The following is a 56,098-nucleotide window of genomic DNA, read 5'->3' as shown; positions in this document are numbered from 1 at the left end:
ATGCGCGCGACGTCATCCGCAGCTCGCCGAGCACGCGCACCCGGGCCTGGACGCTGCGCCGCGCCGACCGCTGGGATCATTGGGGCTGGAACGCCGGAAACTGGGACCGGGCCCGCTGGGACCGTGGAAACTGGAACCGGGACTGGGATCGCAACTGGGACCGCAGCCGACAGGCGGGCTGGGACTGGCGCTTCGAGGGCCCGCGCCGCCCCTACTATGAGGGCGCGGTAAAACCTTACTATGCCGGAGGCGGAAGCGAAGACCGCACCGGCCTCGGCAACAATTTCTACGGCGGCTCGATCTCCGCCTACGAGGATCCCGGCAACGGCAACTATTTCTATCTCGACGGTGAATATGGCGACGGCGGCGGCAGCTTCCCGGCGGTCCGGCCGCAATACGGCGCCAAGGTCATCGTCGTGACGCCCGAGACCGGGGCCGCAAGCTGCAGCTGGGAAGCCGGCGTCTGCGTCATTCGCCCATAACGGCCGGAACCATCGGCAGGCGGGGACGGCCGTTCCCGCCGCGGGACGGCGCCGGCCCGCTGCAGGCGATCGCCGGGCCTCGCTTGGTGGCGTCGCACGCGAAGGCGCGGACCGGGAGCCGCCTCAGCCTTCCAGTTCCTCGCGCAGCATCTCCAGCTCGAGCCATTCCTCTTCCATGCGCGTCAGGTCGGCCCGCAGCGTCTCCAGTTCCGAAGCGAGACGATTGAAGGCAGCCTGGTCCTTGGAAAACAGCATCGGATCGGCCATCTTCTCCTCGCGCCTGGCGATTTCGGACTGGATCTTCTCCATCTCCTTCGGCAGGCTTTCGAGCGCGAATTTCTGCTTGTAGGACAGCTTGCCCCGGCCCTTGTCGCTCGGCTTCTCCACCGGCACGCCGTCGCCGGACGTGGCCTTCTCCGCCTTCTCCGTCCTGCGCCGCTCTTCGATCGCGCCGCGCCGCTGTGCCAGCATGTCGGAATAGCCGCCGGCATACTCGATCCATCGCCCGTCCGGCGCCTCCGGATTGGCCGGGGCGATCGTCGAGGAGACGGTGCGGTCGAGAAAGTCGCGATCGTGACTGACCAGGATGACGGTGCCGGCAAAGCCGGCGACGATTTCCTGCAGGAGGTCCAGCGTCTCGATGTCCAGATCGTTGGTCGGCTCGTCGAGGATCAGGAGGTTGGTCGGCCGCGACAGGATGCGGGCCAGCATCAGCCGCGCGCGCTCGCCGCCGGAAAGATTGCGGATCGGGGTGCGGGCCTGCTCCGGCTGGAACAGGAATTCCTTCATGTAGCCCGTCACGTGCCGCTGCTCGCCGTTGACGATCAGGCTTTCGCCGCGCCCGTCGGTGAGGTAGTGCGCCAGCGTATCGTCGGGGTTCAGATCCTCGCGGCGCTGGTCGAGCGTGGCGATCTCCAGGTTGGTGCCGAGCTTGACGGTGCCGCTGTCGGGCGCGAGCTGTCCGGTCAGGATCTTCAGAAGCGTCGTCTTGCCGGCGCCGTTCGGGCCGACGAGGCCGATGCAGTCGCCGCGGTGCACCCGGATCGAGAAGGGGGCCACGATCGCGCGCTCGCCATAGCTCTTGGTGACCTTGTCGGCCTCGATCACCAGCTTGCCGGACTCCTGCGCCTCGGACGCGCTCGCCTGCACCGTCCCCTGCGGCCCCTTGTGGCCGCGGTGGCGCGACCGCATGGCCTGCAGCTCGCCGAGGCGGCGCATGTTGCGCTTGCGCCGCGCCGTCACGCCGTAGCGCAGCCAGTGCTCCTCGCGCTGGATGGCCTTGCCGAGCTTGTGCTGCTCCAGCTCTTCCGCCTCCAGCACCTCGTCCCGCCAGGCCTCGAAATGGGCAAAGCCGCGATCCAGCCGGCGCGAGGTGCCGCGGTCGAGCCAGACCGTGGCATTGGAGACCTTCTCCAGGAACCGGCGGTCGTGCGAAATGACGACGAGCGCCGAGCGGCTCCGCGTCAGCTCGTCTTCCAGCCATTCGATGGTCGGCAGGTCGAGATGGTTGGTCGGCTCGTCGAGCAGAAGGATGTCCGGCTCCGGCGCCAGCACCCGCGCCAGCGCCGCCCGCCGCGCCTCGCCGCCCGACAGCGTGCCGGGATCCTCCGCGCCGGTCAGGCCGAGATGCGACAGGAGATAGGTGACGCGATAGGGATCGTCGCCCGGGCCGAGCCCGGCCTCCGCATAGGCGGCGACCGTGTCAAAGCCTTCGAAATCCGGGGCCTGCTCGAGATAGCGGACGGTCGCCGAGGGATGGCGGAACACCTCGCCGGACTGCGCCTCGACCATGCCTGCGGCGATCTTCAGGAGCGTCGACTTGCCGGAGCCGTTGCGGCCGACCAGGCAGATGCGATCCCCCGGCTCCACCTGCAGGTTGGCGCCGGCGAGCAGCGGTGTGCCGCCGAAGCTCAGGAAGATGTCGTCGAGTTTCAGAATGGGCGGTGCCAAGCGTCAGGCTCCTGAAAGATCATAGGGACGGGCGAGCACGACGGCCCGCCCGGCGGCAAGGGTGAAGGTGACCGGTCCCAGCGCGACGTTGGAAACCGTGCGCGCGGAGCCGAACGGCAGGTCGAACGCGGTCAAGGGGTACCGGACGTTTTCGATCGACAGGCCGGACAGCGCCGACAGGCCGAGGACCGAGAACAGGCTGCTGTCCGGCAGGTCGATCGTGGTGCGGCCGGCAAGCAGGGGCGATGCCTCCTCGAGGCCGGAGGTCAGCGTGACGTCGAGCCCGCTCTCCTGCAACGCCACCGCCTGGAGCAGGTGCGCCAGCGCATGGTCGCTGCGATCGCCGCCCAGCGCACCGGCGAGGATCAGCCGTCGCGCCCCGCGCTCCAGCGCTGCCGCGACGGCGATCTCGCCGTCGGTCGCATTCTTCGCGGCCGGATAGGGCTCCTGCGGCACGTGCGCCCAGAGCGCCAGGTCCTCCGGTGATGCGGAATCGAAGTCGCCGACCCAGACCTCCGGCGTGACCCCGAGCGTCGCGGCGTGGCGCATGCCGCCGTCGGCGGCGATGAAGCGGGCGCCGGCGATCGCCGCCCTGAACCGCGCGGTCGGTTCGAGCGTTCCTCCGAGAAGGACGACAAAGAGCTGGTCGGCGGCGTTCGTCATGGGCACACCGTCTAGCGCATGTCGCCTGCGAATGGAAACGCCTTTCCGCGACGCCAACCCGCTTGCAAGCCGGCCCGGGCCGGACTAATGCTTGCCTTGCTCTAACGGGGTGCCCGACCATCGCAGGATGGACCGGGCTGAGAGGCCGAGGCCAACCCGAAGAACCTGATCCGGTTTGTACCGGCGGAGGGATTAGACGGCACATTCGGCGCCCTATTCCCGTTTTTGGATTTATAAGGAGGCACCGATGCGCAAGACGCTACTATCCGCCCTGGCACTACTTTCCGCAGCGACCATGACAGTGGCCATGACCCTGCCCGCACAAGCGGCGGACAAGACGCTGACCATCTACACCTATGAAAGCTTCATCGCCGAATGGGGCCCCGGCGCCAAGGTGGCGGCCGCCTTCGAGGAGACCTGCGACTGCAAGGTCGAATGGGTGGGCGTCGCCGACGGCGTCGAGCTATTGACGCGCCTGAAGCTGGAGGGCGAGGGAACCAAGGCCGATATCGTCCTCGGCCTCGACACCAATCTCATCGCCGAAGCCAAGGCGACCGGCCTGTTCGTTCCCCATGAGCTCGCCCCGAAGGACGTGACGGTCCCGGGCGGGTTCTCGGACGACACCTTCCTTCCCTACGACTACGGCCATTTCGCCGTCGTCTACGACACCGAAACGCTGAAGAACCCGCCCAAAAGCCTGAAGGAACTGGTGGAGGGCGATCCCGACGAGAAGATCGTCATCGAGGATCCGCGCACCTCGACGCCGGGCCTCGGCCTGCTGCTCTGGGTCAGGTCCGTCTATGGCGACAAGGCCGGGGAGGCCTGGGCGAAACTGAAAGACCGCGTCCTGACCGTGACCCCCGGCTGGTCGGAGGCCTACGGGCTCTTCACCAAGGGCGAGGCGCCGATGGTGCTCTCCTACACCACCTCCCCCGCCTACCACATGGTGGCCGAAAACACCGAGCGCTACCAGGCGGCCGCCTTTTCCGAAGGCCACTACGTGCAGATCGAGGTTGCCGGCATGACCAGGGCCGCCGACTATCCCGAACTGGCCCGGACGTTCCTCTCCTTCATGACCGGCCCGCAGTTCCAGTCGATCATTCCGGAGACGAACTGGATGATGCCGGCCGCCGCAACCGGAACGCCGCTGCCGGCAGCCTTCGACCGGCTGGTCAAGCCGGAGCACACCTTCCTTTTTTCCGCCGACGAGGTCGCGGCGAACCGCAAGGCCTGGATCGACGAGTGGCTCTCGGCCATGAGCGCGAAATAGGCGCCGCATTGCCGGCGGAGACGTCTGGCGGCACGGGCGAAGCCTGCTGACGGGGCAGAGGAATGTACACGACGAGCGAAGCATCAGCGATCGTCAGGGCCGGCGGCATCGTGCTGACCTCGATCCTGCTGTTTGCCGGTCTGTCGACGATCACCCTCATCTTCCATGCCGAAGGCGGCGCCGGCGGTGCGCTGTTCGACGCCTACCTCTTCGGCGTTGCCCGCTTCACGCTGCTGCAGGCGGGCCTTTCCACCCTACTTTCGGTGGCGCTCGCGATCCCCGTCGCCCGCGCGCTCGCGCGGCGGCGGGACTTTCCCCTGCGCAGCTGGATCGTCCGACTGTCGGCGCTGCCGCTCGGCCTGCCGGCGCTCGTGGCGACGCTCGGCATCGTCGAGGTCTGGGGGCGCCGCGGGGTCGTCAACCAGGCGCTGGCCGCGCTCGGCCTCGACAATCCCGTCAGCATCTACGGTCTCATCGGCATCCTGATCGCCCACGTCTTCTTCAACCTGCCGCTCGCCGCCAGGCTGCTGATGGCGGGGCTGGAACGCATTCCAGCCGAATACTGGCTGACCTCTGCCAATCTCGGTATGGGATCCGGCGCGACGTTCCGGCTGATCGAATGGCCGGTGATCCGCGGCCTCCTGCCGGGGATCGCCGGTCTCGTCTTCATGCTCTGCGCCACCAGCTTCACGATCGTGCTGACGCTCGGCGGCGGTCCCGCGGCCACGACGATCGAGGTCGCGATCTATCAGGCGCTGCGCTTCGACTTCGATCCGCCGCGCGCCGTGATCCTGTCCGTCCTCCAGATCCTGCTGACCGGCGCTCTGCTCTACGTCATGCGGCTGCTGGGCACGCCCGCCGAGGAGGCGCCGACTGCCGGCCGCGCCGCCCGCCGCTTCGACGGCAGAAGCGGACGGCTGTCCGACGGCCTCGTCATCCTCGCCTTCACCCTGTTCACCGCCGCACCGTTGCTGGCCGTCGTCTCCGCCGGCCTTGCCTCCGACCTGCCGCGGCTCGCCGCCGACCCGCAGCTGCACAGGGCACTTGCCACGAGCCTTGCCATCGCGCTCGCCTCGGCGACCCTCTGCCTCGCAATCGCCATGCCGGCCATCGCGATCGCCCCGCTCGCCGCCGCCGACCGGGCCCCGGCGCCGCTGCGCTCTCTCTCCGGCAGCCTGCAGGCCGCAAGCGCGCTGATCCTACTCGTTCCCCCGGTCGTGGTCGCGACCGGCTGGTTCCTGATGCTGCGCAATTTCGGCCAGGTCGCACGTTTCGCGCCCTATGTCGTCATCGTCATCAATGCGCTGATGGCGCTCCCCTTCGTCATGCGGGTGCTGGAGCCGGCCTATCGCACCCACATCGCCCGCACCGGCAGGCTCGCCGTCAGCCTCGGCGTCAGCGGCCTGCACCGGCTGCGATGGATCGACCTGCCGGCGCTGAAGCGACCGCTCCTGACGGCCTTCGCCTTCGCCATGGCCCTTTCCCTCGGCGATCTCGGCGCGGTCGCCATCTTCGGCGCGGACGGCCTGGTCACGCTGCCGTGGCTCCTGTTCAGCCGCATGGGCAGCTACCGCACCGCGGACGCGGCCGGCATTGCCTTGTTGCTCGGGGTCCTCTGCCTGCTCCTGACGCTTCCCTCCACCGCCGCCGTGAAGGATGCGAGAAACGATGCCTGATCGCTCCATGCCCGAAGCCGGCGCTGCCGCCATCCGCCTCGACGAGGCCACGGTGCAGTTTGAAGACAAGCGCCTCGTCTTCTCGTGCGAAGTGCCGACCGGCGCGTGCGTCGCCGTCACCGGCCCGTCGGGCGCGGGCAAATCGACCCTCTTCAATGTCATCGCCGGGTTCCAGCCGATACGCGCGGGAACCGTCGCGATCTTCGGCAAGGACATGACGGGGCGGGAGCCTGCCGAAAGGCCGGTTTCGATCATCTTCCAGGAGAACAACCTCTTCGCCCATCTGACCGTGGAGCAGAATGTCGGCCTTGGCGTCGATCCCGCGCTTCGCCTCGGCGCAGTCGAGCGCCGGCGGGTGGACGACGCGCTGGCCCGGGTCGGGCTGGAGGGATACGGCCGGCGCAAACCGGCACTGCTGTCCGGCGGGGAGCGACAAAGGGTCGCGCTGGCCCGCGCGTTCGTCCGCCGTCGCCCGATCCTGCTTCTCGACGAGCCCTTTGCCGCGCTCGATCCCGCCATGCGCGCCGGCATGGCCGAGCTCCTGCGCGAGCTGCGCGCCGAAACCGGCAGCACGCTCCTGTTCATCACCCATCAGCTGGAGGACGTCCGGCGGCTCGCCGACCGGGCAATGTTCGTGGACGACGGGGCGGTCGCCCTGATGGAACCGCTCGGAACCTTTCTCGAAAACCGGAAACTGCCGGCATTGGCGGAGTTCCTTGGCATTGATAGATAATACTTTTCGGACGCGTCCTGCCATATTTTGGACGCCCCACTGTGTCACCGCAGCCACATCGGAAGCCGATTCTGGAATCGGGAGTTGTCGGCCAGGGACGGTACGACTATCTCTCGACCACGGGTCCGGACAGGACCGATCGAGCAGTGCGCGATATGTCGGACAGCCGTTGAACAATTCGAACTAACGAGGTTCTTGGCCTTCGAATCGGCTACGGTCCGAAAGTCGAGAATGCGCTTGCCTTGCGGGCATGCGACAAGGTCTGCGAAAGGGCATGGGGCGGATGCTGGAGAGGCTTCAGCATGGGGGTGTGAGCAGGATGCGCGGGACGGTCGGCGGGCGCGCCGCGCTGGCGCTCGTGATCGCTGGCTTGCTCGCCTCCTGCCAGTCCGCGCTCGAGCAGACCTACGAGCCGACCGTAGCGCCCTCCTCCAATCCGCAGATCGTCGATGAGGTGCAGAAGAATGATCCGCGCGCGGCCATGGGCGCGCGCGAGCATCCGCGCATCGTCGCCAGCTACGGCGGACAGTACAAGGACGCCAAGACGGAGCGCCTTGTCGCCCGCATCGCCGGCGCCCTGACGGCCGTGTCGGAAAACCCCAACCAGTCCTATCGCATCACCATCCTGAACTCACCGGCGATCAACGCCTTCGCCCTTCCCGGCGGCTATCTCTACGTCACCCGCGGACTTTTGGCGCTGGCCAACGACGCCTCCGAAGTCGCAGCCGTGCTGTCGCACGAGATGGCCCACGTGACGGCCAACCACGGCATCGAGCGCCAGAAGAAGGAAGAGGCGGAGGTGATCGCCAGCCGCGTCGTCGCCGAGGTCCTTTCCAGCAACATCGCCGGCAAGCAGGCGCTCGCCCGCGGCAAGCTGCGGCTGGCGGCGTTTTCGCGCAACCAGGAACTGCAGGCCGACGTGATCGGCGTGCGCATGCTGGGCGAGGCGGGCTACGATCCCTATGCCGCCGCGCGCTTCCTCGACAGCATGGCCGCCTACGGACAGTTCAATGCGGTCGACCCGGAGGCCGACCAGAGCCTGGACTTCCTCTCCAGCCATCCGAACGCGCCGCAGCGGGTCGAGCTCGCCCGCCGCCACGCCCGCGCCTTCGGGGCCGAAGGCACCGTGGGCGACCGCGGTCGCGACTACTACCTCGCCGGCATCGATGGCCTGCTCTACGGCGACAGCCCGCAGGAGGGCTATGTCCGCGGGCAGACCTTCCTGCATGGCAAGCTCGGCATTCGCTTCGACGTGCCGGCGGGCTTCCAGATCGACAACAAGGCGGATGCGGTGCTGGCGACGGGCCCGGGCGACATCGCCATCCGCTTCGACGGGGTCGCCGACAACCAGCGCCAGAGCTTGGTCAACTACATTTCCAGCGGCTGGGTGACGGGCTTGAAGACGGAGACGATCCGGCCCGCCACGATCAACGGCCTCGAGGCCGCCACGGCGCGTGCCGCGGCCGACCGCTGGGAATTCGACGTCACCGTGGTGCGCATCGGCAACCAGATCTACCGGTTCCTGACGGCGGTTCCCCAGGGTTCGCCGGCGCTCGAGCCGACCGCCGATGTGCTGAAGACTTCGTTCCGGCAGCTGACGCCGCAGGAAGTGGCCTCGCTGAAGCCGCTGCGCGTTCGCGTCGTCACCGCCCGCCCGGGCGACACCGTGGCCTCGCTTGCCGGCCGCATGATGGGCACCGACCGGAAGCTGGACCTGTTCCGGCTGATCAATGCGATGACGCCCACGAGCACGGTCAAGCCCGGCGACAAGGTGAAGATCATCACCGAATAGTCGCGCCGGGTTCGTGGCAGCGTCCTTGCCCGCCACGATTGCGCCATCTTTCGGCCTGTCCCCGTAAATGCTAGTTAGATACTACCGTTTTGAAGCAACGGCAGGCGGAATGACATTTCGTGAGTCCGCAAACTGGCTGGGGTACTATGCAGAAGTTTCCCGCATCGCTTTTTTCGTTCCTCGTCCTGCTGTTTCTGCTGACCCTTGCTCCCTTGGCGACAGCGCAGACGCCATCGACGGCGGCCAGCCCCGCGCAGCAGAACGCCGCGCCGCCCGAGAAGATCAACGAACTGATCAAGCTCCTGGACGATCCGGAGATCAGAAGCTGGCTCCAGAGCCGGTCCGCCGCGGGTGCCACCCCGGATGTCTCGCGGGAAGCTGCGCTGGAGGTCGAGAACCTGGAGGCGCAGGCGCGGTCCCGCTTCCAGGCGCTTCGCGCCGCCGTTCCCAGGATCCCGACCGAAATCGCAACGGCCGCAGCCAGGGTGAGGCAGCAGGCGAGCGAAAGCGGTTTTGCCCCCGCACTCGTGCTTCTGCTCGGCATCATCTGCGTCGGCGCGGCGATCGAGTGGCTGTTTCGCAGGACCGCCTACCGAGCAAAGTTCCAGAGCGCCGTCCTGACCCGGGCCTACGTGGAATTCGGCCCGCTGATCGTCTTCACGGTCATATCGGCCCTGATCTTCCTCGCCATCGACTGGCCGCCGCTCGTCCGCGTCGTCGTCCTCTACGCGCTGCTGGCCGTCATCGGCTATCGCCTCTTCATGGGCCTTTGCCGCCTCGCCATCGACACCGGCGGCATGAGCCGGTTCCAGTATGTCAGGATCCGGAACTTCGCGGCGGTGTTCACCATCGGCTTCGCCCTCTGGGCGATGTGCCGGCCCCTCGGGGTCAGCCCCGACGTCAGGGCGGACATCGTCTACATCGTCTCCCTGGTGCTGTTCGCGATCGTGCTGGAAGCCATCTGGAGGCGTCCGGTCGACGGCAAGGGCAATCCCCCGACCCGGACGGCCAACATCCTGGCCTCGCTCTATCTGGTGCTGCTCTGGCTGCTGTGGTGCATCAACTTCACCGGCCTCTTCTGGATCGGCATCTACGCCGTCATCCTGCCCCGGATGCTGTCCGGCGCCGATCGCGTCACCAGGGCCTTCGCCCTGACGCGTTGGAACGAGGAGAACACGAACACGCCCCGGATGGTGCTGCTCGTCAGGGGCGTGCGCGCCATCGTCATCCTGCTGGCGCTGGCCTGGCTCGGCTTCACCTGGCACTACAACCCGAACGCGATCGCCAGGGACAATCCATGGCTCCTGACGTTCGTCTACGGCGCGTTCAAGAGCGTCATCATTCTGCTGATCGCCGATCTCGCATGGCAACTGGCAAAGGCCTACATCGACGGACGCCTGACGCCGGCGGAGAACGAACTCTCCATTCCGCCCGACGAAGCGGCCCGGCGCGCCCGGCTGCGCACGCTGCTGCCGATCTTCCGCAACGCGCTGGCGGCGGTCCTGATCTGCGTGGCCGCCATGACGATCCTGGCGGAGATGGGCGTGCAGATCGGTCCGCTCATCGCCGGCGCCGGCATCTTCGGCGTCGCCATCGGCTTCGGCTCGCAGACCCTCGTCAAGGACATCGTCAGCGGCGTCTTCTACCTGATGGACGACGCCTTCCGCGTCGGCGAATGGATTGAGAGCGGCAGCTACAACGGCGTCGTCGAATCCTTCAGCCTGCGCTCGATCCGGCTGAGGCACCACCGCGGGTCGGTGTTCACCGTGCCCTTCGGCGAGCTGGGAGCGATCCGCAACGGCAGCCGCGACTGGACCGTCGACAAGTTCCGCATCCGCGTCCCCTTCAAGACCGACATCAGCAAGGTCGGCAAGCTCGCCAAGGAGATCGGCAAGCGGCTGCAGGAGGATCCGGAACTCGGGCCGCATATCATCAAGACGCTGAAGATGAAGGGCGTGGAGCAGATCGGCGAATTCGGCATCGAGATCAGCTTCGGCTTCACCGCGCGACCCACCGGCGAGCAGACCGCCATCCGCAGGCGCGCCTATACGATGATCACCCAGGCCTTTGCCGAAAACGACATCTCCTTCGCCCAGCCGACGTTCCAGGTGGGCGGCGAGGAGAAGGAGGCCGCAGCCGCCGCCCTCTACAAGCGGCAGGCCGATGCAGCGGCCCAGGCCGCGGCGGCAGCCGAGGGCGGCGGCGGATCGACATCCTGATTGCCGGTGCAAGGGGCTGCAACCCGCAACCCGCCCGGGGCCGGGACATGCCGGGACCGTGGTCGCTGCCCGGGGTGGCCGCAGGCGGTGCAGCTCCCATGTGAGATGCCGGCCTGACGCCGGCCCGCTCAGGCCAGCATCCGTCCGGCCCCATCAGCCGGCCCCGTCAGTCGGCACAGTCAGCCAGCCCAGGCAGCCGGGGCCGGTCAGCCAGCCCCGTCAGCCGGCCTCATGCGAATGCGGGCGATGCCTCGCACAGGGCGATGCGTAGCTTCTCCATCGCCCTGTTCTCGATCTGGCGAACGCGCTCCTTGGAGATCCCGAGGTCGGCCCCCAGTTCCTCCAGCGTCGAGCTGCTGTCGGCGAGCCGCCGGGCGCGGATGATCTTCATCTCGCGCTCGTTCAGCCGTTCCAGCGCCCGGTGCAGCCATTGGCGGCGGCGCTCGCCGTCGATCATCTCCGTCACCTCCTCGTCCGGCAACGGGGCGTCGCTTGCGAGAAAGTCGATATGGCTGGCGCCGTTCTCCTCGCTCCCCGAGACCGGGGCCTGCAGCGAGACGTCGGAGGCGGCAAGCCGCGCATCCATGTTGCGCACGTCGGCCGGACTGACCTTCAGCGCCGTGGCGATCTCGCGATAGACGGCTTCGGAGGTGAGATGGGCGTCGCCCCGCGCGATGCGGGCCCGCAGCCGGCGCAGATTGAAGAAAAGCGCCTTCTGCGCCGAACTCGTGCCGCCACGCACGATCGACCAGTTGCGCAGGACGTAATCCTGAATGGAGGCGCGGATCCACCAGGTCGCATAGGTGGAGAAGCGAACCTCGCGCTCCGGCTCGAAGCGGGCGGCGGCCTCCAGCAGACCGATATAGCCTTCCTGCAGCAGGTCGTTGAACGGCAGGCCGAAATTGCGGAAACGGGCGGCCAGCGATATCACCAGGCGCATATGGGCCATGGCGATGCGGTTGCGCGCTTCCTGGTCATGATCCTTGCGCCATGCAAAAGCGAGCGCCTGTTCCTCGTCGCGCTCGAGATAGGGAGCGGACATTGCGATCTTGATCATGCGACGGTCTGCGGCGGTGGTAGCCATGGGCGTCTCCCCTGAGCCGGGATTGAAAGGATCCCCGGTCAACCTGACCAGGGTATTCACCTGACAATGCATGCGTCTGCGAGATCTTCGCGGCGGCTGGACCCGGGTCGGTCAGACAGAGCCCCGGTCGGCCGCACGAGGACATGCTATACTGCTCGAGACCCGCGAGCGAGGGGCAATCTTCATGGCGATGGTCGGCGGCGCGGACGGGTGTCCTTCTTTCGAACCCTCTTTTGTGCGCATCGCCAAGAAGCAGACGCGCCAGCATGGACTGTCATTCGACCTGAACGTGTCGGCCGGATGAAAGTTCCAATAAAAAACCCGGCTGGGGACCAGCCGGGTTGAATTTTCCTGGGAGGCGGATAGCTCTTCAGGCTGCCTCGTCCTGGGCGTCGTCCTCTTCGATGGCCTTGCCGCGCTTCGGACCCTTGTTCAGGTTGGTCTCGACGAGGCGCACGGCCTCGGTCTCGGACATCTTGTTCACGGCGGCGATCTCGCGGGCCATGCGGTCGAGCGCGGCCTCGTAGAGCTGGCGCTCGGAATAGGACTGCTCCGGCTGGTTTTCGGCGCGATAGAGATCGCGGACCACCTCGGCGATCGAAATCAGGTCACCGGAATTGATCTTGGCGTCATATTCCTGCGCACGGCGCGACCACATGGTGCGCTTGACGCGAGCCTTGCCCTGAACAACCTTCAACGCGCGATCGACGAAATCGGTCTCGGAAAGCTTGCGCATGCCGATGGAAACAGCCTTGGCGACCGGAACCTTCAGGCGCATTTTGTCCTTCTCGAAATCGATGACAAAAAGCTCGAGCTTCATGCCGGCGACTTCCTGTTCCTCGATGGCGACGATCTGGCCGACACCGTGAGCCGGATAGACGATCGATTCACCGGTCTTGAAACCGTGACGCGTGGAAGACTTCTTCTGCTGGGTCGTCATTCTATTCAAATACTCCCTGTAACGCTCCCGGCGGCACGGCCGGGGCCGGGTCAAGAAGGCCCGGGAAAGACGGAGACACCGTCTGGGTGGCACCTTTCCTGGTCCGTCCAACAAGGCACAAACGAATGGGATGGCACATCACGAAACAGCAACGATGACGTTGCCTATGGAAGTGAGCGGCGCCTTTGGGATCGTTTGCTTTCGTGGTGGTGTTCGGGCACACCAAGTGCCTCAACGTGGATCAGTGTATTGACCCTACCACAAAAAAGTGCCGAAATCAATAATTTGCTTCGCATGGGTCATCAAGCCTGCCCTATCCCCTTTCAGGCAGACCGGATCGGTTTTCCCCAATTCGAGCGTCTCGGCCGCGAAGGCGTCAGTCGCCCTGTCCGGGTTCGGGCGAGAAGTACTTGTCGTACTTGCCCTCTTCGCCGTCATAGGCCTTGGCGTCCGGCATCGCGTCCTTCTTGACCGTGATGTTCGGCCAGACCTGGGCAAATTCGGCGTTGATCTTCAACCACTTGTCCAGCCCCGGTTCGGTGTCCGGCTTGATCGCCTCGGCGGGACATTCGGGCTCGCAGACGCCGCAATCGATGCATTCGTCGGGATGGATGACCAGGAAGTTCTCGCCCTCATAGAAGCAGTCCACCGGGCAGACCTCGACACAGTCCGTATATTTGCAGCGAATGCAATTGTCGGTCACGACGTACGTCATGAAGTACTCCAGCGAAATTCCAGTCCGAGGGACGGTCGACCGCCACTTCCCCGGACAGACCGGCGCAGGCGGAGGAAAGCGCCATGCAAACGGCTCGGTTCGCGCCCCGCCCATGGGTTCGACGTAGCGGCTTTGATCCCTGTTTGCAAGGATAAACCATGCGCAAAATCAACGCGGAGAGGGACAGTTTTCTACTCGTCCGGCGGATCGAAACGGCCCCGAAGGGCATCCGTTTCCCGCCGCTCTCTCTTGGTCGGCCGGCCGGTGCCGCGCTCGCGCGTGACCTGCTCGAAAAGCCGGCGCTCGTCGCGCGCCGGGGCCGGCGGCGTCAGGTCCTCGTAGAGCGTACGGGCTTCTTCGAACGGCCCGCGCCGGACGCCCGGAAGCAGCACCTTCACGACGAGATCGTGCCGGTCGAGCGACAGGACGACCGTGTCGCCGGGCTTCACGTTGAACGAGGGTTGCCGGATCGGCTGGCCGTTGATCGTGACATCGCCCTGCTCGACGGACTTGGCGGCGAGTGTGCGGGACTTCCGCAGCCGGGCGAAGAACAGCCACTTGTCGATGCGCTGGCGTCCCTGACCCGGCTCGCGCTCGCTTCGTGGCTGGTCCCGTCCGTCGCTCATGTCCCTACTTCTTCATCTGCTCCTTGAGAGCGGCCAGTTTGGCGAAGGGCGAATCCGGATCGATCGGCTTCTCCTTGCGGGGCGGACGCGCCTCGAACTTGGCCGGCTTGCCGCCACGATCGTCGCGCTGCGGACGGTCGTTGCGCTCGTTCCGGTCCGGTCGGCCACCCTGCGACTTTCCGTCGCGGCCCTTGGCGAAGTCGGGGCGCCCGCCCTGCCGGGGGCCGTCGCGCCGATCGCCGTCACGCCTGTCGCCGTCGTTGCGGCCGCCGGGCTTGTGGCCCCGCTCGCCGCGACGCTCACCCTGTCCGCGCTCGGCATGACCGCGCTGGCCCTGGCGGGCATTGTCGTTGCGGCCGCCCGGGCGCCAGAGAAGGACCGGACGGACTTCCGCCGGCGCCTCGCCTTCCGCTGCAGCCACTTCCGCGGTCGCTTCGCCCTGCGCATCGGCCACAGCCGTCTCGGCGGCGGCCGCCTCCGGTTCCGCGCCCGCCGTTTCGCCGGCCGGCGTCGCCTCGACTGCAGCCGGCGTTTCGACGGCCGCCGTTTCGGCGTCGCCATCCGCCTCGCCTTCATCGGCGGAAGCGGCCTGATCGCCGCTTTCGGCTACAGGGGCATCGCCCTCCGTCTTCGGGGCGAGCTTGGCATCTTCGGCGGCGAGGAACGCTGCGGCGTCCTCGGCCTTTACGCTGTCGGCGCGGTAGCCGAGCCCTTTGAGGATTTCTTCCATGTCGTCCGGCGTGGCGCCGAGAATGGAGAGCATCGACGTCGTGGCGGTGAACCGGCGGCCGTCATAGGCGCCGTCCGGCCGCGGTGCCGTGCCCGGCTTCCACTGCAGCAACGGACGGATCAGATCCGCCAGGCGCTCGAGGATATCGATGCGCACGGCGCGCTTGCCGAGGAAGCGGAAGCCCGCGAGCTTGTAGAACATCCGCTCGAAGCCCGGATCGGTGACGATCGAGGTCCGCCCTGCCGCCAGCGCCGGGATCAATTCGCCATAGCCGGGCTTGTCCAGGCCGTCGTTCTTGAGCGCCCAGAGCAGCGTGATCAGCTCCGCCGGGGCCGGCTTCAGCAGTGCCGGCATGAAGATGTGGTAGGCGCCGAAGCGGATACCGTGCTTGCGGATCGACGAGCGGGCCTCCTGGTCGAGCGACTTGACGTCGTCTGCGACATCGCGGCGGAACAGGACGCCGAGCGCCTCGACCAGCTGGAACGCCAGCCCCTTGGCCAGCCCCTGCAGGTCCTCGGCCCGCGAGAGGTCGTCGAGCGGCTTCAGGACGGTCGCGATATGATGATTGACGAAGCGCTCGATACGGGCGGCGACGTGGTCGCGCGCGTTTCCGGTCAACTGCTCGTCGGCAAGCAGGATGACGCGCGGGCGCATGACGTGCTCGCTCGCCGCAAGGCGCGCGACGGGCTCGCCGAGCCAACGCACGGTGCCGTCGGAGCCGACGGCGAGATCGCTGTTGCCGGCCGCATGAAGCCGGGCGGCGCGCGCCTCGAACTCGAGCGCAAGCGCCTTCTGGGCCGCACCCTGCACCGCCTTCGCATCGGGACCTTCGGTGCCCGAAGCGAGCGTGAACCGGAATCCGGCCAACTGCCCCACATGATGCCCCTCGACAAAGACATCACCATTCACACTGATTTCGGCTTCCAGCATCGCATTCTCTCTCAGGCGCTTCATGAGCACAGATGTCCTGCGATCAACAAAGCGTTTCGTCAACCTTTCATGTAACGCGTCGGACAATCGGTCTTCGATTTCCCGCGTCTTTTCCTGCCAGTGTGTCGGATCGGCCAACCAGTCCGGGCGATTCGATACATAGGTCCAGGTCCTTATCTGGGCGATTCGTGCCGAAAGCGTGTCGATCTCGCCATCGGTGCGATCGGCCCGCCGTACCTGCTCGGCGAGGAAGTCCTCGTTCACCGTACCCCGCCGGACCAGATCGGCATAGAGGGTGGAGATCAGGTCGGCGTGCTGCGCCGGCGTGATCCGGCGATAATCCGGCAGGGCGCAGGCCTCCCACAGCTTCTCGACGCGCTCCGGCGCCGTCGCCATGTCCCGGATATCGGGATAGCGCGCCAGGTGCTCGAGCGCCTGCTGGTCCACGGCCGGAAGCGCGCGTGCCAGCCCGGAAATCGCCGGCGGCGCATCGAGGCTCGCCTTCAGGCTGGCGATGGAGGAGAAGTCCAGCCGCTTGGAGCGCCACTGCAGCACACGCACGGGATCGAATTCGTGCGCCTCGATGCGCTCCACGAGTTCCGGCTCGAACGGGTCGACCCGACCCGTCACCCCGAAGGTGCCGTCACGCATATGCCGGCCGGCACGGCCGGCGATCTGGCCGAGCTCGCCGGGATTGAGATTGCGGAACTGGTAGCCGTCGAACTTGCGGTCCTGGGCGAAGGCGACGTGGTCGACGTCGAGGTTGAGCCCCATGCCGATCGCGTCGGTGGCGACGAGATACTCGACGTCGCCCTCCTGATAGAGCCCCACCTGTGCGTTGCGCGTGCGCGGCGAGAGCGCGCCGAGCACGACCGCCGCGCCGCCGCGCTGGCGGCGGATCAGTTCGGCGATGGCATAGACCTCGTCGGCCGAGAACGCGACGATCGCCGTCCGCTGCGGCAGGCGGGTGATCTTCTTCGAGCCGGCATAGAAGAGCTGCGACAGGCGCGGCCGCTCGACCACGGTGATGCCCGGAAGCAGATGCTCCAGGATCGGCTTCATCGTCGCCGCCCCCAGAAGCAGCGTCTCGTCGCGGCCGCGCAGGTGCAGGATCCGGTCGGTGAAGATGTGCCCGCGCTCCAGGTCGCCGGCCAGCTGCACCTCGTCGATCGCCACGAAGGCGGCCCGGGTCTCGCGCGGCATCGCCTCCACGGTGCAGACCGAGTAGCGCGCCATGTGCGGGGTGATCTTCTCCTCGCCGGTGATCAGCGCAACGTTGTGATGCCCGACCTTCTCGACCAGGCGCGTATAGACCTCGCGCGCCAGGAGCCGAAGCGGCAGTCCGATCACGCCCGTCTCATGCGCCACCATGCGTTCGATTGCGTAATGGGTCTTGCCGGTATTGGTCGGCCCGAGCACCGCGGTGACCCCGCGGCCGCTCAATATCATCGCTGCAGCATTCAAGGCATGCCTCGGAGTGTATCGATCGTGCAGCGCCGGTGTTCGCCCGCGCCGGCAACACAAATGCCCATCGCCGCGCGCAATGGCAAGTGCGCCCCCCGAATTGGCGGTCGATTCACCCGGATTTCCGGGCATAGCGAAGCGGCCTGGAACACCTTGCGAACGAATCGGAGACGAAACGAAGACTCGTTCGGATTCAGGTTTTGTTCCCTACAAGATGTTGGATTTCCAATACCTTGCCCCACCACATGCTGAATCTCGGCCACAAGCTGGCCGAGTCTCGCGGCCCGCGCCACAACCGGGCGCCAAAACGCTGTAAAGCCCCGCGACGAAATATGGTTAAGATTCTTTTTCACCCCAGCCCGCACTGCGACAACGGACCACCACGGGGATCATGGAAGAAAGCGCCAGACCGTCGTCCGCTTGACCTCGCTGTCTTCCAGCACACGCGTCACCGGCACCGCGTAGGTCGCGAGCGGTGCCATCCTGTCCTTCGGGCAGTAGGACCGTCCCGGATCCCCCACGACCACCGCCGCCCCGCGTTCGGCGAGCCTGCGAAACCAAGGGATCAGTGCCCCTGCGAAGGCGCTGTCGTAGAAGACGTCGCCGGCCAGCACCACGTCCCAGCCTTCGTCCGAGCCGATCAGATCCTCGCCCCTGAACTCCACCTCCACCCCGTTCAGCGCAGTATTCAGCCGCACGGCCGTCTCCGTCCAGGGGTCGATGTCGGCCGCCAGCACGCGCGCGGCACCCGCCCGCTTCGCCGCGATCGCGACAAGGCCGGAGCCGCTGGCGAAATCGAGGACGCTGCGCCCGCGCACGATCTCGGCGTGGTCCAGCACGTAGCGGGCGAGCCCCTGCCCGCCCGCCCAGGCGAACGCCCAGAACGGCGGCGGCAGGCCGATCTCTTCGAGTTCCTCTTCGGTCTTCAGCCACAGATCGTGCGCCTCGGAGGCCAGGCGCAGCCGGATTTCCGGCACATGCGGCGGCGCGATCACCGCGGTGTTGTCGAGGATGAAGCGTTCGGGATCGGTCTTCACGGGATCGTGGTCAGCGCGGCGGCTCGTCGAGGCCGCCCATGCGGCAGACCTCGATCCATTCGTCCTCCGTCACCGGCTGGACGGACAGGCGCATGGAGGTGACGAGCGACATCTTCTCGAGCTTCGGGTTCGCCTTGATGTCCTTGAGCGATACCGGCTTCGGCATGTCGCAGACGGCGCGGATGTCGACGCAGTCCCAGCGCGGATCGTCACCGGCGGTCGAATCCGGATGCGACAGCGCGCAGACCTCGGTGATGCCGACGATCTCCAGCCCCTCGTTGGAGTGGTAGAAGAAACCCTTGTCGCCGATCTTCATGGCCCGCATGTTGTTGCGCGCCAGGTAGTTGCGCACCCCCGTCCACTCGGTGCCCGCGGCACCGGCATCCTTCTGCATCTGCCAGGACCATTTGAACGGTTCCGACTTGTAGAGCCAGTGGGCCATGAACCTTATGCCTCCGGATTGTTGAAGGTCCAGGTCCAGGGCTTGACCACGACGCTTTCGAAGACGCCGGCCTTGAAGAAGGGATCGGCCTCGCCGAGCGCCCGCGCCGCCTCGGCGCTATCGGCCTTGACGACGACGAGGCTGCCGTTCGGCTTGCCGTCCGCATCGAGGAACGGGCCGGCGAAGGCGAGCTTGCCCTCTTCGTTCAGCTTCGTCAGGTGGGCGACGTGCACGGGGCGGGTGTCGAGGCGCAATTGCAGCGCGCCGGGCTTGTCGGTGCAGAGAAGGGCAAAAAGCATGGCCATATCCTTTTCCTCTAGAATTCCTGGGTGATCGGTCGGGTCATCAGCCGGCCGATCGCGGTCGCAATGTCGAGCCTGCCGTCGACGATCGCCGCGACCGCCTCGGTGATCGGCATGTCGATGTTGCGTTCGGCCGCGACCCTTGCGGCCACGCCCGCCGCGAAGGCGCCCTCGACCAGGTCGCCGGACCAGTTGTCGGCATTGCCGTTGCGGCCGAGCTCGATGCCGAAGCGCAGGTTGCGCGACTGGTGGCTGGTGCCGGTGAGCACCAGGTCGCCGAGCCCCGACAGCCCGGTCACCGTCGCCGCGTCGCCACCATGGGCGGCCACGAACCGCGACATCTCTGCGAGCCCCCGCGAGATCAGCGCCGCGCGGGCGCTGTCGCCGAGCCCCGCCCCCTCGACGATGCCGCAGGCGATCGCCAGCACGTTCTTCAGCGCGCCGCCGAGTTGCACGCCGATGCGGTCGGCGGAGGGATAGAGCCGGAAGGTCGGCCCGGACAGCGCATGCGCCAGCGTCGCCGCCGTCTCGATCGTCGCCGCGGCGACCACCATCGCGGTCGGCAGGCCGCGCGCGATGTCGGCGGCAAAGCCGGGACCGGAAAGCACTGCGATGTGCTGGTGCGGCAGTTCCTCTTCCAGCACCTCGGTCAGAAGCCGGCCGCTCGCCTTCTCCATGCCCTTGGCACAGACGACGACGGTCGCGCCCTCGGCAAGATGGGGCGCAAGCGCGCGGGCCGCCGCCCGCTGCGCCTGCGACGGCATGGCGAAGAGGACGACCGGGGCATCCCTCAAAACGGCCTGATCGGTGGTCGCCTCCAGCGCCGCCGACAGCACGATGCCGGGAAGGACGGTGTCGTTTCGGCGCGACGCGGCGATCTCCGCGACCGTCTCCGCCCGCCGGGCCAGCAGCGTGGCCCGGCTTTCGCCGGTCTCGGCGACGACGGTGGCGAGCGCCGTACCAAAGGCGCCGGCTCCGACCACCACGACATGCGGCCGTCTCGTCATGCCTTCGCTCCCCGCTTGCCCGAGCCGAGCACGGCCGCGGCCTCCGCATCGAGCGGCCAGCGCGCGCGCGGCGCGACGGCAAGGTCATCGGCAGAAAGGCCGGCGGCCATCCGCTCCAGCCCCGCCCAGGCGATCATCGCGGCATTGTCGGTGCAGAGCGCGAGCGGCGGCGCCACGAAGCCGAACCCGTTGCGGTCGCAGAGGTCCTGAAGCGTCGCCCGCAGCACCTTGTTGGCCGCCACGCCGCCGGCCACCACCAGCGCCGGCCGGGCGACATCGGGGAAGTCCTGCCGGAACCGCTCCAGCCCGCGACCGATGCGGTCCTTCAGCGTGCGCGAGACGGCCTTCTGGAACGAGGCGCAGATATCGGCGATGTCCTGCTCGCTCACCGGCTCGATCGACTGGGCGGCCTGGCGCACCGCCGTCTTCAGCCCCGAGAACGAGAAGTCCAGCCGCTTCTCGCCGACGAGCGGCCGCGGAAAGGAGAACCGGTCCGGATCGCCGCTCTCGGCCGCCTTTTCGACGGCGGGACCGCCCGGATAGGGAAGGCCGAGCAGCTTCGCCGTCTTGTCGAAGGCCTCGCCGAGCGCGTCGTCGATCGTCGTGCCCCAGCGCTCGTAGTCGCCGACGCCGCGCACCAGCACGAGCTGCGTGTGCCCCCCGGAGACGAGCAGCATCAGATAGGGAAAGGAAAGCCCGTCGGTCAGCCGCGCGGTCAGCGCGTGCCCCTCCAGGTGGTTGACCGCATAGAGCGGCTTGCCCTTGGCGCGCGCGATCGCCTTGCCGGTCATCAGGCCGACGATCAGGCCGCCGATCAGGCCGGGCCCGCTCGTCGCCGCGATCGCATCCACCTCGTCCAGCGTCTTGCCGGCGCGCGCCAGCGCCTGGCCGATCAGTTCGTCGAGTGCCTCGACATGGGCCCGGGCCGCAATTTCGGGCACGACGCCGCCATAAGCGCTATGCTCGTCGAGCTGGCTCAGCACCACGTCGCCAAGGATCGTGCCCTGGCCGGACGCATCCCGCACGACGACGGCGGCGGCGGTCTCGTCGCAGCTCGTTTCGATGCCGAGGATGGTCAGATGGGACGACATGAAGCACGCTGTTTGATTGCGATGGTGGCAAAAGCCGGTTACGAGAGCTTCCGGTAACAACGGATCACGGTTGATGCAAACAAAACCTTTCAGGATCGGGACCCGCGGCAGCCCGCTGGCACTGGCGCAGGCGCACGAGACCCGGGCGCGCCTGATGACGGCCCATGGCCTGCCGGAAGAGATGTTCGAGATCGTCGTGCTCTCGACCAAGGGCGACCGCATCACGGACCGCGCCCTGTCCGAAATCGGCGGCAAGGGCCTGTTCACCGAGGAGATCGAGGCGCAGCTCTTTTCCGGCGATCTCGACTTCGCCGTGCATTCCTCCAAGGACATGCCGACCCGGCTGCCGGATGGCCTGGAACTCGCAGCCTTCCTGCCGCGCGAGGATCCCCGCGACGCCTTTGTCGGCCGCACGGCCCCGACGCTTCTCGAATTGCCGCACGGCGCCACCGTCGGTTCGGCCTCGCTGCGCCGGCAGGCGCAGATCCGCAGGCTCCGTCCGGACATCAACGTCACCATTTTCCGCGGCCAGGTCGACACCCGCCTGCGCAAGCTGGCGGAAGGCGAGGCCGATGCGACGCTGCTCGCTTTTGCCGGCCTGAAGCGCATCGGCCGCGAGCATGTGGCAACCGAGATCCTCGACCCCGAGGTTTTCCTCCCTGCCCCTGCGCAGGGCGCGATCTGCGTCGAGGCCCGCACCGGCGATCGCCGCATCGCCGATCTCCTGGCGGCGATCAACGATCCCGAAACCAGCGAGGCCGTCACCTGCGAGCGCAGCTTCCTCGGGGTGCTGGACGGATCCTGTCGCACGCCGATCGCCGGCTACGCCGTCTCCGACGGCAGCCGCATCCGCTTCCGCGGCATGATCCTCACCCCCGACGGCACGCGCTGTCACGAGACGACGATCGAGGGTGCCGCCAGCGATGCCGCCGCTCTGGGCGCCGAGGCCGGCCACGCGGTGCGTGCGGCCGCCGGCACCGGCTTCTTCGACGGGTGGACCTGATGCGGGTTCTGGTCGTCCGCCCCCAAGCCTCGGCGGAAAAAACCGCAGCAAAGCTCAAGGCCCTCCACCACACGCCCGTACTGCTCTCCCTCGTCGTCCCCGTCCATGACGCGGTCGCGGCGACCGCGGGCCTTGCGCGGCGGCACTCGGCGATCGCGATCACCAGTGCGGAAGCGGCGCACGTGCTGCGCTCGATCGGCGGCGAACTCGACCGCCACCTGCTGACCACCGTCTTTGCGGTCGGGCGTGCCACGGCGCGCGCGGCCACCGAAGCGGGCTTTCGCACCGTGCTGGCGGCCGAAGGAAGCGACGGCAACAGCCTCGCCGACCTGATCATCCGCCACAGGCAGGATTTCGGTGTCCCGCCCGAACCGCTCCTCTACCTGGCGGGTTCCCCCCGCTCGCACCAGTTCGAGACGCGCCTTGCCGCAGCCGGCGTCGCCCACGAAACGGTCGAATGCTACCGCATGGAGCCCACCCGACCGAAGCGCTCGATGCTGAAGCCGCTGATCGTCGACGAACGGCCGGACGCGATACTCTTCTACTCGCGCGAATCGGCACGCCACTTCTTCGAACTGCCGCTGGTCGGCGAATCCCTGGACAGCCTGGGGAATACGCTGTTCCTCTGCATCAGCCGCAACGTGGCGGCGATGGTGCCGGAGCGTTTCTCCAAATCCGTCGTCGTCTCTACCACGCCGACGGAAGAGGGCCTTCTCGATCTCCTCTGACATCGGCGCCGCCGGGAGATGGCGCTTAAATCGAAGGAGGGGCTTTCCCTGCCGGGCTTCCCTTACTAGGTTTACGTATCGCATCGGAAAGCAAGGAGGCCGTCATGGAACCGGAAAAGCCGCCACGCCGCAGGAAGTCCGGCGAGACGCCCATGACGATCGATCTTGAAGCCGTGCCCGCATCGGACGACGCAAAGGCGCCGCCTGCCGGCCCGGCCAAGGACCCGGATGCCGCCGTCGCAACCGGCGTCCCCGACACAGAACCGAAGCCCGCCGAGCCGACGTCCATCGCGCCGGAAACCGCAGAACAGCCGACCGTCGAACAGACCCCTCTCGGCGCTGCGGACGAGCCGGTTCCCGCCGCAGCGATCGGACCCGACCCTGCAGAAGCGCCCGCGCGCGAAGAGACTTCGGCGGCGCCAGGGGCCGGTCGGCCTTTCACAGACCAGACCCAGACCCAGCCCGAGCAGCGCCCGAGCAAGTCGGGAGCCCTTGCTGCCGCCATCGTCGGCGGCCTTGTCGCCCTTGCGGGTGCCGGCGCCCTGCAATACGGCGGGTATCTGCCCACGCTCGGCCCCGGCGGAGGGTCCGGCGCTGACCTGGCACCGCTCAGCGCCGAACTCGACGCCCTGAAGGCGCGGGTGGACACCTTAGGGGCTACGGCAGGCTCGCCCGCCGTCGACCTGCAGCCGCTCGAAAGCCGCCTTGCCACCCTCGAGCGGACGGCCGCCGCTCCGGCCGCCGGCGCCGTGGACGAAGAGGCGCAGCGCGCGATCGCCACGCTCGAGGCCACCGTCGCCAAGCTCACCGCGGATATCACGGCCCTGCGCGACCGCACAGCTGCCGCCGAGCGCGCGGTCTCCGACCAGTCCGCACAGCTGACCCAGCGGATCGATGCGGCCGAGCAGAAGCTCGCCGAACCGCGCGACGACGTCGCCATGGCTCGCGCCGTGGCCGCCACCGCATTGAAGACGGCGATCGACCGCGGCGGTCCCTATCTTGCCGAACTGGAAGCCTATGTCAGCGTCTCGCCGGACGATCCGGCTGTTGCGCCCTTGCGCGAGCATGCGCCGACCGGCGTCGTCTCGCGCGCCGACCTGGTGCGGCAGTTCGAGCCGGTGGCCGACGACATGATCGAGGCGGTGCACCGGCCGGCCGGTGAACAGGGCATCGTCGACCGGCTGCTCGCCAGCGCCTCGTCCGTCATCACCGTGCGGCCCGTCGGCAGCGTCGAGGGCGACAGCCCCGAGGCGATCGTGGCGCGCATCGAGAACAAGCTGCAGAACGGCGACCTCAAGGGCGCGCAGATCGAATGGCAGGCCCTGCCGGAAGCCGCGCGCAATGCCGGTGCCGCCTTCAAGGCCGAACTCGACCAGCGGATCCTGGTGGAGGACGGCGTCGGCGCCATCGTCTCCGGCGCCATGGCGAAAAGCGGCAACCAGGGCTGAGGGGCGACACCGGTCATGATCAGAGTGCTTTCCTTCGTTCTCCTCGTCCTCGCCCTCGGGCTCGGCTTTGCCTGGCTCGCCGACCGGCCCGGTGAACTGTCGATCATCTGGCAGGGCCAGCGCATCGCCATGAGCCTGATGGTCGCCGCGACGATCACGGTCTCGCTGATGGCCGCGGTGATCTTCGCCTGGTGGCTGCTGCGGGTGGTGCTCACCTCGCCCCACGCCCTCCAGCGTCACTTCCGCGCCCGGAAGCGCGACCGCGGCTACCAGGCGCTGTCGACCGGGCTGATCGCCGCCGGCGCCGGCGACGCAGCCGCCGCCCGCAAGATGCTGTCCCGCGCCAAGGGCCTGATCCGGGCGGATCAGGAGCCGCTCGTTCATCTCCTGGAGGCCCAGGCGGCGTTGATCGAGGGCAATCACGACGAGGCCCGCCGCCGGTTCGAGCTGATGGCGGACGATCCGGAGACGCGCGCGCTCGGCCTGCGCGGGCTCTACCTCGAGGCAAAGCGTCTCGGCGCCCCGGAGGCCGCACGGCAATATGCCGAACGCGCCGCCGAGACGGCGCCGCAGCTGCCCTGGGCGGCCGACGCGGTTCTCGAGCAGCATTCGCAGACCGGGGAATGGGACCAGGCGCTGAAGCTCGTCGAACACCAGAAGCCCGCCTCTGCCGAAGAGCGCAAGCAGCTCGACCGGCGCAAGGTCGTCCTGTTGACGGCGCGCGCGGGCGCACGGCTGGAAAGCCAGACCGACCCGAAGGCCGCCCGCGACGACGCACTCGCGGCCTTGAAGATCGACGAGAACTTCGTTCCCGCGGGCCTGATCGCGGCGAAGGCCTATCTCCGCGAAGGCAACCTGCGCAAGGCATCCAACATCCTCGAGCGGCTGTGGAAGGCCAACCCGCACCCCGATGTTGCCCGCCTCTTCGTCCACTCCCGCACCGGCGATTCCGCGCTCGACCGGCTGAAGCGCGCCGAAAAGCTCGAGACGCTGCATCCGAACAATGCCGAAACGCTGTTCGCCGTCGCCCAGGCCGCCCTCGATGCGCGCGAATTCAAGGTCGCCCGCCCCAAGGCCGAAGCCGCGGCGCGACTGGCGCCCTGCGAGCGGGCCTATCTGCTGCTCGCCGACATCGAGGACGCCGAAACCGGCGACCAGGGCCGGATCCGCCACTGGATGAACCAGGCGCTGAAGGCACCGCGCGATCCGGCCTGGACGGCCGACGGGGTGACGTCGCCGGAATGGCTTCCGGTGTCGCCCGTCACCGGCAAGCTCGACGCCTTCGAATGGAAGACGCCCGTCAGCGAATGGCATGCACCGATCGAAGACGGCGCGGTCAACCCCGCCGACGAGGCCATCCGCACGCTGCCGCCCGTGGCGATTGCCGGGCGGCCCGCTGCAAGCCCGCCTGCAAAGCCGCCGAAACCGGCCGGCGACATCACCCTGAAGCCCGAAGCCGGGCCGCAGGCCACGGAGAAGCCCGCCGCCGGCGGCAGGGCCGCGACGGCCGCGGACGAGCCGAAACCCTTCTTCGGCGGACTGCCGGACGATCCGGGCGTGAAGTCCGATGCGCAGCGGGAGGCCGGCACTGCAGGCGGCAGCTTCCGCATCTTCTGAGGCGGGCGCCCGGGGCTTGGGGGCAGCCGATCCATTTCAATGCGATGTTACAGGGGCGATATGTTCGAGAAATTGCAGCGGTTCCTCTCCGGTCTTTCCGGCGCGGGAAGACAGACTTTCGACGCAGGGGATCCGCGCGTGGCCGTCATGGCCCTGTGCATCCAGGTCATGGAGTCCGACGGCCGGATCCTCGATGCCGAACGTACGGCGTTGAGGGACAGCTTCCAGAAGCTCTACGGCCTCGACGACGCCCGCTTCAAACGGCTCGTCGACACCGGCACCGCCGCCGCCAGCGAGGCGATCGACTTCTTCCAGTTCACGTCCGAATTGAAGCGGCAGCTCACCGACGAACAGAAGGTCGATCTCGTCGGCCTGCTCTGGGAGATCGTCTATGCCGACGGCGACCGCAGCGAGCTGGAGGACCACGCGATCTGGCGGATCGCCGACCTCCTCGGTGTCTCCGGGCGGGAGCGGATCATGAAGCGGCAGGAAGTGGCCGGCCGCAAGGGCGACGGCGCCAGAGCGACGGAAGACCAGGGCGACTGACGGGATCCGCCTTCACAGCGCTCCGCAATCGGGTGGACAGGAAAGACTGCCTCTGACATTTTGGATTGCATCGCGCGCCGGCCGGGAGAATGTCGCACCCGGAAGGGCAGCGTGCCAGGATAGCCGACGAGATGCTTCAGATACCGCGCAAGCCCGGTCCGAAAGACCGCCCGATCCTCATCATCCTGCATCAGGAAAGGTCCAGCCCCGGCCGCGTCGGCCAGATCCTCCAGCAGGCGGGATACGCGCTGGACATCCGCCGTCCCGTTCTCGACGACCCCCTGCCTGAAACCCTCGACGGCCATGCCGGCGCCGTCGTCTTCGGCGGCCCGATGAGCGCGAACGACGATCACCTCGACTACATCAGGCGCGAGATCGACTGGCTGCAGGTGCCGCTGTCCGAGGATCGGCCCTTTCTCGGTATCTGTCTCGGCGCGCAGATGCTGGTGCGCCAGCTCGGCGGCGAGGTCGGCCCGCATGTCGACGGCATGACGGAGATCGGCTGGTATCCGCTGCAGCCCACCGATGAAGGCCGGGAACTGATGATCTGGCCCTCGATGGTCTACCAGTTCCACCGCGAGGGTTTCACGATCCCGGCCGGCGCCACGCTGCTCGCCACCGGTGAGCACTATGAGAACCAGGCCTACCGCTACGGCAACAATGCCTGGGGCATCCAGTTCCACGGCGAGCTGACGCTGGCGATGATGCATCGCTGGGTGGTGCACGGGGCCCAGCGCTTCGAACTGCCGGGGGCACAGGTCGGCAGCGCCCATCTCGACGGCCGGCTCGTGCACGATGCCGCGCTGCGCCAGTGGATGATGGGCTTCCTTGACCGCATCTTCTACGAGAATTGAACGGCCCCTTGGACTATCCCGGCAGGCGGCGCCTGTCCGGCACCGCGAGCGAATCGATCCGGCGAAGCTTCGGGAATCGGAGCGCCCAGAGGGCGGCGACGGCGATCGTGCCGATGCCGCCGATCACCACGGCCGGCACCGCCCCGATCATCGCCGCCATCGTGCCCGCCCGGAACTCGCCGAGCTCGTTCGAGGCGCCGATGAAGACCATGTTCACCGCCGTCACGCGGCCGCGCAGTTCATCCGGCGTCCACAGCATGACGAGCGAGTTGCGGACATAGACCGAGATCATGTCCGAGGCGCCCATGATCACCAGCGCGGCGATCGACAGCCAGGCCCACTGCGACAGCCCGAACACGACGGTGCCGACCCCGAACAGCCCGACGCCGATCAGCATCAGCACGCCTGCGCGATGGCGGATCGGATGCGCGGCAAGCCAGAAGGCCATCGCGACGGAACCGACGCCGGGCGCCGAACGCAGCAAGCCCAGCCCCCAGGGACCGAGCACCAGGATGTCGCGGGCGAACACCGGCATCAGCGCGACGGCGCCGCCGAGCAGCACCGCGAACAGGTCGAGCGAGATCGCGCCGAGGACCACCTTCTCCGCGCGGATGTAGCGGAACCCGGCGACGAGGCTCTCCCAGCTCTTCGCGGCGCCGGAAATGCGTTGCGGCGGCTTGGGGATCGAGATGACGGCGAGGGACGCGGCCACGAACATCGCGATTCCGACGGCGTAGGGCACGGTGACGCCGAGCCCGTACAGCAGCCCCCCGGTCACCGGCCCGGTGATCGTCGCCGTCTGTTGCGCCGTGGAGTTCCATGCGATCGCATTGGAGAGGTCCTTTTCCGGCACCAGGTTGGGCGCCAGCGACTGCATGGCCGGGCCGAGAAAGGCGCGCGCGATGCCGAAGACGACAAGCACGCCGAAGACCGGGGTCGGCGCGAACAGGCCGAACTCCGTCAACCCGAGCAGCGCTGCGGCGCAGAGGGTGCAGACCACCAGGCAGACCGCCATGATCATGCGCCGGTTGTAGCGGTCCGCCACCGACCCCGTGACGAGGATGAGGGCCAGCGAGGGCGCGAACTGCATCAGCCCGATCAGGCCGAGCATGAAGGGATCGCCGGTCAGATCGTACATCTGCCAGCCGACCGCCACGCTGACGACCTGCATCGCGAACCCGTACAGGAAACGGGAGACGAAGAAGCGGGCATAGGAGGGGTGCCGGAAGGCGGCGAACCGGTGGCCCTCGGTGGGCATGGACATGAAGCTGCACTTTCACACGACGATGGGATGCACGGCGCGCATTAAACATGTTTGCGGTAGCAGGAACAGGGGCCACTTGCTGGCAGCACGGCCAATGGCTACATGTGGACGCAAGTAACCGGAGACGACGAGAAGACTATGATCGCGATCATCAACACCCTGCTGTTCATCATCAGCATCGCGTGGTTCATCATCATCGCATCGGCCATATTTTCCTGGCTCTATGCGTTCAACGTCATCAACACCAACAACCAGGTGATCGCCTCGATCGGGCGCGCGCTCTACAACCTGACCGAGCCCGTCTATCGCCCGATCCGTCGTTTCCTGCCGGATTTCGGCGGCGTCGACCTGTCGCCGATCGTCGTGCTGATTATCCTCTTCTTCCTCGAGCAGATCATTCGCAGCGTGCTGGCGCCGGCGCTCCTCGGCATCTGAGGACATGCCCTTTCGCCGGCACGACGGCTATGTGAGCGTGACGGTGCGGCTGACGCCGAACGGCGGCCGCGACGCGATCGACGGCATCGAAACCGATGCTCAGGGCGAGCGTCACCTCAAGGTCCGCGTCCGCGCGGTGCCGGAGAAGGGACTGGCGAACAAGGCCCTGGTCGCTGTCGTCGCCAAGGCCGCCGGCGTTGCGAAATCCGCCGTCAGCCTCGTCAGCGGCGAAACGCAGAGAAAGAAAATCCTCCGGATCGAGGGCGACCCGGAGGATATCATCAGCAGGCTCGGCGCCTGAAGGGATGCGACGATAGCGGCCGGCGGTGGCGGTCAACCCCGACCCTTCGCAAGCTTACTTCTGCGCCTTGGCGCGTTCGACGGCTTCCTTGATCAGGCCGCGCGCGGTGGCGGCGTCCTTCCAGCCGTAGATCTTCACCCACTTGCCGGGCTCCAGGTCCTTGTAGTGCTCGAAGAAGTGCTCGATCTGCTTCAGCGTGATCTCCGGCAGGTCGGTGTATTCCTTGACCTTTTCGTAGCGCAGCGTCAGGTGCGGCGAGGGTACGGCGATGATCTTCTCGTCCTTGCCGGAGTTGTCTTCCATCATCAGCACGCCGATCGGGCGGACATTGATGACGCAGCCCGGCACCAGCGGCCGGGTGGAGGCGATCAGCACGTCGATCGGGTCGCCGTCGTCCGACAGCGTGTGCGGCACGAAGCCGTAGTTGCCCGGATAGGTCATCGGCGTGTAGAGGAAGCGGTCGACGACGAGCGTGCCGGCATCCTTGTCCATCTCGTACTTGATCGGGTGACCGCCGACGGGAACCTCGACGATGACGTTGACGTCTTCCGGCGGGTTCTTGCCGATGGAGATTGCATCGATGCGCATGATCGCTCCGTTAGTGCAGTGAAAGTCCGCGGCTTCGTAAAGCGAAACGCGCTGCAACGCAACAATCCATTGGTAGCGCCTGGCGGCGACCGGCCGGATCGCCCCTGTACCGGCCTCAGTTGCCGGCTGCCGCGCCGAAGAAGGCGAGCCTCGTCAAAAGCGTGTAGTGCGCCTCGGGCACCATCAGGGCGACGAAGACCAGCACCGCGACCGGAGGCAGCAGGATCGCATAGATCAGGGCCAGCCGCTCCCATGCCATGTGCATGAAGAACGCCACGATGAGCCCCGCCTTCAGAAGCATGAAGATGATGATCAGCGACCAGCGCCACAGCCCCTGCACGCCGAGATAGTCCACCATGTACGAGCAGACGCTGAGCACGAAGAGCAGCCCCCACACGACCAGGTAGAGCCTGATCGGATGCTGCTGGTGCTCGGTCCCGACCGCTGCCGGTGCGGCTCCATGCCCTGAGGTCTCGACGGTTGCCTGTGCCATGACGCTGCCTCACCACAGATAGAAGAACGCGAAGATGAAGACCCAGACCAGGTCGACGAAGTGCCAGTAGAGCCCGGTGATCTCGACGATCTCGTAGCGCCCCTTGCGGCTGGTGAAGAACCCGCGCCGCTCGGTGTCGAAGTCGCCGCGCCAGACCTTCCGGGCGATGATCAGCAGGAAGATCACCCCGATCGTCACGTGGGTCCCGTGAAACCCGGTGATCATGAAGAAGGACGAGCCGAACTGCGCCGCCCCCCACGGGTTCTCCCACGGCCGCACGCCCTCATGGATCAGCTTGGTCCATTCGAAGGCCTGCATGCCGACGAAGGTCGCCCCGAAGATCGCCGTCAGCAGCATCAGCATTGCCGTCATCCGCCGGTCGCGCCGGTAGCCGTAGTTGACCGCCATCGCCATCGTGCCGCTGGAGGAGATCAGCACGAAGGTCATGATGGCGATCAAAATCAGCGGGATCTCGTGCCCGGCGATCGTCAGCGCGAAGACTTCGCTGGGATTGGGCCAGGGCACGACGGTGGACATCCGCGCCGTCATGTAGGCGATCAGGAAGCAGCCGAAGATGAAGGTATCGCTGAGCAGGAAGATCCACATCATGGCCTTCCCCCAGGAGACGTTCTTGAACACCTGCTGGTCCGAAGCCCAGTCCGACACGAAGCCCTGCCGGCCGTCCGGCGGCAGGTGCGGTTTCGGGGAATGTGTCTGAACGACCTGCGCCATGACCCGCTCTCCCTATGTGATCAGTTGCCGGCAGAAGGCGATGAAGCTGCCCGCCCAGCCCGCAAACAGCGCCAGCAGCACCAGCCAGACGGCCAGCATGAAATGCCAGTAGGTGGCGCAGAGTTCAACGCTCAGCCTGAGCCGCGGGGTGACGATCGCCTCCGTCCGCACGAGGCGGGCGGCGCGAGCGAGCGCGACCATGCCGCCGAGGATGTGCAGCCCGTGCATGCCCGTGATCACGTAGAAGAAGCTGGTGGCGGCATCGTCGGCGAGCAGGTAGCCCGCCGCCACGAGCTGCCGCCAGGCAAACACCTGTCCCGTGACGAAGGCAAGCGCAGTCATGAGCCCGGCCAGCATCGCCGTCCTCAGTTGCTCGCGCCGGCCGCGGACCGCCTCGACCTTCGCCCAGTGCAGGCAGAGGCTGCTTGCGAACAGGATCGCCGTGTTGACGTAGAGCAGCCGCGGCACCGGCGTTGCCCACCAGTCCTGCGTGTTGACCCGCATCAGGTAGGCGCTGATGAAGAGCGTGAACAGCGCGCCGACGACCGCAAGGAAAACCCCGAGCCCGACCTTCTGGACAGGCAGCTTCGGCCGGTCGGCATCGTGCCCGTCCCGCGGTCCGCTGGCGATCCCGACTTCCAGCCAGGGCTTCGACAGCAGTCCCTGCCCGGCCGACCACCAGATGGCGATCGCCGCGATCACGCACAGGAACAGAAGCATCGCGCTCATGCGCCGGCCTCCCGCGTCGGGTAGGTGCCCGGCTGGTTCTGCGGGATGAAGTCCTCCGGCGCGCCCGGGACGCTGTAGTCATAGGCCCAGCGGTAGACGACGGGAAGGTCCTTGCCCCAGTTGCCGTGCGCCGGCGGCGTCTGCGGCGTCTGCCATTCCAGCGTCGTCGCCCGCCAGGGGTTGCCGCCGGCCTCGCGCCCGTGCCGCAGGCTCCAGGCGAGGTTGAACAAGAACAGGATCTGCGCCGCGCCGACGACGAGCGCCATGATCGTGATGAAGATGTTCAGGTCGTGCACCGATGCCGGCACGAAACTGGTTTCGCCGATCTCGTTGTAACGCCGCGGAACGCCGACGAGCCCGACATAGTGCATGGGGAAGAAGATCAGGTAGGCGCCAAGGAAGGTGATCCAGAAATGCAGCTGGCCCATGCCCTCGTTCAGCATCCGTCCGGTGATCTTCGGATACCAGTGGTAGATCGCCCCGAAGATCACGAGGATCGGCGCCACGCCCATCACCATGTGGAAATGGGCGACGACGAACATCGTATCCGACAGCGGCACGTCGACGACGACGTTGCCGAGGAACAGCCCCGTTAGCCCGCCATTGACGAAGGTGACGATGAAGGCGAGCGCGAACAGCATCGGCAGCGTCAGGTGGATGTTGCCGCGCCACAGGGTCAGCGTCCAGTTGTAGACCTTCAGCGCCGTCGGCACCGCGATGACAAGCGTCGTCGTGGCGAAGAAGAAGCCGAAATAGGGGTTCATGCCGCTGACATACATGTGGTGCGCCCAGACGACGAAGGACAGCGCGCCGATGATGACGATCGCCCAGACCATCATGCGATAGCCGAAGATGTTCTTGCGCGCATGCGTGCTGATCAGGTCGGAGACGATGCCGAAGGCCGGCAGCGCGACGATGTAGACCTCCGGATGGCCGAAGAACCAGAACAGGTGCTGGAACAGGATCGGGCTGCCGCCGCCGTGCTGCAACTGCTCGCCCATCTCGACGATCGCCGGCATGAAGAAGCTGGTGCCGGCCAGCCGGTCGAACAGCATCATGACGCAGGCGACGAACAGCGCCGGGAAGGCGAGCAGCGCCATCACCGTGGCGGTGAAGATGCCCCAGACCGTGAGCGGCATCCGCATCAGCGTCATGCCCCGGGTGCGCCCCTGCAGGACGGTGACCGCGTAGTTGAGGCCGCCCATGGTGAAGCCGATGATGAAGATGATCAGCGAGACCAGCATCAGGACGATGCCCCAGTCCTGTCCGCCCGGCGTATTGGAGAGGATCGCCTGCGGCGGATAGAGCGTCCAGCCCGCCCCCGTCGGGCCGCCGGACGCGAAGAAGCTCGCCACCAGCACCGCGACGGCGAGCAGGTAGAGCCAGTAGCTCAGCATGTTGGCGTAGGGAAACACCATGTCGCGCGCACCGACCATCAGCGGTATCAGGTAGTTGCCGAAGCCGCCGAGGAAGAGCGCGGTGAGCAGGTAGATCACCATGATCATGCCGTGCATGGTGATGAACTGGTAGTAGCGTTCGGCGTCGAGGAAGGTCAGCGCACCGGGAAAGGCGAGCTGGATCCGCATCAGCCAGGACAGCACCAGCGCCACCATGCCGATCGCGATCGCCGTGCAGCTGTACTGGATGGCAATCACCTTCGCATCCTGGCTGAAGACGTAGCGCGTCCACCAGCTGTGCGGATGATAGAGCTCGACGTCCTCGACCGCGGCGGGCGGAATGATGTCGCCTGCCCCTGATGCTTCCACCATCGTTCTCCTCCTTCTCCCTATCCCTCCCGGACCGGGACCTATCTGCCGGGCGCCTCCGCCACCGTTGTCGCGGCCGGCAGGGCGGCCTGCAATTGCTCGAATGTCGCCTGTTCGGCGAGCCAGGTCTGGTAGTCGGCCTCGCTGTCCACCACGACCATGCCCCGCATCTGCGAATGCCCGACCCCGCAGAGTTCCGCGCAGAGGATGTCGAAGGTGCCGGTGCGCGTCGGCGTCAGCCAGAAATAGGTGACCATGCCGGGGATCATGTCCATCTTGGCGCGGAACTCCGGCACGTAGAAATCGTGCAGCACGTCGATGGAGCGGAGCAGCACCTTCACCGGCTTGCCGACCGGCAGATGCAGTTCGCCTCCCTCGATGACGACGTCGTCCAGTGCGTCGGCATCGGCCTTGTCGATCCCGAGCGAATTGTCGGGCGCCACGTCGCGCGTCTCGGCTCGCCCGAGCTTGCCGTCCGCGCCCGGCAGCCGGAAGCTCCACAGCCATTGCTGGCCGACGATCTCGATCTCGGCGGCCTCCGACGGAACGGTGATGAACTGGTGCCAGACGAACAGCCCCGGCGCCAACATGGCAAAGACGCCGATGGCCGTGCCGACGGCGAGCCCGCTTTCGAGTCTGCGGTTCTCCGGTTCGTAGGCGGCGCGTCGGCCGGGATCGTGGCGGAAGCGCCAGACGCAATAGGCCACGAACAGGACGACGGCGACGAACACCGCGCCTGTGATCCAGAACGTGATGACGAGGGTGTGGTCGATGTAGCTCCAGTTGGAGGCGATCGGCGTCCACCACCAGGGGCTCAGGAGGTGAAAGAGCACCGACCCGACCGCGATCGCCACCAGCACCAGTACGACTGCCATATCCGTCCCTCCCGCCAGAATCGGCCGTGGGCATCAATCTGCAATCTGCGTTACAACTATCTCACGAATGAAAATGGCAGGCAATTGCGTCTCCGGAGGGGCTGCCGCCCGGCCGGGTCCGGCCGGATTTCGCTTACGGCATCGCGTGTTGCTTCAGATAGGCGAGCAGGTTGGTGATGTCGCCTTCGTCCTTCAAACCGGGAAAGACCATCTTGGTGCCCTTCACCTTCGCCCTCGGATTGTGCAGGTAGTCGCGCAGCGAGGCATCGTCCCAGACGAGGCCGGCCTTGCCCGCCTCCACCATCGCGTTCGAGTACTTGAAGTCGGGATGCGTGCCGGCGGCCCGCCCGAAGATGCCGTGCAGCGACGGGCCGACCTTGTTCGTGTCGGTGTCGACGACATGACAGACCGCGCACTTCTTGAAGACCGTCTCGCCCGCCGAGGCATCGCCTTCCTGGGCGTGGGCGGCCGTGAGACAGGTGACAGAAAGAAAGACGAGAGAATAAACCGTCGTTCGCATGCAAGCCTCTCCTCCAGGCAAGGGTGCCGGAGAGCGCTGTCGCCGATGACCTGAACCCACCGTCGCCGGCAGCCCTCCGTCGCACCCGTCCGTGTTCACAGAGAGGTGCGATCGCCTGATCAGGTATGGCTCGAATGGAAGAAGTCAATCAACGGCACGGGAGGGACGCCGACGCCATGGGCCTCTAACGGAAGATGAAGCCGATCTTCTTCAGTTCCTTCTCGCCGAAATCCTCCATCCCCTCGGCGATGTCGACCCCGCCGGCGGCACGGAAGAAGCGCTCGGCCATCTCGCTTTCCTCCAGGCACCAGACCACCATTCCCTCGCAGCCGAGCGACTTCAGAAGCCGCTTGCTTTCGCCGAACAGCATCCGGCCGAGCCCGAGGCCCTGGTATTCCGGCCGAAGGTAGATCTCGTAGATCTCGCCGTCCTGCGGCAGGGCGCGCGCCCGGTTCAGGCCGAGCGTGGCATAGCCGGCAATCACGCCGGCGACATCGAGCACGAGCAGCGTCGCCGGCCCGCGGGTCGCCTTGCGCCACCACGCCGCGTCGCGCCGCTGGACCATCTGCATCAGCGGCTTGTGCGGAATGATGCCCGCATAGGCATGCAGCCAGGACGCCCGATGGGCCTCAGAGATGGCCGCTGCGTCCTGCGGCTCGGCACGCCGCACATCGATCGATAGTGTTTTCATCGAAATGACTCTAAACCCGCACCGACTCCGCGAGAATCCCGGCCCCTTCCGGAGATCTCCTTGCCCACAGGCAAGTTGGCTCGCGGCGTCCAGGAAAGTTAACGCTTTTTTAAGAAACGCCACAAGCCGTATTAGGGCGGCACACACATGAAAAAGGCCCCGGCATTTCTGCCGGAGCCTCGATCGATTTGGGGATGATTTTACGCCTTCGGGGCGAATCAGGCAGCGCCCGCCGTACGCTGCTTCTCGAAACGCTTGCGGTCGTTCGGGTCGAGATAGAGCTTGCGCAGCCGGATCGACTTCGGCGTCACCTCGACGAGTTCGTCGTCCTGGATCCACGACAGCGCGCGTTCCAGCGTGAACTTGATCGGCGGCGTGAGCTTGACGGCCTCGTCCTTGCCGGCGGCGCGGATGTTGGTCAGCTTCTTGCCCTTCAGCACGTTCACGTCGAGGTCGTTGTCGCGCGAATGGATGCCGATGATCATGCCCTCATAGACCTTCTCGCCGGCGTCGATGATCATCGGGCCGCGGTCTTCGAGGTTGAACAGCGCGTAGGCGACGGCCTCGCCGGATTCGTTGGCGAGCAGGACGCCGTTGACCCGGCCGCCGATCTCGCCCTTGTAGGTCTGGTACTCGTGGAACAGGCGGTTCATCACCGCGGTGCCGCGGGTATCGGTCAGGAGCTCCGACTGGTAGCCGATCAGGCCGCGGGTCGGCGCGTAGAAACGCAGGCGGACGCGGTTGCCGCCCGACGGACGCAGCTCGACCATCTCGGCCTTGCGCTCCGACATCTTCTGCACGACGACGCCGGAATGCTCCTCGTCGACGTCGATCACGACTTCCTCGACCGGCTCCATCGTCTCGCCGGTGGCCTCGTCCTTGTGCATGACGACGCGCGGACGGGAGACGGCGAGTTCGAAGCCCTCGCGGCGCATGTTCTCGATCAGGACGGCGAGCTGCAGTTCGCCACGGCCGGAGACGAAGAACGAATCCTTGTCGGCGCTTTCCTCGATCTTCAGCGCGACGTTGCCTTCCGCTTCCTTGAACAGGCGGTCGCGGATGACGCGGCTCGTGACCTTGTCGCCCTCGGTGCCGGCGAGCGGGCTGTCGTTGACGATGAAGGACATGGTGACGGTCGGCGGATCGATCGGCTGCGCCTTCATGGCGTCCGTGACCGCCGGGTCGCAGAACGTGTCGGCGACGGTGCCCTTGGAAAGGCCGGCGATCGCGACGATGTCGCCCGCCTGCGCTTCCTCGATCGGCTGGCGCTCGATGCCGCGGAAGGCGAGGATCTTCGAGATGCGGCCGTTTTCGATCAGCCTGCCGTCCTGGCCGAGAACCTTGACGGCCTGGTTCGGCTTGATCGAGCCCGAGGCGATGCGGCCGGTGATGATGCGGCCGAGGAAGTTGTTGGCCTCCAGGATCGTGCCGATCATCTTGAACGGACCTTCCTCCACCGTCGGCGCCGGAACGTGCTTGACGACGAGGTCGAGCAGCGGCGCGAGACCGTCTTCCACCGGGCCGGCCGGGTCGTAGTTCATCCAGCCGGAGCGGCCCGAACCGTAGAGGATCGGGAAGTCGAGCTGTTCGTCGGTGGCGTCGAGGTTGGCGAACAGGTCGAAGACCTCGTTGACGACTTCGTCGGCGCGCGCGTCCGGACGGTCGATCTTGTTGATCGCCACGATCGGGCGAAGGCCGACCTTCAGCGCCTTGCCGACGACGAACTTGGTCTGCGGCATCGGGCCTTCGGCCGCGTCGACGAGCACGATCGCGCCGTCCACCATCGACAGGATGCGTTCGACTTCACCGCCGAAGTCGGCGTGGCCGGGCGTGTCGACGATGTTGATGCGGGTGTCCTTCCACTCGATCGACGTGGCCTTCGCCAGGATGGTGATGCCGCGCTCCTTTTCGATGTCGTTGCTGTCCATCACGCGTTCCATCACGCGCTGGTTTTCGCGGAACGAGCCCGACTGCTTCAGGAGTTCGTCGACGAGGGTCGTCTTTCCATGGTCGACGTGCGCGATGATCGCGATATTGCGAAGGTTCATGTTCAGATCTCTGAGGTTTGGGGCGCGCACGAACAAGGAGGCGCCACGTGCATTTGGCGCGCTCCATACATGGTTTTCCGCAATTGCGAAAGAGGCAGGCGGAAACTCTGTCCGGCGGGGCTCAAGCGGTCACGACCGGATCGAGCGTGACGTTCCAGAGCTCCCGGTCCTCCCGATCCATCAGCCGCACGGTCATCTGCCGGCTCGAGCCGTCGATGTCGACGAGGCCGAAGAACTGCAGGCCGGCCGAAGGCGGCAGGTTGCTGTCGGCCCCGCCCCCGGACGCCTTCATGAAACGCACCTCCGGCCCGAACGTCCTGTCGAGCGGATGCGGGCCGTAGGTGCCGGAATGCAGCGGCCCGGAGACGAACTCCCAGAAGGGCTCGAACTCCTTGAACCGCGCCCGGGCGGGATCGTAGTGATGGGCGGCCGTATAGTGGATGTCGGCGGTCAGCCAGACGACGTTGCGGATGGCGTTGTCGCGCATGAAGGTCAGGAGGTCGGCGATCTCGCCCTCGCGCGCTGCCGGCGGTCCGTTCAGACCGTCCGCCACGCCCTCGTAGCCGAGCTTGCGCCCGTAGTCGTCCCAGATGACGACGCCCAGCGGCATGTCGCAGGCGATCACCTTCCAGGTGGCATTCGAGGCGAGCAGCTCGCGGCGCAGCCAGTCGGCCTGCCTCCAGCCGAACAGGCCGTTGTCGGTGCTGCCGCGGTTGGCGGTGCGGTAGGAGCGCAGGTCGACGAAGAAGACGTCCAGCAGCGGCCCGTAGGCGATCTTGCGGAAGATGCGGCCCGGCTCCGTCGGCCGGTAGCGGATCGGCGTCATCTCCTGGAAGGCGCGCATCGCACGGCCGGCATAGACGCCGATGTCCTTCTCCGGATAGCGCGGATCGTCCCTGAGGTCGGTCGAGGCCGACCAGTTGTTCAGCACCTCGTGGTCGTCCCACTGGAAGAACGTCGGGCATTGCGCGTTGAAGGCCAGGAGATGCCGGTCGAGCATGTTGTACTTCCACTGCCCGCGATATTCCGAAAGCGTCCGCGCCACCTCGCGCTTCTCGTCGCTGACGATCCGGTTCTTCCAGATCGTGCCGTCGCGAAGGCGGATCTCGTCGGGAATCGGATTGTCGGCATAGATCGTGTCGCCGGAATGGATGAAGAAGTCCGGCTCGTGCAGGCGCATGGTCGAATAGGTCTTCATGCCGATATCGTCTATGCCCCAGCCCTGCCCGGCGGTATCGCCGGACCAGACGAAGCGGACCGAGCGCCGCCGCAGCGGCGCGGTCCGGAAGCGACCGACGATCGGCTCGGAGACCAGGTGCTGGGAAGCGGCGTCCGTCGCCGTCAGCCGGTAGAAGACGTCCTGGTCCGGCAGGAGTTCGGTCAGGAGGTGCTTGGCGGCGAAGTCCGTCTCGTGCCCCGCCTTCAGCACCGGCCCGCGCACGGCGTTGGTGAAGCTCTCGGTGGTGGAGTACTCGACCGCAATCTCCGCCGGCCGATCGGTTCGCGCCCAGATCATGCCCGACGAGGTGTCGACATCGCCCGACTGGACGCCGTGCGTGAAGACCGGACTGCCGTGCCGCCGCGCGTAGTGAGGGACGGCCAGCGCCGAGGAGGCGGCAAGGCCGGCGGCCCCCGCCGTCAGCAGAAAGGAGCGCCGTGTCAGGAGGTCGGCCGCCGTCGCCATGGATCCCTCGTAAAAACCGCGCGAATCGCTGCCCGATCCGCGCGGCCGACCATCGGGCGGTCACGTGTCAGCGGCGTTACGGATCGATGACGCCGGCGATACAGTTCGGTGACGGAAGGATGACGCCCTGCCCCTCCCCCTCGAGGGGGAGGAGCGCGCAGCCGCGACCGCCCGGGCGGCCAGGATCAGGCCGCCAGGCCTTTCTTTTCCAGCATGGCGTCGATCGACGGCAGCTTGCCGCGGAACGCCTTGTAGGCATCCTCGGGGTCGATGGCGCCGCCGACGGCGTAGATATTGGCCTTCAGTTTCCCCGCCATGCCGGGATCGAAGGCATTGCCCGTCTCGGTGAAGGCGGCGAAGGCATCGGCGTCCAGAACCTCCGACCACATGTAGGAATAGTAGCCGGCCGAATAGCCGTCGCCCGAGAAGACATGCTGGAAGTGCGGCGTCGCATGACGCATGACGATCGAGGCGGGCATGCGGATGTCGTCCAGCACTTCGCGCTGCAGCCTCATCGGATCCTCCACGGCACCGCGCGTGTGAAAGGCCATGTCGACCAAAGCGGATGAGGTGAACTCCACGGTGGCAAAGCCGGCGTTGAAGGTGCGCGCCGCCAGCACCTTGTCCAGGAGCGCCTGCGGCATCGGCTCGCCGGTCTCGTAGTGCACGGCATAGGTCTTCAGGATCTCCGGCACCGTCAGCCAGTGTTCGTAGAGCTGCGACGGCAGCTCGACGAAATCGCGCGCGACGCCCGTGCCGGAGACCGAGGGATAGGTGACATCCGACAGCATGCCGTGCAGCGCATGGCCGAATTCATGGAACAGCGTGCGCGCGTCGTCGAGCGACAGCAGCGCCGGCTTGCCTTCGGCGGGCTTGGCGAAGTTGCAGACGTTGTAGATGATCGGGATCTCGCCGACCGTGCCGTTCTTCAGCGGCAGCTTGTGCTGGCTCTGGTAGGAACTCATCCAGGCCCCGGAGCGCTTCGATGAGCGGGCGAAATAGTCGCCGAGGAACATGGCGACCAGCCCGTTGTCGCGGTCGCGGATCTCGAAGACCCGGACGTCGGGGTGATAGGTCGGCACGCCCGCAAGCGGCACAGCGCGGATGCCGAACAGCCGTTCGGCGACGTCGAAGCAGGCTTCGATCACCTTTTCCAGCTGCAGGTAGGGCTTCAGCTCGGCCTCCGAGAAATCGAACTTCTCCGCGCGCAGCTTCTCGGCATAGTACCGCCAGTCCCACGGCATGACCGGATGGTTGCGCCCTTCGGCGGCAACGAGGCGTGCGAGCTCCCGCTCCTCCTCCGCCGCGCGCGCCACCGCCTTCTCCCAGACCTGGGTGAGAAGCCCGTTCACGGCGTCGGGCGTCTTCGCCATCGTGTTGTCGAGCTTGAGCGCGGCATAGTGCTCGTAGCCGAGCAGCGCCGCCTTCTCCGCCCGCAATGCCAGCGTCTCGCGCACGATCTCGCGGTTGTCCGTGGCCCCGCCGTTGATGCCGCGCGCGGTCCAGGCGCTGAACGCCTGCTCGCGCAGCTCGCGGCGGGCGGAGAAGGTCAGGAACGGCTCGATGATCGAGCGCGACAGCGTCACCGCATATCCGCCCTCCGCACCCCGATCGCGGGCAGCCGCCGCCATCGCATCCTTGAGGAAGTCGGGCAGTCCTTCGAGGTCGGCCGCGTCCGACAGCATAAGCGACCAATCCTTCTCGTCGGAAAGCACGTTCTGGCCGAATTGCGCGCCGAGCCCGGCGAGCCGCTCGTTGATCGCTGAAAGCCGGTCCTGCTCGGTCTTGGCGAGCTTGGCGCCGGACTTGACGAAGCCCTTCCAGTGCCGCTCCAGCACGCGCGTCTGCTCCAGCGTCAGGCCGAGGCCGTCCCGGCCCTCCCACAACGCATCGATGCGCGAGAACAGCGCGGCATTGTTGCCGATCTTGGAATAGTGCCGCGACATCTTCGGCGCGATCTCGCGCTCAAGCGCCTGGATGACGTCGTTGGTATTGGCGCCGGCCCGGCTCCAGAACAGCGCCGACACGCGCGAAAGCGCGTCGCCCGCGGTCTCGAGCGCCGTCACGGTGTTGTCGAAGCTGGGCGCTTCCGGGTTCGCCGCGATCTGATCGATCTCCGCCTCGTGCAGGGCAAAAGCCGCATCGAAGGCTTCGGCAAAACTGTCGTCGGAGACGAGATCGAAGCGCGGCAGGCCGTTGACCCCGCTCCAGTCGATCAGGGAGGGGCTGATTTTGGAAGGTGCGCTCATTGTGACGTGTTCCTCGTGACGGCAGGTCTGATCGGCGGAATATAGGGACAGAATGCGCGCTTGTGTACGCCGCCGGCCTCCAATTCTTTCATGCCCCGGCCAGATGCGGCGAAACGGTCCGCAGCGCGAAAATACTTGACGTAACGGGACACTTCGGGGAAAACGGGAGTGCTGCGGCCTTAGACATCCCGCCGCAGCACCAACTTTGGTGCCGGGCCCCTCTGGCGAGAGTTTTTACGGCGCTCTCGTGATGTCGGTACCGCCAGCAATTGAGCCGGCGGATTCAAGAACATGAAAATCCTGAACATGCCTATAGCGCATGCCCTTTTCGGCACGCGCTTTTTCCCCATCTGCGACCTTGCAGCCATGACCGTCCTCGAAAGCGAGGTGCGGATATGAGCACCCGGACAACGCCGCAGAGTTCGCTCTCCTACTTCACGTGGGCCTTCATCGTCACCGCGCTGGGCCTCGTGCTCGGCGCCTGGCTTGGCTGGCAGACGACCGGCACGATCGCCGGGATGGCCACCGTCTTCTTCATCTGCACCGTCCTGGCGGTGCTGGAGATCTCGCTGTCCTTCGACAACGCCATCGTCAACGCCAACAAGCTCAAGGACATGACGCCGGTCTGGCAGCACCGGTTCCTGACCTGGGGCATCATCATCGCCGTCTTCGGCATGCGCATCGTCTTCCCGTTGCTGATCGTGGTGATTGCGGCCAACATCGGCCCGATCGAGGCGATCGTGCTGGCGGCGCGCCAGCCCGAGGAATACGCCCGCATCATGCACGAGGCGCACCTGCCGATCGCGGCCTTCGGCGGCACCTTCCTGATGATGGTCGGCCTGACCTACTTCTTCGACCATGAAAAGGACGTCCACTGGATCGCCTTCATCGAGAAGCGCATGGCCCGCTATGCGACGATCAAGGGCGTGGAAATCGCCTTCGTGCTGATCCTGATCCTCGTCTTCTCGACCTTCCTCGAAGGTGCGGAAGCCGACGCCTTTGTCTATTCGGCGATCTACGGCCTTCTGACCTTCCTGGCCGTCGAAGTCGTGGGCGGCCTGCTGGACGCCTCGCAGCAGACGATGAGTGCGGCCGCAAAGGGCGGTCTCGGCGCCTTCATCTACCTGGAGGTCCTGGACGCCAGCTTCTCCTTCGACGGCGTGATCGGGGCGTTTGCGCTGACGCAGAACCTCTTCGTCATCGCCATCGGCCTCGGCATCGGCGCCATGTATGTGCGCTCGATGACGATCATGCTGGTCGACAAGGGCACGCTCGCCGAATACCGCTACCTCGAGCACGGCGCCTTCTACGCGATCCTGATCCTGTCGGTGATCATGTACTGCCAGACGCTGGTCCACATCCCCGAGGTCATCACCGGCCTGGGCGGCGCGGGCCTGATCGGCATCTCGCTCTGGTCCTCCATCCGCTACAACCGACGCGAAGAGGCCGTGGCGCACGACGCGCGGCCGATCGAGAGCGTCTGACCGAAACCGCGGCGGCGCCCTCGCGGCGCCGCCCTGATCCGCGAAACGACAGAAGGCCCGGCGATCCGCGATCGCCGGGCCTTCTGCTGGATACTGCTGTCACTGCAGCGAGCCTCGTTGGGCTCGGGATCCGCCGTTGTAACCGGCTGGATCCGCCGTCCTTTGCGGACGATGCTTACTTCGGGAAGTTGGCCGGATCGATGCCGAGCGTCCTGAGGTCGCGGTCGCGCGGGCGACGGCTGCCTTCGACTGCGGCTGCGACTGCACTCGCCGCACCCAGAACCGCGAATGCGCGGCCCAAGAAACCCCGGCGAACTCCACTGCGATTCTGGCTCATTGTCTTGCTCTCTGTCCTAGGGTTACCACCCTGTTGCGATGCACAATAAATGATACCAAACAGCCCTGCGCACAAGGGATAGATCGGCAGGGCAGCTATGCAACGAAAGCAGGCCGCAATTGCTTGCGGCCTGCTTTCTGTGCAGATCGGTGGGGTCGGTCGCTCAGTCTTCGCTGGCCGCGAGCTGCGACAGCACCTGCCCCCTGCCGCGGGCCCGAAGGACCAGCGGGATGATCAGTGCGGCGGCCGCGATGAGAAGCAGCACCACCGCCACGGGGGAAGCGACCAGCGTCGTCAGGTCGCCCTGGCTGATCGACAGCGCCCGGCGCAACTGCTGCTCGGCGAGCGGCCCGAGGATCAGCCCGACCACCACCGGGGCGATGGGATAGCCGAAGATGCGCATGACATAGCCGAGCAAGCCGAACGCCAAGAGCATGCCGAGTTCGAACACCGACGGGTTGGCGCCGATCGTGCCGAGGGTGGCGAACAAGAGGATGCCGGCATAGAGCCAGGGCTTCGGGATCGTCAGCAGCTTCACCCACAGGCCGATCAGCGGCAGGTTCAGGACCAGCAGCATGAAATTGGCGATCAGCAGGCTGGCGATCAGGCCCCAGACGAGCTGCGGATTGGTCGCAAACAGCAGCGGACCGGGCTGCAGGCCGTATTGCTGGAAGCCCGCCAGCATGATCGCGGCCGTCGCCGTCGTCGGCAGGCCGAGCGTCAGGAGCGGCACGAGCGTGCCGGCGGCGGACGCATTGTTGGCGGCCTCCGGGCCAGCGACGCCTTCGATCGCCCCGTTGCCGAACTCCTCCGGATGCTTCGTCAGCCGCTTCTCGGCGGCATAGGACAGGAAGGTGCCAATCTCGGCGCCGCCGGCGGGCATGGCGCCGATCGGAAAGCCGATCGCCGTGCCGCGCAGCCAAGGCTTCCACGAGCGCGCCCAGTCGGCGGCGTTCATCCACACCGATCCCTTGACAGCCTCGACCTTGTCCGGCCCCTTGTCGCCCTGCGCGGCGATGTAGAGGGTCTCGCCGATGGCGAACATCGCCACCGCAAGCGTAGTCACCTCGATGCCGTCCAGAAGGTCCGGGATGCCGAACGACAGGCGCGCCTGGCCGCTCAACTGGTCGATGCCGATGATGGCCAGCGTCAGGCCGACGAAGAGCGAGGTCAGCCCGCGCAGCGTCGAATCGCCGAAGGCCGAGGACACCGTGACGAAGGCGAGCACCATCAGGGCAAAGTACTCCCGCGGCCCGAACACCAGCGCGACCTTGACGATGAAGGGGGCCACGAAGGCGAGCGCCAGCGTCGCGATCAGGCCGGCGACGAAGGAGCCGATGGCGGCGGTCGCAAGAGCGGGTCCGCCGCGGCCGGCGCGCGCCATCTTGTTGCCCTCGAGCGCCGTGACGATCGACGAGCTCTCGCCGGGCGTGTTGAGCAGGATCGACGTGGTCGAGCCGCCATACATGCCGCCATAGTAGATGCCCGCGAACATGATCAGCGAGCCGGCGGGGTCGAGCTTGTAGGTCACCGGCAGGAGCAGCGCCACCGTCAACGCCGGACCGATGCCCGGCAGCACGCCGACGGCCGTGCCGAGCGTCACGCCGATCAGCGCATAGAGGAGGTTCATCGGCTGGGCGGCGACCAGCAGGCCCTGCAACAGGAAGTCAAATGTATTCATGATCTGCCGTCCCCTTAGAAGAACAGGTGCTCGAGCGCCCCGGTGGGCAGCGAGAGCTGCAGCAGTTTGGCGAAGATCACCCAGACGACGAAGGCAAGGACGATGCCGACGGGGATCGTGATCCAGAGCTTCCGCTTGCCGAAGCCCGCGGCCGTCAGCGCGAACAGCAGGCCGGTCGCGATCGAGAAGCCGGCGACGTTGAGAAGCAGCATCTGTGCCGCCAGGCCGCCGACGATCCAGACCACCGGTGCGACGTGCTGCGGCTCACGCTCGGGAAACTCCCCGCGCCAGGCCTCGATCGCCGTCCAGATCGCCAGGCCGATGAGACAGCAGGCGATCGCATAGGGCACGGTCGTCGGGCCGACCTGCGAATAGCCGGCGGCCCCCGTGAGACGCGAGACGTCCCAGAAGATCAGGCCGGCGATCGCGGCCAGCACGACGGCGATGACGAGCGCCGCCCCATCGGGGCGACGCGTTGCGCTTGCGGGTTTGTTCCCGTCCGTCATTCGACCAGTCCGATGTCTTTGAGGATGCCTTCGGTGGCGGAGACGTCCTTGGCCAGCTGGTCGTTGAAGGCTGCGCCGGAGAGGTAGGTATCCTGCCAGCCCTTCGTCTTCAGCTGTTCCTGCCAGGCGGCCGACTTGGCGAGCTTTTCGATATCGGCGGTGACGGCAGCCTTCTGTTCGTCGCTGAGGCCCGGAGCGGCCGCGACCATGCGCCAGTTCTCGACGACGACGTCCAGGCCGCTTTCCTTGATGGTCGGGGCGTCGATGCCCTCGATCCGGTCGGCGCTGGAGACGGCGAGCAGCCGCAGCGTGCCGGCCTTCACCTGCGATTCGAATTCGCCATAGCCGGAAATGCCGGCGCTGACCTGCGCGCCGAGGATCGCCGCCAGCGCCTCGCCGCCGCCCGAATAGGCGATGTAGTTGATCTTCTTCGGATCGACGCCGGCCGCCTTGGCGATCAGGCCGACCGCGATGTGGTCGGTACCGCCGGCCGAACCGCCGGCCCAGGAGACCGCGCCCGGATCCTTCTTCAGCGCCTCGACGAGATCACCAAAGGTCTGGAACGGCGAGGAGGCGGGCACGACGATCGCCTCGTACTCACCGGTCAGGCGCGCGATCGGGGTGACGTCCTTCAGCGTGACGGGCGACTTGTTCGTGAGAATCGCGCCGACCATGACGTAGCCGCCGACGATCAGGGCGTTGGCATTGCCCTTGTCCTGGCTGGCGAACTGGGCAAGGCCGATCGTTCCGCCGGCGCCCGGCACGTTGATCACCTGCACGTTGCCGGAGATGCCTTCGGACTGCATGACCGTCTGCAGCGTGCGGGCCGTCTGGTCCCAGCCGCCGCCGGGATTGGCCGGTGCTATGATCTTGTAGTCTGCAGCAAACGCCGGCAGCGCCATCGCACCGGCGAGAATGGAAGCAAGGAAAAACTGTTTCAAGGCATATCCTCCGTCAGGCGCGGCTTGGCTCCGCGCGTCGTTTCGAACTGTCGAGGGAGAAAGCACACTGCGCCGGCGGTCATGCCGGCTGCGCCATGATGGCGGGTCTCCTCCCCATTGCCCGGCGCCGCCTCCACGGAACCGCCGAGGTGTTCAAGCCACCACACAAACCTGTCATCCAGCTGACATCGTAGCACAGTCTCGCCACGATCGGGGCGCGATACCGCCGCTATTGCGTCCGCAGCACTTCGTTCCAGTGGGCGATCAGCCGCGCCCGCTTCACCTGGTCGAGATAGACCATCAGGCCCGGGCTCACCGGAACGGGCTTGAGCTGCGTTCCCAACAACGCCTGCATCCCCGTGGCCGTGTTGTCGCCGGCGACATCCGGCGAAACGGCCGCGATCTGCAGCTCGCGCGCCATGATCGTCTGGCCTTCCTTCGACATGAAGAACGACAGATAGCGGCGGCCGAGATCGGGGGACGCCGCCGCCTGCGGCACGAGCCCGATGCGCGACATCACGACGGTGTAGTCCTTGGGCAGCACGATCCCGACGTCCGGATGATTGGCCGCCCAGTCCGCCGCATAGGAGCCGAGGATGTTGTAGCCGAACACGAACCGCCCGTCCGCGATCCGCTCCAGGATCGCCGAACTTGTGGAATAGAGCTTCACGCCGGCCGCCCCCATGGCGCGGATCAGCGTCCAGATGTCGCCGAACTGCTCCTGGTCGCGCGCCATGAACAGGAAGCCGACGCCGGAGCGCTCGATGTCGTAGGTGGCGATGCGGCCGTGGATCTCGTCGCCGTGACGGTCGAGGTAGTCGAGGAACTCCGCGCGCGAGGCCGGCGGCTTTTCCTTCCTGAAGCTCGGCTTGTGATAGACGAAGACGGCGGGCTCGAAGGTCAGCGCATAGGCGGTGTTGCGCCAGTTGGCCCATTGCGGCCACTGCTCGCTCATCGGCAGGTCGCTGCGCTGGGCATAGCCGTCGTTGCTGAGCTTGACCTGCAGGTCCATCGCCGAGGAGAAGGCGAAGTCGGCCGTCTTCTGGCCGGCGTCCGTCTCCTTGACGACGCGGTCATAGACCTCGCCGGTCAGCATTTCCTCGTAACGCACCGCCACATCGGGATTGGCGGCCTGGAATCCCTTGATCATCGGCCGCGCCAAAGGCTCGTCCAGCGAGGAGTAGACGACGAGCACCGGGGCGTTTCCCTTGCCGTCCGGTGCCGGGTAGAAGGTCTCGGCGGCCGCGGCGGGAAGACAGGAGGATGCTGCAAGCAAAAAGGCAATGAGGAGGCGCATGTGGCGAGATTGCCTGACCGGGACGCCGTTCTCAAGCCCGCTCGGCGGGCCTGCGGCGGGAATGAAAGATCGCTATCGATTTTTTGGCCTGTTTATGCGCAAAGTCAAAGTGTTGGCCGCTCCTTACGCCGGCACGGCGGACGGGGAAGGTGAACGGGGAGGTAACAGGTGCGCATACTGCTGGTCGAAGACAACCGGGCGCTGGCCGACGGGCTGTCCGCCATCCTGCGCGGCACCGGCCATGCGGTGGACGTGGTCAATGACGGCGCCTCAGCCGACGCGGCGATCTCCGCCGAAGCCTTCGACCTGGTGATCCTCGACCTGACGCTGCCGGAGATGGACGGGCTGGAGGTGCTGCGCGCGATGCGCGCTCGGCAGAACCGGGCGGCCGTATTGATCCTGACCGCGCGCGGCGCGGCGGAAGACAAGGTGAAGGGGCTGGATCTCGGCGCCGACGACTACATGAGCAAACCGTTCGACATCTCCGAGTTCGAGGCCCGCGTGCGGATGCTGCTGAGGCGCCAGGCGGGGCTGCGTTCGTCGGCGCTGAGCTTCGGCGGCGTCGACCTCGACCTCAATTCCCGCACCTTCTCCGCCGGCGGCACACCGCTCGACATCCCGGCGCGGGAACTCGGGCTCCTGGAGATCCTGTTCATGCGCGCCGGCAAGGTGGTCTCCAAGGAGGCGATCATGCAGTCGCTCGCAGCCTTCGACGACGATCTCAGCGCCAACGCGATCGAGCAATATGTGAGCCGCCTGCGCCGGCGCATCGCGCCGCACGGCCTGACCGTGCGCACCGCCCGCGGCATCGGCTACTATCTGGACAAGGTGACCCCCGCCTGATGCGCAATCCGGCCCCATCGCTTCGCCGGCAGTTGCTTTTGTGGCTCCTCGTCGCCACCGCCGTCTTCGGCGTCCTGGCCCTGATCGACACCTATCGCGAGGCCGTCAAAACCGCCAACACCGTCTCCGACCGGGTGCTCGCCGGCTCGGCGCTGGCGATCGCCGAGCGGGTCGTCGTCAACGAGAACGGGGCGCTCGAGGTGGATATCCCTTACGTCGCGCTGGAGATGCTGACATCGGCCGCGCAGGACCGCGTCTTCTACCGGGTGGAGGGGCCGCCCGGCCAGTTCATCACCGGCTACCAGGCGCTGCCGACGATCACCGACACCGACGGCGCGCCGACCGCCTATGCCGATGCCAGCTTCCGCGGCGAGCCGATCCGCGTCGCCGTGCTGCACCGCTCCGCCTCCACCGGCGTCAATTCGGTCCCCTTCGTCGTCACGGTCGCCGAGACCACGATCGCCAGGCGCCAGCTCGCCCAGGCCATTCTCGTCCGATCGGCCCTGCGCCTGGCGCTGATGATATCGGGTGCTGCCGCCATCGTCTGGATCGCCGTGACGCTCGCCCTGCGCCCGCTCTATCGTCTCAGCGACGCCATCGCCGAGCGCAGCCCGGACGACCTGCACCCGATCGAGCAACAGGTGCCCAGCGAAGTCGAGGGCCTCGTCGAGACGGTCAACTCCTTCATGGTGCGCCTGCAATCGGCGCTCAATTCGCTGCGTCACTTTTCCGGCAACGCCAGCCACCAGCTCCGCACGCCGCTGGCCATCATCCGCACCCAGCTCGCGCTGGCGACCCGGGCCGACACGCTGGAAGAGGCCAGGGATGCGGCACGCAAGGGCGACGCGGTCGTGGCGCATGCCGAACGCATCCTGGCCCAGCTGCTGCTGATGGCGAAGATCGATGCGGCGGGGTCGGCAGAGCCCCGCCCGCTCGAGGTGATCGATGTCACCGCGCTGGCCCAGTCGACCACCGCCGACTATGTGCCGCTTGCCGCCCAGGCGGGAATCGATCTCGGCTTCGAGGGCGAGGCGGCGGCACCGGTGCGCGCCGAGCCGCTGCTGTTCGGGGAGATGCTGCGAAACCTGATCGAGAATGCGATCGCCTATGCCGGGCCGGGCGCGGAGGTCACGGTCTCCGTGCGGGCCGAGGGGGGCGGGACGAGCCTGCAGGTGGTGGACAACGGCCCCGGAATCCCCGCCGAACGCCGCGCCGAGGTGCTGCAGCGCTTCGCCCGCGGCGGAACGGGCGATGCGCCGGGCATGGGACTCGGCCTGCCGATCGTCCAGGAAATCGCCGCCCTGTTCGGTGCCAGCCTGGTGCTGGAGGACAATCCGGACGGGCGCGGCCTGCGCGCCACCATCACTTTCCCCACCGGCGTCCCTGCCGGCTGACGACGGGCGGCCCCCAAGATCCGGCGTGTCCTTAGGCAGCCTACGCCCTGCGCCAGCCCGCAAGCCCGGGTGCGGCGTGCCAGACGGCCTGTACCGCGAAGCCGAGGAACAGCACGCCCGACATCCGAACGATCGCAAGCTCGTGCCGGCGGTAGAAGCGGCGCACGACGGAGGCGCCGATGACCGCGATCAGGACGATATCGGCGACCAGGAACCCCAAGAGGGAAACGGCGAGCAGCATCGGCAGGGACGAGAACTCCAGCGCGCTGGACGAACCGGCGAGCAGCGCCGTGAAGGTCGCGAGCGCCACCGGATAACCCTTCGGGTTGGTCAGCCCGAAGATCAGGCCGCGCCGCAGCGGCCGCTCCACCGTCACGAGCGGCTTGTCCGCCCCGCGCGGCCTGGCCCTGAGCGCCGTCCAGCCGATCCAGGCGAGATAGAGCCCGCAAAGGAGCCCGAGCACGTCGAACACCAGCGTGCCGATCGTCCTTGCCCCGACGATCGCAACCAGCGCCAGCGTCGACCAGACGAGGTCGCCCGCCAGATGCCCGCCCATGAACATCGCCCCCGCCTTCCGGCCCTGACCGGCGCCGATGCCGAGCAGCGCCAGGAAGGCCGGGCCTGGTATGAGGACATAGAACAGCGCGGCGAGGAAGGCGCCGAACAGCATCGAACCGGTCATGGGAATCTCCGCAGGAAAGAGCCCATCTGAACGTGTCGCCCGCGGGCCGTCAAGGGCCCGCTTTGCGGGATACGGCATCACAGGCGCCGCTGACCGCGGCAGGGTCGCAACCGGCGCCCTGCAGTGTGACGGACCGGTCCGCTCACGGGCAACGAAAAGCCCGCCGGAAACCGTCCCGGCGGGCTGTTGGGATCGGGCCGTGACCGGCAGCGCTCAGCCCTTGCGGTTGCGTGCAGCGAGCGTGCGCAGGCGCAGCGCGTTGAGCTTGATGAAGCCGGCGGCGTCCTTCTGGTCGTAGGCGCCCTGGTCGTCTTCGAAGGTGACGAGCTTGTCGGAATAGAGCGACTTGTCGCTCTGCCGGCCGATGACCATGACGTTGCCCTTGTAGAGCTTCAGCGTCACCTCGCCCTCGACGTTCTTCTGGCTGAGGTCGATCGCCGCCTGCAGCATCTCGCGCTCCGGCGAGAACCAGAAGCCGTAGTAGATCAGCTCCGCATAGCGCGGCATCAGCTCATCCTTCAGGTGGGCCGCGCCGCGGTCGAGCGTGATGCTCTCGATGGCGCGGTGGGCGGCCAGCAGGATCGTGCCGCCGGGGGTCTCGTAGACGCCGCGGCTCTTCATGCCGACGAACCGGTTCTCGACCAGGTCGAGCCGCCCGATGCCGTTGTCGCGGCCATAGGTGTTGAGCGCCGCCAGCAGCGTTGCCGGCGACATGCGCACGCCGTTGATCGAGACGGCGTCGCCGCGCTCGAAACCGACGGTGATGACGGTCGGCTTGTCCGGTGCCGCCTCCGGCGAAATCGTGCGCATGTGCACGTATTCCGGCGCCTCGACGGCCGGGTCTTCCAGGACCTTGCCTTCGGAGGAGGAGTGCAGGAGGTTCGCGTCGACCGAGAACGGCGCCTCGCCCTTCTTGTCCTTGGCGACCGGGATCTGGTGCTGTTCGGCGAATTCGAGCAGATGCGTGCGGCTCTTGAACGACCAGTCGCGCCACGGCGCGATGATCTTGATGTCCGGGTTCAGCGCATAGGCCGAGAGCTCGAAGCGGACTTGGTCGTTGCCCTTGCCGGTGGCGCCGTGGGCAATCGCGTCGGCGCCCGTCTTCCTGGCGATGTCGATCAGGTGCTTGGAGATCAGCGGCCGGGCGATCGAGGTGCCGAGCAGGTAGACGCCCTCGTAGACGGCGTTGGCGCGGAACATCGGGAAGACGAAGTCGCGGACAAACTCCTCGCGCACGTCCTCGATGAAGATCTCCTTGATGCCGAGCATCTCCGCCTTCTTGCGCGCCGGTTCCAGTTCCTCGCCCTGGCCGAGGTCGGCGGTGAAGGTGACGACCTCAGCGCCGAGCTCGGTCTGCAGCCACTTCAGGATGATCGAGGTGTCCAGGCCGCCGGAATAGGCGAGAACGACCTTCTTGACTTTCTGGGGAGATGCCATGGTTGTCTGTCCGTCTGGTGTCAGGAAATGCGGCCGCGCCGCGCCATATGTCGCCGGCATCTTTTAGCCAGAAAGCGCGCCGATACAAGCGTTGCCGCATGCCCGACTGACGATTTGCCTTTCCAAGCCGGTTGCGCAGGAGTATCGAACGCAGCGCATCGAAAAAAAGCGGACCCGCCGGCATGGACTACCTGCCCTCGCTTGCCACCTTCATCGCCTTCACCGCCGCGAGCCTCCTGCTGGCCGCGACGCCGGGGCCGGACATGACGCTGTCGATCAGCCGCGCCCTGTCGCAGGGCCGCGGTCCGGCGCTGTTCGTGGTGCTCGGCACCTCGATGGGCATCGTGGTGCACACGCTCCTCGTGGCATTCGGCATTTCCGCGCTGATTACCGCCTCGCCGACCGCCTTCATGATCCTGAAGACCGGCGGTGCGGGCTACCTGCTGTGGCTGGCGATCCAGGCGATCCGGGTGGGCTCGAGCTTCTCCGACAAGCCTGTCGACATGAGCGCCCCGAAGGGCGCTTCGGTGTGGGGAAACATCTCGACCGGTTTCTGGGTGAACCTTCTGAACCCCAAGGTCATCATCTTCTTCATGACCTTCCTGCCGCAGTTCGTCTCGGCCGGTGATCCGGACGTGACCGGAAAGCTGATCGTTCTCGGACTGCTGTTCATCATGATCGGCATGCCGGTCAACACGATCGTCGTGCTCGCCGCCGACAAGCTCTCCGCCTGGCTGCGCAACAACCGCCGCGTCCTGCGCGGACTGGACTACACCTTCGCCGGCGTGTTCTCGGTCTTCGCCGTGAAGATCTTCATGACGCAGACGCGCTGAACGCCTCGGGCGATATCGCCGGCGAAGCGATCCGCGTGCCTCAGTCGTCCTCGCCGTGGCCGGCGATCATCATCGCCTCGTAGGCCATGCGGTCGACCTTGCGCATCCGCTCCGATTCCGACTTGAGCTGGCCGCAGGCGGCGAGGATGTCGCGGCCGCGCGGCGTACGGATCGGCGAGGCATAGCCGGCCTGGTTGATGAAGTCGGCGAACTTCTCGATCTGTTCCCAGTCCGAACACTGGTAGTTCGTGCCCGGCCACGGGTTGAACGGGATCAGGTTGATCTTCGCCGGGATGCCCTTCAGGAGCTGCACCAGCAGCTTGGCGTCCTCGATGCTGTCGTTGACGTCCTTCAGCATCACGTATTCGAAGGTGATGCGGCGGGCGTTCGACAGGCTCGGATAGGCGCGGCAGGCCTCAAGCAGCTCCTTCAGCGGATACTTCTTGTTGATCGGCACCAGCATGTCGCGCAGCTCGTCGCGCACCGCATGCAGCGAGATCGCCAGCATCACGCCGATCTCCTCGCCGGTGCGGTAGATCTCCGGCACGATGCCCGACGTCGACAGCGTCACGCGGCGCTTGGACAGCGACAGCCCGTCGCCGTCGGTGGCGATCAGGAGCGCCTGCTTGACGTTCTCGAAATTGTAGAGCGGCTCGCCCATCCCCATCATGACGATGTTGGAGACCTTGCGGCCCTCATTGGGCACGATGGCGCCGGCCGGCGTCTCGCGGTCCGGGAAGTCGCCGAGCCGGTCGCGCGCCAAGAGCAACTGCGCCAGGATCTCCTCGGCCGTCAGGTTGCGCACCAGCTTCTGCGTGCCGGTGTGACAGAAGGAGCAGGTGAGCGTGCAGCCGACCTGGCTGGAGATGCAGAGCGTCCCGCGACCCTCTTCGGGGATATAGACCGTCTCGACCTCGACGGGGCGGCCGGCGCCGCGGGCGGGAAAGCGCAGGAGCCACTTGCGCGTGCCGTCGTTGGAGACCTGCTCCTCGACGATCTCGGGGCGCGCGATCGTGAAATGCGTCTTCAGCATCTCGCGCATGTCCTTCGACACGTTCAGCATGTGGTCGAAGTCGGAGACGCCGCGCACGTAGAGCCAGTGCCAGAGCTGGCTGACGCGCATCTTCACCTGCCGCTCGGACACGCCCTTCTCGACCAGCGCCGCGGCCATGTCCTGCCGCGACAGGCCGATCAGCGACGGCTTTTCGGCCACCGGCGCCGTGCGCGTCGGCCGGGCGGTTGCAGGTTCCGTGCCGCTGAGAAAATCCAAGGTCGCCATTCGTACAATCCCGTTGCGCGTTCATGCCGCCGGGCTGTCCACCCGAAAGATCCGCCGCGTCTCGATCATGAAATCCAAGGAGCGCCCGGCGCATCGTTCTGCGCGCGCTCCAGCCGTTGGGCCGGCCTTTAGCATCCTTCGGCGCGGAAGTCACGTCCACCCCGCAAAAGCGAAAAGGCCGGTCGCGGGACCGGCCTTCTGCAACGGAACGGCAGACGGCTTACTTGCAGGTCTCGATCTGCTTCAGCGCCGCGGAAATTCCCGACAGCGAATAGGAATAGCTGGTGCCGGTGCCGCGGCGCGACGTAGCCTTGACCGACATGTCCTTGCCCGATTTCATCGCCGCGACCAGGGCCGGCTCCTCGGCGGCGTTTTCCACCCATGCCGAATTGCCCTTGGTGAACATCACGAAGGTGCGCCCGTCGATCGTGACGTTGACCTTGGAGTTCTCCTGAAGCGGATAGCCCATCATCGCCTGCGGTTCGTAGGAAATGTTCTGGCCGGGGCGCTGCGAGACGAGGAAGAAGATGTCGCCGTGGTCGACGCCCGCCGGCGCCTTTTCCTTCGGCACCGAGAGAACGTAGCAGACCTTGCCGTTGTTGGCCTGGTAGGAGTAGGCGCCCCAGGCGTTGAACTGCTGGATGCGCGTCGGCGACTGCGCCATGGCAACGCCGGCCGTCGCCACGACCAGGGTGAGTGCGGTTGCGAATTTTCTTACAAACATGATTCCCTGCCGGTTGTCTTGCTGTCGTCGCCCGAGCGCGGACGTAACGGCTCGAATGATCACGATTTGATTTAATTTGACTTAATTCTGGTTACCAAATCGTCAACAAACCCTCATCTCGTCGATGCGGCGGTTACTATGAAACGGACGGCAATGCAAATTGCCGCCGGACTTCGAGGCCGGATCGCCGTGGTGCCGATGAAGAAGCCCATCCCATCGGCTTGATGATGTCGGCAAAGATTCAGGCAAGAGTTTGACAATGCACCATCCTGGCACGGACCGAACGTTCCGGCCCGCTGGCGCCACCGCCGCGACCGGCGAAAGCCCGCCCCGACTTGGGCCCCGACCGCCTTCAGCCGGCCTCCTCCAGCCCGTCCATCAGCGCACGATCGGCATCGACGTAGTGATCCTCGCGGATATGGCCGCGGATGGCGGCGAACGCGGCGGTCAGCACGGCGACGTCGTCGGAGAACCCGACCACGGCGAAGAGGTCCGGTATGCCGTCGAGCGGCAGCACGAAGTAGGCGAGCGCGGCCAAGAGGATGCCGCGCACCCGCGTCGGCGTCCTGGGATCGAAAGCGCAGAAATAGGCGGCGACGAGATCGCGGCTGAACGGAATCTGCCGGATCGCCCGTTTCAGCACCGGCCAGAAGCGCTTGCGGACGCGCTTGCGCTGGCTCTCCTGCTCCTCCTCGTCACCCGGCAGCAGGATCTCCCCGAACTTCACATCGTCCATTCCGACACTCCGTTGCGCAGCGCCCGCGACAGCGGGCACGCCCTGATATGGGGACCCTCGCCCGCCGCGGCAAGCGCTCAGCGCGCCCGCGCCGCCTTCTCCATCGCCTCGGCCAGCCGGAAATCGAGCGCCGTGACCCCCCCCGCCGAATGGGTCGTGAGGCGGACGTCGACCTTGTTGTAGACGTTGAACCATTCCGG

At 66.7% G+C, this 56,098-nt stretch carries 52 protein-coding genes and 1 riboswitch (2 of these 53 running past the window's edge); of the genes, 18 read left to right on the top strand and 34 right to left on the bottom strand.

Features of this window, described 5'->3' with window-relative positions:
• Positions 1–482, top strand: the 3' portion of a protein-coding gene (locus P0086_RS12450; protein ID WP_275785849.1) for a hypothetical protein. Its footprint begins 181 nt before the window's first position; only the last 482 of its 663 coding nucleotides appear in the window; its start codon lies off the left edge, out of view; its stop codon occupies positions 480–482.
• Positions 483–605: 123 nt separating this feature from the next.
• Here P0086_RS12450 and P0086_RS12445 read toward each other — a convergent pair whose 3' ends face one another.
• Both P0086_RS12445 and P0086_RS12440 read right to left on the bottom strand, forming a co-directional pair.
• Positions 606–2,432 (bottom strand): ABC-F family ATP-binding cassette domain-containing protein, encoded by a 1,827-nt coding sequence (locus P0086_RS12445; protein ID WP_275785846.1) that lies wholly within the window; start codon positions 2,430–2,432, stop codon positions 606–608.
• A 3-nt stretch (positions 2,433–2,435) separates the two neighbouring features.
• Entirely contained in the window at positions 2,436–3,095 is a 660-nt protein-coding gene (locus P0086_RS12440; RefSeq protein ID WP_275785843.1) for a thiamine diphosphokinase, read from the bottom strand.
• A gap of 95 nt (positions 3,096–3,190) precedes the next feature.
• Positions 3,191–3,304: riboswitch (TPP riboswitch) on the top strand.
• An 86-nt stretch (positions 3,305–3,390) separates the two neighbouring features.
• Here P0086_RS12440 and thiB point away from each other — a divergent pair.
• The 5 genes from thiB to P0086_RS12415 all read left to right on the top strand — a co-directional run bounded on the left by thiB (position 3,391) and on the right by P0086_RS12415 (position 10,785).
• Entirely contained in the window at positions 3,391–4,365 is a 975-nt protein-coding gene (thiB, locus tag P0086_RS12435) for a thiamine ABC transporter substrate binding subunit (RefSeq protein WP_275786184.1), read from the top strand.
• A gap of 62 nt (positions 4,366–4,427) precedes the next feature.
• On the top strand, positions 4,428–6,041 hold the full coding sequence (thiP, locus tag P0086_RS12430) for a thiamine/thiamine pyrophosphate ABC transporter permease (RefSeq protein WP_275785840.1): 1,614 nt from the start codon (positions 4,428–4,430) through the stop codon (positions 6,039–6,041).
• Positions 6,042–6,048: 7 nt separating this feature from the next.
• Positions 6,049–6,774, top strand: a complete 726-nt coding sequence (locus P0086_RS12425; RefSeq protein ID WP_275785837.1) for an ATP-binding cassette domain-containing protein — start codon at positions 6,049–6,051, stop codon at positions 6,772–6,774.
• 319 nt (positions 6,775–7,093) lie between these two features.
• Complete coding sequence (locus P0086_RS12420) at positions 7,094–8,566, top strand: M48 family metalloprotease (protein ID WP_275785835.1); 1,473 nt, start codon at positions 7,094–7,096, stop codon at positions 8,564–8,566.
• Between the two features lie 119 nt (positions 8,567–8,685).
• The gene (locus tag P0086_RS12415) at positions 8,686–10,785 is read left to right on the top strand and encodes a mechanosensitive ion channel family protein (protein WP_275785832.1); all 2,100 of its coding nucleotides are present in this window, start codon (positions 8,686–8,688) and stop codon (positions 10,783–10,785) included.
• 229 nt (positions 10,786–11,014) lie between these two features.
• Here P0086_RS12415 and P0086_RS12410 read toward each other — a convergent pair whose 3' ends face one another.
• The 10 genes from P0086_RS12410 to tsaD form a co-directional block, all read right to left on the bottom strand.
• Complete coding sequence (locus tag P0086_RS12410; protein WP_112595442.1) at positions 11,015–11,869, bottom strand: RNA polymerase factor sigma-32; 855 nt, start codon at positions 11,867–11,869, stop codon at positions 11,015–11,017.
• 370 nt (positions 11,870–12,239) lie between these two features.
• On the bottom strand, positions 12,240–12,809 hold the full coding sequence (locus P0086_RS12405) for a CarD family transcriptional regulator (RefSeq protein ID WP_112595444.1): 570 nt from the start codon (positions 12,807–12,809) through the stop codon (positions 12,240–12,242).
• Between the two features lie 376 nt (positions 12,810–13,185).
• Positions 13,186–13,524, bottom strand: a complete 339-nt coding sequence (fdxA, locus tag P0086_RS12400; protein WP_112595446.1) for a ferredoxin FdxA — start codon at positions 13,522–13,524, stop codon at positions 13,186–13,188.
• Positions 13,525–13,715: 191 nt separating this feature from the next.
• Complete coding sequence (locus tag P0086_RS12395) at positions 13,716–14,150, bottom strand: RNA-binding S4 domain-containing protein (RefSeq protein ID WP_112595448.1); 435 nt, start codon at positions 14,148–14,150, stop codon at positions 13,716–13,718.
• A gap of 4 nt (positions 14,151–14,154) precedes the next feature.
• Positions 14,155–17,259, bottom strand: coding sequence for a helicase-related protein (locus P0086_RS12390; RefSeq protein WP_275785826.1), 3,105 nt, complete (start codon positions 17,257–17,259; stop codon positions 14,155–14,157).
• Positions 17,260–17,663: 404 nt separating this feature from the next.
• On the bottom strand, positions 17,664–18,311 hold the full coding sequence (locus P0086_RS12385; protein WP_275785823.1) for a methyltransferase: 648 nt from the start codon (positions 18,309–18,311) through the stop codon (positions 17,664–17,666).
• A 10-nt stretch (positions 18,312–18,321) separates the two neighbouring features.
• A complete protein-coding gene (locus P0086_RS12380; RefSeq protein WP_112595454.1) occupies positions 18,322–18,753 on the bottom strand; it encodes an EVE domain-containing protein in 432 nt (143 codons plus the stop codon).
• Positions 18,754–18,758: 5 nt separating this feature from the next.
• The gene (locus P0086_RS12375) at positions 18,759–19,052 is read right to left on the bottom strand and encodes a YciI-like protein (RefSeq protein WP_112595808.1); all 294 of its coding nucleotides are present in this window, start codon (positions 19,050–19,052) and stop codon (positions 18,759–18,761) included.
• 17 nt (positions 19,053–19,069) lie between these two features.
• Positions 19,070–20,062 carry an NAD(P)H-dependent glycerol-3-phosphate dehydrogenase gene (locus P0086_RS12370; protein ID WP_275785817.1) on the bottom strand — a complete coding sequence of 331 codons (993 nt, stop codon included), beginning with the start codon at positions 20,060–20,062 and terminating at the stop codon, positions 19,070–19,072.
• On the bottom strand, positions 20,059–21,153 hold the full coding sequence (gene tsaD, locus P0086_RS12365; RefSeq protein ID WP_148651569.1) for a tRNA (adenosine(37)-N6)-threonylcarbamoyltransferase complex transferase subunit TsaD: 1,095 nt from the start codon (positions 21,151–21,153) through the stop codon (positions 20,059–20,061). Before tsaD ends, P0086_RS12370 begins: the two co-directional genes overlap by 4 nt.
• A 73-nt stretch (positions 21,154–21,226) precedes the next feature.
• Here tsaD and hemC point away from each other — a divergent pair, with 73 nt between their 5' ends.
• The 6 genes from hemC (at position 21,227) to P0086_RS12335 (ending at position 27,349) form a co-directional block, all read left to right on the top strand.
• Positions 21,227–22,156 carry a hydroxymethylbilane synthase gene (gene hemC, locus P0086_RS12360; RefSeq protein WP_275785814.1) on the top strand — a complete coding sequence of 310 codons (930 nt, stop codon included), beginning with the start codon at positions 21,227–21,229 and terminating at the stop codon, positions 22,154–22,156.
• Positions 22,156–22,884 (top strand): uroporphyrinogen-III synthase, encoded by a 729-nt coding sequence (locus tag P0086_RS12355; RefSeq protein ID WP_275785811.1) that lies wholly within the window; start codon positions 22,156–22,158, stop codon positions 22,882–22,884. Before hemC ends, P0086_RS12355 begins: the two co-directional genes overlap by 1 nt.
• Positions 22,885–22,988: 104 nt before the next feature.
• A complete protein-coding gene (locus P0086_RS12350; protein WP_275785808.1) occupies positions 22,989–24,332 on the top strand; it encodes a hypothetical protein in 1,344 nt (447 codons plus the stop codon).
• A 15-nt stretch (positions 24,333–24,347) separates the two neighbouring features.
• On the top strand, positions 24,348–25,949 hold the full coding sequence (locus P0086_RS12345; protein ID WP_275785806.1) for a heme biosynthesis protein HemY: 1,602 nt from the start codon (positions 24,348–24,350) through the stop codon (positions 25,947–25,949).
• A gap of 60 nt (positions 25,950–26,009) precedes the next feature.
• Positions 26,010–26,495, top strand: a complete 486-nt coding sequence (locus P0086_RS12340; RefSeq protein ID WP_112595469.1) for a TerB family tellurite resistance protein — start codon at positions 26,010–26,012, stop codon at positions 26,493–26,495.
• A 131-nt stretch (positions 26,496–26,626) separates the two neighbouring features.
• A complete protein-coding gene (locus P0086_RS12335; RefSeq protein WP_275785803.1) occupies positions 26,627–27,349 on the top strand; it encodes a glutamine amidotransferase in 723 nt (240 codons plus the stop codon).
• Positions 27,350–27,362: 13 nt separating this feature from the next.
• On the opposite strand, the gene P0086_RS12330 is transcribed toward P0086_RS12335, so the two are convergent.
• Complete coding sequence (locus tag P0086_RS12330; RefSeq protein ID WP_275785800.1) at positions 27,363–28,613, bottom strand: MFS transporter; 1,251 nt, start codon at positions 28,611–28,613, stop codon at positions 27,363–27,365.
• 138 nt (positions 28,614–28,751) lie between these two features.
• On the opposite strand from P0086_RS12330, the gene P0086_RS12325 reads away from it, so the two are divergent.
• Positions 28,752–29,048, top strand: coding sequence for a YggT family protein (locus P0086_RS12325; RefSeq protein WP_112595476.1), 297 nt, complete (start codon positions 28,752–28,754; stop codon positions 29,046–29,048).
• Between the two features lie 4 nt (positions 29,049–29,052).
• Entirely contained in the window at positions 29,053–29,349 is a 297-nt protein-coding gene (locus P0086_RS12320; protein ID WP_275785798.1) for a DUF167 family protein, read from the top strand.
• A gap of 54 nt (positions 29,350–29,403) precedes the next feature.
• On the opposite strand, the gene ppa is transcribed toward P0086_RS12320, so the two are convergent.
• From ppa to P0086_RS12265, 11 genes are all read right to left on the bottom strand, one after another.
• Entirely contained in the window at positions 29,404–29,937 is a 534-nt protein-coding gene (ppa, locus tag P0086_RS12315; protein WP_112595480.1) for an inorganic diphosphatase, read from the bottom strand.
• A gap of 115 nt (positions 29,938–30,052) precedes the next feature.
• On the bottom strand, positions 30,053–30,430 hold the full coding sequence (locus P0086_RS12310; RefSeq protein ID WP_112595482.1) for a cytochrome C oxidase subunit IV family protein: 378 nt from the start codon (positions 30,428–30,430) through the stop codon (positions 30,053–30,055).
• A 9-nt stretch (positions 30,431–30,439) separates the two neighbouring features.
• Positions 30,440–31,162 carry a heme-copper oxidase subunit III family protein gene (locus P0086_RS12305; protein ID WP_112595484.1) on the bottom strand — a complete coding sequence of 241 codons (723 nt, stop codon included), beginning with the start codon at positions 31,160–31,162 and terminating at the stop codon, positions 30,440–30,442.
• 12 nt (positions 31,163–31,174) lie between these two features.
• Positions 31,175–31,891 carry a cytochrome c oxidase subunit 3 gene (locus P0086_RS12300; protein WP_148178122.1) on the bottom strand — a complete coding sequence of 239 codons (717 nt, stop codon included), beginning with the start codon at positions 31,889–31,891 and terminating at the stop codon, positions 31,175–31,177.
• Positions 31,888–33,660, bottom strand: a complete 1,773-nt coding sequence (locus P0086_RS12295) for a cytochrome c oxidase subunit I (protein WP_275785792.1) — start codon at positions 33,658–33,660, stop codon at positions 31,888–31,890. Before P0086_RS12295 ends, P0086_RS12300 begins: the two co-directional genes overlap by 4 nt.
• A gap of 38 nt (positions 33,661–33,698) precedes the next feature.
• A complete protein-coding gene (locus P0086_RS12290; protein WP_112613881.1) occupies positions 33,699–34,532 on the bottom strand; it encodes a cytochrome c oxidase subunit II in 834 nt (277 codons plus the stop codon).
• Positions 34,533–34,665: 133 nt separating this feature from the next.
• The gene (locus P0086_RS12285; RefSeq protein ID WP_275785788.1) at positions 34,666–35,052 is read right to left on the bottom strand and encodes a cytochrome c family protein; all 387 of its coding nucleotides are present in this window, start codon (positions 35,050–35,052) and stop codon (positions 34,666–34,668) included.
• Between the two features lie 184 nt (positions 35,053–35,236).
• Complete coding sequence (locus P0086_RS12280; protein ID WP_112595494.1) at positions 35,237–35,743, bottom strand: GNAT family N-acetyltransferase; 507 nt, start codon at positions 35,741–35,743, stop codon at positions 35,237–35,239.
• A 218-nt stretch (positions 35,744–35,961) separates the two neighbouring features.
• Entirely contained in the window at positions 35,962–37,791 is a 1,830-nt protein-coding gene (gene typA / locus P0086_RS12275) for a translational GTPase TypA (protein WP_112595496.1), read from the bottom strand.
• Between the two features lie 121 nt (positions 37,792–37,912).
• A complete protein-coding gene (locus tag P0086_RS12270) occupies positions 37,913–39,475 on the bottom strand; it encodes an alkaline phosphatase D family protein (RefSeq protein WP_275785783.1) in 1,563 nt (520 codons plus the stop codon).
• Between the two features lie 185 nt (positions 39,476–39,660).
• Positions 39,661–41,724, bottom strand: a complete 2,064-nt coding sequence (locus tag P0086_RS12265) for a M3 family metallopeptidase (protein ID WP_112613889.1) — start codon at positions 41,722–41,724, stop codon at positions 39,661–39,663.
• A gap of 395 nt (positions 41,725–42,119) precedes the next feature.
• On the opposite strand from P0086_RS12265, the gene P0086_RS12260 reads away from it, so the two are divergent.
• Positions 42,120–43,208, top strand: coding sequence for a DUF475 domain-containing protein (locus tag P0086_RS12260; protein ID WP_275785778.1), 1,089 nt, complete (start codon positions 42,120–42,122; stop codon positions 43,206–43,208).
• Between the two features lie 500 nt (positions 43,209–43,708).
• Here the strand turns inward: P0086_RS12260 and P0086_RS12255 are convergent, their stop codons facing one another.
• The 4 genes from P0086_RS12255 to P0086_RS12240 form a co-directional block, all read right to left on the bottom strand.
• Positions 43,709–45,226 carry a tripartite tricarboxylate transporter permease gene (locus P0086_RS12255; RefSeq protein ID WP_112595504.1) on the bottom strand — a complete coding sequence of 506 codons (1,518 nt, stop codon included), beginning with the start codon at positions 45,224–45,226 and terminating at the stop codon, positions 43,709–43,711.
• A 14-nt stretch (positions 45,227–45,240) separates the two neighbouring features.
• Positions 45,241–45,732 carry a tripartite tricarboxylate transporter TctB family protein gene (locus P0086_RS12250; protein ID WP_148192078.1) on the bottom strand — a complete coding sequence of 164 codons (492 nt, stop codon included), beginning with the start codon at positions 45,730–45,732 and terminating at the stop codon, positions 45,241–45,243.
• Entirely contained in the window at positions 45,729–46,673 is a 945-nt protein-coding gene (locus P0086_RS12245; RefSeq protein ID WP_112595508.1) for a tripartite tricarboxylate transporter substrate binding protein, read from the bottom strand. Before P0086_RS12245 ends, P0086_RS12250 begins: the two co-directional genes overlap by 4 nt.
• Positions 46,674–46,902: 229 nt before the next feature.
• Positions 46,903–47,970 (bottom strand): ABC transporter substrate-binding protein, encoded by a 1,068-nt coding sequence (locus P0086_RS12240; RefSeq protein ID WP_275785774.1) that lies wholly within the window; start codon positions 47,968–47,970, stop codon positions 46,903–46,905.
• 168 nt (positions 47,971–48,138) lie between these two features.
• On the opposite strand from P0086_RS12240, the gene P0086_RS12235 reads away from it, so the two are divergent.
• On the top strand, positions 48,139–48,813 hold the full coding sequence (locus tag P0086_RS12235) for a response regulator transcription factor (RefSeq protein WP_112595512.1): 675 nt from the start codon (positions 48,139–48,141) through the stop codon (positions 48,811–48,813).
• Positions 48,813–50,207, top strand: a complete 1,395-nt coding sequence (locus P0086_RS12230) for a sensor histidine kinase (RefSeq protein ID WP_275785772.1) — start codon at positions 48,813–48,815, stop codon at positions 50,205–50,207. The genes P0086_RS12235 and P0086_RS12230 overlap by 1 nt, the downstream gene beginning before the upstream one ends.
• A gap of 40 nt (positions 50,208–50,247) precedes the next feature.
• Here the strand turns inward: P0086_RS12230 and P0086_RS12225 are convergent, their stop codons facing one another.
• Positions 50,248–50,889 carry a LysE family translocator gene (locus tag P0086_RS12225; RefSeq protein WP_112595516.1) on the bottom strand — a complete coding sequence of 214 codons (642 nt, stop codon included), beginning with the start codon at positions 50,887–50,889 and terminating at the stop codon, positions 50,248–50,250.
• Between the two features lie 213 nt (positions 50,890–51,102).
• A complete protein-coding gene (locus P0086_RS12220) occupies positions 51,103–52,326 on the bottom strand; it encodes an argininosuccinate synthase (RefSeq protein WP_112595518.1) in 1,224 nt (407 codons plus the stop codon).
• Between the two features lie 182 nt (positions 52,327–52,508).
• Between P0086_RS12220 and P0086_RS12215 the strand changes: the two genes are divergently transcribed.
• Positions 52,509–53,159 carry a LysE family translocator gene (locus P0086_RS12215; RefSeq protein WP_112595520.1) on the top strand — a complete coding sequence of 217 codons (651 nt, stop codon included), beginning with the start codon at positions 52,509–52,511 and terminating at the stop codon, positions 53,157–53,159.
• Positions 53,160–53,199: 40 nt separating this feature from the next.
• Here P0086_RS12215 and rlmN read toward each other — a convergent pair whose 3' ends face one another.
• From rlmN to P0086_RS12195, 4 genes are all read right to left on the bottom strand, one after another.
• Positions 53,200–54,438: a 23S rRNA (adenine(2503)-C(2))-methyltransferase RlmN gene (gene rlmN / locus P0086_RS12210; protein ID WP_275785767.1), complete on the bottom strand. Its 1,239-nt coding sequence runs from the start codon at positions 54,436–54,438 to the stop codon at positions 53,200–53,202.
• A 220-nt stretch (positions 54,439–54,658) separates the two neighbouring features.
• Complete coding sequence (locus tag P0086_RS12205) at positions 54,659–55,162, bottom strand: invasion associated locus B family protein (RefSeq protein WP_112595524.1); 504 nt, start codon at positions 55,160–55,162, stop codon at positions 54,659–54,661.
• 352 nt (positions 55,163–55,514) lie between these two features.
• Positions 55,515–55,898, bottom strand: coding sequence for a YkvA family protein (locus P0086_RS12200; protein WP_112595526.1), 384 nt, complete (start codon positions 55,896–55,898; stop codon positions 55,515–55,517).
• Positions 55,899–55,975: 77 nt separating this feature from the next.
• On the bottom strand, positions 55,976–56,098 hold the final stretch of the coding sequence (locus tag P0086_RS12195) for a 4a-hydroxytetrahydrobiopterin dehydratase (protein WP_112595528.1). Its footprint extends 177 nt past the window's final position; 123 of the gene's 300 nt are visible here — the last part of the coding sequence; the start codon falls outside the window, past its right edge; the stop codon is at positions 55,976–55,978.

The sequence above is a fragment of the Mycoplana sp. MJR14 genome, from assembly GCF_029210525.1.
In the GTDB taxonomy this organism is placed as follows: domain Bacteria; phylum Pseudomonadota; class Alphaproteobacteria; order Rhizobiales; family Rhizobiaceae; genus Mycoplana.
This window is presented reverse-complemented; position numbering and strand designations above follow the sequence as displayed.

What these genes read in the sequence shown, in the direction of transcription:
- P0086_RS12440 (WP_275785843.1), bottom strand. Translation starts at nt 3,095, where the DNA reads ATGACGAACGCCGCCGACCAGCTCTTTGTCGTCCTTCTCGGAGGAACG.
- thiB (WP_275786184.1), top strand. Translation starts at nt 3,391, where the DNA reads ATGACAGTGGCCATGACCCTGCCCGCACAAGCGGCGGACAAGACGCTG.
- thiP (WP_275785840.1), top strand. Translation starts at nt 4,428, where the DNA reads ATGTACACGACGAGCGAAGCATCAGCGATCGTCAGGGCCGGCGGCATC.
- P0086_RS12425 (WP_275785837.1), top strand. Translation starts at nt 6,049, where the DNA reads ATGCCCGAAGCCGGCGCTGCCGCCATCCGCCTCGACGAGGCCACGGTG.
- P0086_RS12420 (WP_275785835.1), top strand. Translation starts at nt 7,094, where the DNA reads ATGCGCGGGACGGTCGGCGGGCGCGCCGCGCTGGCGCTCGTGATCGCT.
- P0086_RS12410 (WP_112595442.1), bottom strand. Translation starts at nt 11,869, where the DNA reads ATGGCTACCACCGCCGCAGACCGTCGCATGATCAAGATCGCAATGTCC.
- P0086_RS12405 (WP_112595444.1), bottom strand. Translation starts at nt 12,809, where the DNA reads ATGACGACCCAGCAGAAGAAGTCTTCCACGCGTCACGGTTTCAAGACC.
- fdxA (WP_112595446.1), bottom strand. Translation starts at nt 13,524, where the DNA reads ATGACGTACGTCGTGACCGACAATTGCATTCGCTGCAAATATACGGAC.
- P0086_RS12395 (WP_112595448.1), bottom strand. Translation starts at nt 14,150, where the DNA reads ATGAGCGACGGACGGGACCAGCCACGAAGCGAGCGCGAGCCGGGTCAG.
- P0086_RS12390 (WP_275785826.1), bottom strand. Translation starts at nt 17,259, where the DNA reads ATGATATTGAGCGGCCGCGGGGTCACCGCGGTGCTCGGGCCGACCAAT.
- P0086_RS12380 (WP_112595454.1), bottom strand. Translation starts at nt 18,753, where the DNA reads ATGGCCCACTGGCTCTACAAGTCGGAACCGTTCAAATGGTCCTGGCAG.
- P0086_RS12375 (WP_112595808.1), bottom strand. Translation starts at nt 19,052, where the DNA reads ATGCTTTTTGCCCTTCTCTGCACCGACAAGCCCGGCGCGCTGCAATTG.
- P0086_RS12370 (WP_275785817.1), bottom strand. Translation starts at nt 20,062, where the DNA reads ATGACGAGACGGCCGCATGTCGTGGTGGTCGGAGCCGGCGCCTTTGGT.
- tsaD (WP_148651569.1), bottom strand. Translation starts at nt 21,153, where the DNA reads ATGTCGTCCCATCTGACCATCCTCGGCATCGAAACGAGCTGCGACGAG.
- hemC (WP_275785814.1), top strand. Translation starts at nt 21,227, where the DNA reads ATGCAAACAAAACCTTTCAGGATCGGGACCCGCGGCAGCCCGCTGGCA.
- P0086_RS12355 (WP_275785811.1), top strand. Translation starts at nt 22,156, where the DNA reads ATGCGGGTTCTGGTCGTCCGCCCCCAAGCCTCGGCGGAAAAAACCGCA.
- P0086_RS12350 (WP_275785808.1), top strand. Translation starts at nt 22,989, where the DNA reads ATGGAACCGGAAAAGCCGCCACGCCGCAGGAAGTCCGGCGAGACGCCC.
- P0086_RS12345 (WP_275785806.1), top strand. Translation starts at nt 24,348, where the DNA reads ATGATCAGAGTGCTTTCCTTCGTTCTCCTCGTCCTCGCCCTCGGGCTC.
- P0086_RS12340 (WP_112595469.1), top strand. Translation starts at nt 26,010, where the DNA reads ATGTTCGAGAAATTGCAGCGGTTCCTCTCCGGTCTTTCCGGCGCGGGA.
- P0086_RS12335 (WP_275785803.1), top strand. Translation starts at nt 26,627, where the DNA reads ATGCTTCAGATACCGCGCAAGCCCGGTCCGAAAGACCGCCCGATCCTC.
- P0086_RS12330 (WP_275785800.1), bottom strand. Translation starts at nt 28,613, where the DNA reads ATGTCCATGCCCACCGAGGGCCACCGGTTCGCCGCCTTCCGGCACCCC.
- P0086_RS12325 (WP_112595476.1), top strand. Translation starts at nt 28,752, where the DNA reads ATGATCGCGATCATCAACACCCTGCTGTTCATCATCAGCATCGCGTGG.
- P0086_RS12320 (WP_275785798.1), top strand. Translation starts at nt 29,053, where the DNA reads ATGCCCTTTCGCCGGCACGACGGCTATGTGAGCGTGACGGTGCGGCTG.
- ppa (WP_112595480.1), bottom strand. Translation starts at nt 29,937, where the DNA reads ATGCGCATCGATGCAATCTCCATCGGCAAGAACCCGCCGGAAGACGTC.
- P0086_RS12310 (WP_112595482.1), bottom strand. Translation starts at nt 30,430, where the DNA reads ATGGCACAGGCAACCGTCGAGACCTCAGGGCATGGAGCCGCACCGGCA.
- P0086_RS12305 (WP_112595484.1), bottom strand. Translation starts at nt 31,162, where the DNA reads ATGGCGCAGGTCGTTCAGACACATTCCCCGAAACCGCACCTGCCGCCG.
- P0086_RS12300 (WP_148178122.1), bottom strand. Translation starts at nt 31,891, where the DNA reads ATGAGCGCGATGCTTCTGTTCCTGTGCGTGATCGCGGCGATCGCCATC.
- P0086_RS12295 (WP_275785792.1), bottom strand. Translation starts at nt 33,660, where the DNA reads ATGGTGGAAGCATCAGGGGCAGGCGACATCATTCCGCCCGCCGCGGTC.
- P0086_RS12290 (WP_112613881.1), bottom strand. Translation starts at nt 34,532, where the DNA reads ATGGCAGTCGTACTGGTGCTGGTGGCGATCGCGGTCGGGTCGGTGCTC.
- P0086_RS12285 (WP_275785788.1), bottom strand. Translation starts at nt 35,052, where the DNA reads ATGCGAACGACGGTTTATTCTCTCGTCTTTCTTTCTGTCACCTGTCTC.
- P0086_RS12280 (WP_112595494.1), bottom strand. Translation starts at nt 35,743, where the DNA reads ATGAAAACACTATCGATCGATGTGCGGCGTGCCGAGCCGCAGGACGCA.
- typA (WP_112595496.1), bottom strand. Translation starts at nt 37,791, where the DNA reads ATGAACCTTCGCAATATCGCGATCATCGCGCACGTCGACCATGGAAAG.
- P0086_RS12270 (WP_275785783.1), bottom strand. Translation starts at nt 39,475, where the DNA reads ATGGCGACGGCGGCCGACCTCCTGACACGGCGCTCCTTTCTGCTGACG.
- P0086_RS12265 (WP_112613889.1), bottom strand. Translation starts at nt 41,724, where the DNA reads ATGAGCGCACCTTCCAAAATCAGCCCCTCCCTGATCGACTGGAGCGGG.
- P0086_RS12260 (WP_275785778.1), top strand. Translation starts at nt 42,120, where the DNA reads ATGAGCACCCGGACAACGCCGCAGAGTTCGCTCTCCTACTTCACGTGG.
- P0086_RS12255 (WP_112595504.1), bottom strand. Translation starts at nt 45,226, where the DNA reads ATGAATACATTTGACTTCCTGTTGCAGGGCCTGCTGGTCGCCGCCCAG.
- P0086_RS12250 (WP_148192078.1), bottom strand. Translation starts at nt 45,732, where the DNA reads ATGACGGACGGGAACAAACCCGCAAGCGCAACGCGTCGCCCCGATGGG.
- P0086_RS12240 (WP_275785774.1), bottom strand. Translation starts at nt 47,970, where the DNA reads ATGCGCCTCCTCATTGCCTTTTTGCTTGCAGCATCCTCCTGTCTTCCC.
- P0086_RS12230 (WP_275785772.1), top strand. Translation starts at nt 48,813, where the DNA reads ATGCGCAATCCGGCCCCATCGCTTCGCCGGCAGTTGCTTTTGTGGCTC.
- P0086_RS12225 (WP_112595516.1), bottom strand. Translation starts at nt 50,889, where the DNA reads ATGACCGGTTCGATGCTGTTCGGCGCCTTCCTCGCCGCGCTGTTCTAT.
- P0086_RS12220 (WP_112595518.1), bottom strand. Translation starts at nt 52,326, where the DNA reads ATGGCATCTCCCCAGAAAGTCAAGAAGGTCGTTCTCGCCTATTCCGGC.
- P0086_RS12215 (WP_112595520.1), top strand. Translation starts at nt 52,509, where the DNA reads ATGGACTACCTGCCCTCGCTTGCCACCTTCATCGCCTTCACCGCCGCG.
- rlmN (WP_275785767.1), bottom strand. Translation starts at nt 54,438, where the DNA reads ATGGCGACCTTGGATTTTCTCAGCGGCACGGAACCTGCAACCGCCCGG.
- P0086_RS12205 (WP_112595524.1), bottom strand. Translation starts at nt 55,162, where the DNA reads ATGTTTGTAAGAAAATTCGCAACCGCACTCACCCTGGTCGTGGCGACG.
- P0086_RS12200 (WP_112595526.1), bottom strand. Translation starts at nt 55,898, where the DNA reads ATGGACGATGTGAAGTTCGGGGAGATCCTGCTGCCGGGTGACGAGGAG.